Genomic DNA, 57,671 nt, shown 5'->3' on the forward strand with positions numbered 1-57,671 from the left:
CGCGCGCCCCACATGTTGCCCAGCAGGTTGCCGCTGGTATCCAGCTTGTCGCCATCGCCTGCGGCCTTTTCTTCCGTGTCGGCCTGCGCACGTTCTGAATCGCGCACGGTGGCGGGGTCGATCTGCTCGACCAGCGGGGTGGAATTGCCCAGGCGCGCGCGACCTTCCTCGATCTGGGTCTGGACCTGTGCAAAGCCGGTCGCGGGAAGGGCCAGCCCGAAACATACAATCCATGATCCGGTGCGCAGGCGCTGTCGCGTGCTGCCGAAGGGAAGGGCAGGAACGAAAAAGCTCGATCCCTTCAGGATACGTCGTGTCTGTTTCAGGGTCATGCTTTCCACCGCAACTGATAATCACTATCAATAAGAGTGACTCTCAATCACACTTTGACGCAAACCCGTCAACCGCAGACGACATGCAAAAATTGCAATCCAGATGTCAGCGCAAGAAAACTTTAGGTACACCTTCACTATTCAGGCACGACATAATCATTACGCCTGTCCACAGGCATAGTGAAATACTTGCACCCACCCGGCCCCGCAGCGAGACGACCGGATTTCCCCTAAGTACAGATAAATAAACCGAACGGTGGCACCACATGGCATTGAACATGGCCAGCGTGATCAGCAGCAGCTTGGGGGTCAGGTACGCCCGGCTGCCAATATGCACCGGATCATAGAAAAACAGCACGACGCCCGTGACCATGGCGATGGCAAAGGTGATGTGCAGCGGGCGGACCATCAACTGCGCGGTGGGGGCCAGGCGCGGCGCCATGCGGGGGTTGAGGATGCCAAGGTCAAACAGCATGTCCATCCCGAAAAACATGGCCATGCTGACGATATGCGCAATGCGGATCAGATAATGGACCGGCTGCAGCCAGAAGTGTAGCATCCGGCTGTCCATTGCGATCAGGACCTCATAAGGTAATCGCATAAACGCGAGGGGATGGCTGATCATGGCGGGTGGTCTCCGTGTGTATCGGACACGACATACCATCCGTTGACATTGATAACAATTATCATTATCAGATTTGTGTAATCAGCCGAAAGGGAATCTGCGATCTGTCGCGGCTTTACTGGAATTAAAAAAGAAAACATTAATCCGTGACCTGATGATCAGAGAGATGGAAACAGTCATCATGAATAAAAAAATTTCTATACTGGCACTGGCTATTGCGGCACTCCCCGTTGGTGTCACCGCGGCGCAGGCGCGTGAATATCCCATCGGTGGTCCCGTCCATGCGCATGACATGGAAATCGCGTCGAGCTACCTGACCGGGATCATGGTGGACCCCATGCCCGCCGGCATGACCGACAATACCAAGCCCGATACCATCCACCTTGAAACCGATGTCCATGCCACCGCCGATAACGTATGGGGCTACCCCGACGGGGCGTGGGTGCCGTACCTTACGATCGGCTATTCGCTGACCAAGGACGGCACGCCGTGGAAGGCCGAAGGCACGATGCACTTCATGACCGCCAAGGACGGCCCGCATTATGCCGATAACGTGCAGATGGATGGCCCGGGCCGTTATACCGTCGTGCTGACCTATTCTTCGCCCGAGCAGAGCGGCTTCCTGCATCATGTGGACAAGGAAACCGGCACGCCGGGATTCTGGCAGCCGTTTACCGAGAAATTCAATTTCGCCTACCCCCAGAAGTAATCCCCGAACAGGGGACATGACCTCACAGGTCGGAGTAAAGTGATGAGACGGATACTGGATAACTGGCGCGTGCTGGCATGCGGGATGGTGACGGTCATGGGCCTGTCAGCAGCGATCCCCATGGCACGGGCCGAAACCGTGACCGACCTTGCTGGCCGCAAGGTGGATGTCCCGGCCAGTGTCCATCGCATCATCCTGGGGGAAGGGCGGCTGATCTATGCTCTTGCCCCGTTGGAAAAACAGCACCTTTTTGACCGGATCGTAGGGTGGCAGGGGGAGTTCCGCGGCGCGGATACCCAGAGTTATGATCAGTACGTCGCCACCTTCCCGCAGGCGGCGAACGTGGCGCTGATCGGCAAGACCACGGCGGATACGGTCAGTCCGGAACGGGTTCTGGACCTGCACCCCGACCTTGCCATCCTGACGGTGTCCGGCCATGGCCCGGGAGCGGCCAGCGAACTGGTCTCGCAACTGGAAAGCGCCCACGTGCCGGTCATCTTCGTCGATTTCCGCGCCGATCCGCTGCATGACACCGTCACGTCCATGCAGATATTGGGAAAGGTCCTGAATCGTGAGCACGAAGCGGCGGAATACCTGTCCTTCTATCAATCGCATCTTAAACATGTGACCGACCGGGTGGCGTCGCTGCCGCAGGGGCAGCGGCCAAAGGTCTTTATCGAAATGCTGGCGGCCATGCGTGAAAGCTGCTGCCATACGGCGGGCAAGGGCAACATGGGGGCGTTCATTGAGGCCGCCGGTGGCCAGAACATCGCCGCCCCGCTGCTGCCAGGATATATCGGCGATATCGATCTGGAAAAAGTCATCTCCGCTGATCCTGACATTTATATAGCCGACGGCACCAAGGGGCCGAAGGCCGCCGGGCCGGGCCTGCGCATGGGGGCGGAGGTCACGCCGGACGTCGCGCGCGCGTCGCTGCTGCGGGTGACGGAGCGGCCGGGCATTTCCAGCCTGCGCGCGGTCACGACCGGGCAGGACTATGGAATCTGGCATTCCTTCTATGATTCGCCATACAATATCCTCGCGGTTGAGGTCATGGCGAAATGGTTCCACCCTGACCTGTTTGGCGATCTGGACCCGGATGCGACGCAGAAGGAACTGTACGCCCGCTTTCTCCCGGTCAGACAGGAAGGGACCTTCTGGATCAATGCGCGTCCCTGATGATGACACCGTAACCGCGTCCCATGCCATTTCCCCCGATCTGTCGGATTTTGCCCGGCAGGTGCGCGGGTCCTACCGCATGCTGCTGCGGCGGCGTCTGGGAATTCTGGCGGTCATTGCCGGGTGTATCGTCGCATCGGTCGTGCTTGATTTCTGCCTCGGGCCATCGGGCCTGTCGGTGGGGGCGCTGATCCGCACGCTGCTGCACCCGCATGACGTATCGGCAGGGCAGAGTGTCATTGTCTGGCAGATCCGCCTGCCATACGCGCTCATGGCCGTGTGCGTCGGGGCGGCGCTGGGGCTGGCGGGGGCGGAAATGCAGACCGTCCTGGCCAATCCGCTGGCCAGCCCGTTTACGCTGGGGGTTTCGGCCGCGGCGGCGTTTGGCGCGTCCCTGGCCATTATCCTGCAATGGCGACTGCCCGGTGTGCCGGATGCGTGGGTTGTGTCGGCCGATGCCTTTGTGTTCGCCATTGGTTCCGTCCTGCTGCTGGATATGGTGTCGCGCAGGCGCAATGCGGGGACGGGTACCGTTGTACTGTTCGGTATTGCGCTGGTGTTTGCGTTCCACGCGCTGGTGTCCCTGTTACAGTTTGTCGCCAATGAAGACGCGCTGCAGGATCTGGTGTTCTGGACCATGGGCAGCCTGACGCGGGCGACATGGCCCAAGCTGGGGCTGCTGGCGGCGGCCTGCGTGGTGGTGGCGCCGCTGTCCTTTCGCGCTGCATGGAAACTGACCGTGCTGCGCATGGGGGAAGAACGGGCGGCCAGCCTGGGGGTGGATGTGCCGCAGGTTCGGCGGGGCGCGCTGCTGCGGGTCAGCATCCTGTCGGCGCTGGCGGTGTCCTTTGTGGGGACGATCGGGTTTGTCGGCCTGGTGGCCCCTCATATCGCCCGTCGCCTGCTAGGGGAGGATCATCGTTTCTACCTGCCCGGCAGCATGTTTGTCGGTGCGCTGGTCATGTCGCTGTCCTCGGTGGCGGCGCGTAACATCATGCCTGGTGTGGTGATCCCCACGGGCATCGTTACGGCGCTGGTCGGTATTCCGTTCTTCCTTGCCATTGTCCTGCGTCGGCAGGGGCTGTCGTGATGAACGGCCTGTTTGCGGAACATGTGACCGTACGATACGGCCGCCGCACCGTTCTGGATGACCTGACCGTAGGTCCGTTTCCCACGGGCAGGGTATCGGCCCTGCTTGGCCCCAATGGCAGTGGCAAATCTACCCTGTTACGCGCCATGGCGGGATTGGGGGAGGCAACGGGGCGGGTCATGCTGGGCCCGGACGAACTGTCGCGCATGTCGCTGGCGCAGCGCACGCGGCGTTGCCTGTACCTGCCGCAGACCCTGCCGGCCACCGTGCACCTGCAGGTATTGGAATCCCTGCTTGCGGCCCAGAACGCCACGGGCGTGATGCCGGACGTCACGGGCGGCGACGAAATTGACGCGGCCCTGCATATGCTGGACATATTCGGCATAGCGGATCTGGCCATGCGGTATATGGATGAACTGTCGGGCGGCCAGCGTCAGCTTGTGGGTCTGGCACAGGCATTGGGGCGGCATCCGGATGCCCTGTTACTTGACGAGCCCCTCAGCGCGTTGGACCTGCATCATCAATTTGCCGTTATGGATGTACTGCGTCGGGAGACCGAACGGCGTAACATCGTGACGGTCATGGTGTTGCATGACCTGAATATTGCCGTGCGCATGACGGATTACGACGTCATCCTGCGCAATGGTAAAATTATTGCATCCGGCTCCCCGCGCACTGTCATTACGCCTGATACGCTGCGCCAGACCTATGACATTGTCGCCCGTGTCGAAACATGCAGTCGTGGACTGCCGCATATCATGGTGGACGGATTAAGTTAGGGGGTCCGTTATTACGGAAACAGGCAGGGGAAAGGGCAGGATGTGGGCGCATCCTGCCCTTTCGTTTATTTATGCGCAACAATCATATAATTATTACAAATAATGTAATATTCCTGAACACATTCTGTTGTCCGGAAACCGCGGCATGGGTGATGTCACATAAATCTGAATGACGGGTAGGGCGGTTGGATAAGTATACAACTGACGCGTGTATTTCTTGCATATGATTTCTGACCATGATGACCGGTATTAATGCCGGATCTGTCATTAATGTAATAACATGCGTCATGATTGCGCTGTCATGACCGGAATGCGTTATGGATGATGCGGATTGTCCGTAGCAATGTCCATATCCATATATATACGGACATGTCAGTATGGCCCATCCCGGATGTCGTTTTCTTAATATGTAATAACTGAATGTTTTGCGTTTGGCTGTTGTGACAACTTTTGGCATGTCAAATGAAGGAAAAGAAATTTCCATTATCCGCCAATGTGGCTGATGGCGTGATATTAATTTCACATCATATTGAAAACAAAAGAACTTCTATAAAGATAAAGAATTTTTCGTGTTTACCTTGAATCCGGCATTTTGTTTTCATACCAAATCGTTTATTACAGTGATCGTATCGGGAATCCCGGATACATTTTTTATATGATGTATTTATAAAATAATGAAAATTCATTAACAAAAATCAGTAAAATCCGAAGTTTCGATAAATCTGTTCAATGGTTCCAGAGAAAAAATTGCATATCCTGCATGGATGCGATAATGGACGGGGTTATTAGCGTGTAATCAGGCGTGTTGGAACATGTGGACACACTGATATGCAACCTGTGCTGGCGTTGGTCGCGTGTGCGCCTGTAATGGGGGATATATAAAAAATACGCGGCAGAAGGCTTTATTGTGGTTGCATAATAGACACATGATTATTACTGATAGGGGAGAGAGGTCCCCGGACATCAATCGACAGAGGAAAGACCAGACATTGGATAATAAAGATCTTCCGCATACCGAACTGGTATCCATGACGACAGAGATCGTGGCTGCGCATACCAATCATAATACCGTTGGCATTGAGCAGATCCCTACCCTGATCGAAACGGTTTATACTGCGCTGAAGGGGCTGGGCGTGGAAAAGGCGGTTGAACCCGCCCCGCTTCAGCCTGCAGTGCCGATCAAGAAATCAGTATTTCCTGATTACGTGATCTGTCTGGAAGATGGCAAGAAGCTGAAAATGCTCAAGCGCCACCTGCAGACAGCGTATGGCATGACCCCCGAACAGTATCGTGAAAAATGGGGCCTGCCCGCCAATTATCCGATGACCGCGCCCAACTATGCCGCGCATCGTTCGTCCCTGGCCCAGAAGATCGGTCTTGGCCGCAAGGTCGTGGCGGAACCGGAAGCCCCCCCTGTGGAAGCAGCCCCGGCAAAGCCTGCCCGCAAGACCCGCCAGCGCCGCAAGAAGGCCGCTGACGCAGAAGCATAATATCAGACGTTATGACATAATGAATGCCCAGCCTGTTCGCAGGCTGGGCATTTATGTTTGTAGGAAACGGAAAAGAAAATTTCTCACATGTAATGACATGGGAAAGGGCGCGTCCTTCCACTTGCCCATGTTGCATGTGGCCGTTTTTTCGTGGTGTCCGTATCAGCGTTCTGTCGTCATGGCCTGATTTCACGCACGTGGAAGAAACGCCAGTAGACGAAGCAGGCCAGTTGATCTGTTTTGTTGAAATATGGATGTAACGATATGATACGGCATATACGGCTTTTTCATTTCTGTATTGTTTCCATTTCATATGCCGGTCAGGTGGATGGAACCGGGGCCGTTCAGTGGTCGGAAACCATTTAAAAGCCTGTTTATGAAATGACACCCAAGTCGGGCAGACGGTCCCGGTAACGCTTTTTTTAAAGCATTGGACAACAATGTCTGTCGAAAAACGCGGTGTCTGAAATTGCTCCGTCATGAAGTCTGTTCAAATATTGTCCTGGGCCGGGCGCACATAGTCCCGCGTGGAATAACGGCTTTACTTCATGCTGCGTATGTTATTCGTGCGGTCCGGTTCGGGCAGGGTATGGTCCGGGTCCAGGACAGCCCGGGTGACGGGCCGCCCACCGGGAAAGGTTACCGTAACCGTGTCCGTCAGGTGCCAGCTTTCGGTGGGGATGGCCTGATCGGCATGCGTACCATCATCATATTCCAGCCGTAGCGTTACTGGCAGCATGAGCCGACCCTGTGTCCGTACGCTGACCTGCGTTCCCTGACGGGCATCATTATTGATATAGGACAGATCGGACAGGGCATAATCGGGCCAGTCATTTTCAAAATACCAGCCTCGCCAGAACCAGCCCAGATCTTCCCCGCTTTCACTTTCCATTATCCGGAAAAAGTCCGATGGCGTCGGGTGGCGGTACGCCCAGGCCTGAATATATCGCCGGAAGGCAGCATCGAACCGCTCGGGACCAAGTATCAGGTCACGCAGCAGCACAAGCCCATATGCACTTTTGAAATACGAAACCGAATGCCGGTATTTCTCCGGTACCAGTTCTGCTGCTGTCATAAGGGGCGGCGCCAGCGGGTCGGTCAGGACGGGAATGATGTCGTCCGCAGGGCGGCCGGTCTGTGGTGCGAATTCCGGATCATGTTTCGGGGCATATTCCCCATGGTTGAAATGTCGGGATGCATAGACGTCAATGAAAGTATTGAATCCTTCATCCATGAATGCGTAACGTCGTTCGTTGCTGCCCACGATCATGGGAAACCAGCCATGGCCGAGTTCATGCGTGGTAATCCAGAACAGTGTTGCATCGCGGTCTTTCCAGCCGTCAAAGACAATACCCGGATATTCCATGCCTGCCCCATGCCCGCCGACATTGATGGCATTGGGCCAGGGGTAGGAGAACCACTGGCGGGAAAAGTATTCGATGGCATGCTGCGCATATTCGGTGGAACGGTCCCATGCCTGCGGGCCGCGTCCCGCGCGTGGGTAAACCGACATGGCCAGGCGTGGCGCAGACGGCATGCCGGGGGCAGGGCGGACGGGCGGCAGGTCCATTCGCGCCGCGTCCCACATAAAGGCAGGCGACGCGGCAAAGGAAACGTCGCGCGTGTTTTCCATATGGAAATGCCACGTCTTTTCCCCTGCATGGGCCAGATGGCTGCCGGGGTCGGTTACGTCATGCGCCGTGCGGATCATCACGGTTGCGCGGCTGCGGGCGGCCTGCGCCAGTCGCGCACGTTCGGTCCGGGTCAGGACAGCGTCAGGGTTGAGCAGCGCGCCAGAACCCACCACCGTGAAATTCCACGGCACCGTGACCGTATAATCAAAGTCACCGTATTCCAGATAGAACTCCTGCCCCAGATACGGCAGCGTGTCCCAGCCACGATGGCTGTCATAGACGCACATGCGCGGATACCACTGGGCGATTTCATATATGTCGCCATCCTCGGTGGGCGTTACCGCCGTGCGGCCGCCCCATGGGCCGGGAATGGTGTAATGCCAGCGGATGCGCAGGCGCAGCCTGTGTCCATGTGGCAATGGGGCACCGGGCAGGGCAAGCTGCATGCGGGTGTCGGATATATGGGGCTGGAGCGGTATTTCGCGTCCTTCATGAAGGATGGCGACTGAATCGAGTGTAACCCCTTCGGTTGTCCGTGCATGGCGTTCGGGGTTGGCGAAACCCGCGCGGGAACGGGGGCGGTATATGTTCTGGTCCAGTTGCAGCCATAGCGTATCAAGGCTGTCGGGACTGTTGTTGGTATAGGTCAGGGTTTCCTCACCCGACAGGACATGGGTGGGCGTGTCGATCCGCGCATGGATCACGTAATCCGCCCGGTTCTGCCAGTAATCCGGCCCCGGCAGGCCGGAACCCGCGTTATAGCGTGTCGGGGCATCCGGCGGGGTCAGGGTGTCAAAGATCTGTCGCATGTCCATTGTGGAAACGTCGGGCGCCGCCTGCGCCCCCGTCACACAGCAGTAGCCCATGCTGATGAGGATGAGTGCGCGTTTTCCATATGCCATTTCCCGTGCCTCCCGCCTGCCATGGTTGCGGCACGGTAATGGATTGCGTCCCGGGCGCAAGGCTCCGCCTGATAGGCGTGGATAGGGTCAGACGACTTTCAGCCCGACAGTCACAAGGATCGCCGCCAGGATGAATCGCTGCGCCCGGTCAGGAACCAGCCCGATGCACAGGCTGCCCAGTATGATGCCCGGTATGGAACCGCACAGAAGCGAGGTCAGCAACGCGACATCGATATCCCCGATCCACCAGTGTCCCATGCCCGCGATGGCCGTCAGCGGCACGGCGTGGGCAATGTCGGATCCGACCAGCCTGCGGATTTCCAGCGTGGGATACAGGAAGATCAGCGCCGCCATGCCAATGGCCCCGGCCCCCACGGAAGACAGCGTGACCATGACCCCCAGCACCGCGCCCAGCACGGTGGTCAGCCGACCGGTCATGGCGGGGGACACACTGCCTGCCTTCTGTCGCGACAGTGTCTGCAACCGCTGGCGGAACAGGACACTTGGTGCGGTGATCAGCAGGGCGATGCCCAATGCCACGGAAATCACATGCGTCACCTGTGCCGAGGGACTGCCCGCCCAGTGCAGCATGCCGATTGTCAGGATGGTGGCGGGTATGCTGCCCATGGCCAGCCGTCCCACCACGCGCCATTCCACGGACTGGCGGCGGCCATGCGCCAGCGTGCCCACCGTCTTGGTCAGGGCCGCATACAGCAGGTCCGTGCCAACGGCCGATTGCGGATGTACCTTGAACAGCAGGATAAGCAGGGGCGTCATGAGCGACCCGCCCCCCACGCCCGTCATGCCGACAAGGAAACCGACACCTAGGCCGGAAAGCACGTAAAGCAGGTTGATCGATTCAGGCAGATGCATGGCGTGTGGGCTTCATGGCTCGATGGTCATTGATCAGGGGTATCGTCCATCCGGCAGGGAAAGGACCGTCTGCCCTGTCAGTTTCTGATCGCTGCATATGCAAATTACACCAAAAAATAAGTGCTTTTCGGAAATTGTCCACGATTGTTTATGTGCAATTTCGCGCAAGCACAAGACCGAACGGTGATATGGAGGGTCCATATTTTTGCACATAATCCGTGGAAATACGCAAAAACCCACGTTTTGCGCACATACCGGGGAATACCACGCGGGCGGGCAGCAAAAGCCGATGTGGCACGGTCATGGACCGGTGCCGGGCTTTTCCATCCGATGACTGGGGGAAAGAGCCGATGCGTTCGGCTGGACGTATTGTTATCAGGTCAGGCGGGAATACGCTTCCCGTGGCGGCATCAGGTGCACGGCCATGCCTGCCCATATCATATGGTGCAGCATGGCGGAAAAATCTCCGGTAACGCTGTTTCGGAACGCTTCAGGGGGCGCCGTCTTTCTGGCGAAAGGCGACGCCCGGAAACAGTCGGTCCGGACTGGCCGTCAGGGCAGGCGCGCCAGATGACCGGCCAGCAGGGACCACAGGCCATCGCTGTCCACATGCCGCAGGAAACGGGCATTCACGGGCCGGTCGGTCACGTGCCACCAGTCAACGGCCGTGGCGCCCTGCATCAGCGGGCCATCGACCTGCACCGATACATTGACCTCCCGCCCCGAAAACAGGTCTGGCGCCAGCAGCCACCCAATGGTGCAGGGATCGTGCAGGGGCGAGCCATCCCAGCCATATTTTTCCAGGTCAAAGCGTTCGGAAAAGCCCAGCATGCTGGCCGCTGCCTGCGCGCACCGCCCCGGCATGGCGCGCAGCTGTGCCAGACGGGGGGGCGTGACCAGGAACTGATGCGTTACATCCAGCGGCAGCAGCGTAAGCGGGATATGGCTGCGCAATACGATATCGGCGGCGTCGGGATCGGCGAACATGTTGAATTCGGCGTTTGGGGTAATATTGCCGCATTCGGAATAGGCCCCGCCCATGGACACGGCCTGTTCCACCCGCTGCGCGATATCCGGTGCCTTGACCAGCGCCATGGCAAGGTTGGTCATGGGACCCAGCGTGACCACCGTTATGGCGCCCGCAGGATGCGCGCGGATCGTGTCGATCAGGAAATCCACCCCGTGCTGTGCCTGTAGCGCGATGGTGGGGGCGGGCAGGGTGGGGCCATCCATGCCGCTCTGGCCATGCACATGCTCGGCGGTGATAGGGGTGCGGCGCAGCGGGCGCGCGCAGCCCGCATAAACCTTTATGTCCCTGCGCTCCGCCAGTTCCAGGATCTTGCATGCATTGGTTGCCGTCTGCGCGACCGGCACGTTGCCCGCCACGCTGACAATCCCCAGCACCTCAAGGTGGGGAGACGCCAGCGCCAGCATGATGGCAATGGCATCATCCTGACCGGGGTCGGTATCTATGATGATTTTACGCCTGTTTTCGGGCAATGGTCGTCTCTCCTGAAATAAGCTGGTCAATACTATGTCCATCATGGTCCCGTGTCAGCCCGCAGGGCAGGGATCAGCCATCATATCATGGCGGAAGTCCGTTTCCGTGCACTGTTCCGGTCCGCCTGCGCTCAGGCTGTCATGCAGTGACGGCCCGCCATCCCCCCGGGCGGCCATGGGCTGAAAATATCCCCGTTGTGGCGCAACCTGTTTTCATCGTGCCCGTTGCATGCTGACCCATGAATGGAGACATGCCATGTTCATGATTGAGGAAATGGGAACACCCCGGAACATCATTCCCTTCCGGCCTGCTTCGGTCGTGCCACGCCCCCCCATCGGTGATCCGGATCATGATCCCGGGCAGGGTGAACCCGATGAGAAGGAACCGCTGGACCTGCCCGAAGACCCCGGCCCGGATTATGATGAGGAAGAACCCATTGACCCGGACAAGGATGGACTGGTCGAACCGCTGGAACCCGATGAGGAGGACGAAGGCCCCGTGGCGGACTGAACCGGCATGCCGGCGTGACCTGCCCGGTTAAACGGAAAAGGGTTTTGACTCGATGGTTGGCGCATCGTAACATCGTGGCCTGCGTCATCCGGCCCTCCGGCCCCTGACGCCACGGCAACGGAGAGCGGAAACAGGTGCCTTCCCTGACATACCGGGTCATGTCACGCTGTGCCTGCCTGTTGCCCATCCTTCTGTTGCTGTTGTCCATGTTCCTGCCCGATGCCGGTGGGCGGGCTGGCGAGGTCGCAGGCCTGTCGCGCCCGCAGGCTCGCGCACGGGCGCAGGCCATGGCCACGCTGGGCCGGGACATGTTCCATGACCCGCGCCTGTCCGCATCGGGGCGCATGGCCTGTGCGTCCTGTCATGCGGACGCGCACGCCTTTGCGCAGACCAATGACAGGTCCGTGCAGGCTGGCGGCCATCGCGCCGTGCCGTCCCTGAAATACCTGCAGGACGTCCCCCAGTTTACCGGGCATTTTTATGACTCGGAAGATGAAGCCGATGAAAGTATCGATAACGGTCCCACCGGCGGCCTGACATGGGATGGCCGCGCCGACACCGTTCAGGCGCAGGCGGGCATCCCCCTGCTGTCGCCCTATGAAATGGCGAATGCCAGCAGGGCGGACGTGGTCCGCAGGGCCAGTGCCGCAGGCTATGGCGCGCGCCTTGACGCGCTGCTTCCGGCCAATAGCGATACGGATGCCCGCTTCGCCATGGTGGCGGAAGCCCTTGCGACCTACCAGCAGGATGAACGGCTGTTTTATCCCTATACCAGCAAATACGACGCGGTACTGGCAGGCCGGGCGCGACTGTCTGCTCAGGAAGCGCGTGGGTTGCGTCTGTTCGAGCAGGAAGACAAGGGAAACTGCGCATCGTGCCATATCAGCGCGCCGGGGCATGATGGCACGCCCCCGCAGTTTACCGATTACGGTTTCATCGCCCTTGGCGTGCCGCGTAATACGCATATCACGCTGAACCGTGATCCCGGCTATTTCGACCTGGGGCTGTGTGGTCCTGACCGCACGGACCTGCATGACCATCCGGAATATTGTGGCCTGTTCCGCACGCCATCGCTCCGCAACGTGGCGACGCGGCGGGTATTTTTCCACAATGGCGTCATGCATTCCCTGCGGCAGGCCGTGGCGTTTTATGCCCTGCGGGATACGCGGCCCGGGATGTGGTACCCGACCGGCGCGGATGGTCGCGTGCGCATGTATGATGATCTGCCCGTGCAATATCATGACAACATCAACATGGACCCGCCCTTTGGCCCCCGTCCCGGTAACAGGCCGGCGCTGTCGGATGCCGAAATTGATGACATCGTCGCGTTTCTCCGCACCCTGACCGACGGTTACGTCCGGCCCGATGGCAGAACGCCGTGACCGTCTGCCATTCGCCCCGCCCGGCGCGTGGGGACCAGAGGGCATGCGTGTGTGGCTTCCAACCCGCGCGGTCTTGGGGTACAGCAGGCCGGTCGGGGATACCGGCGCACGGGACAGGCGAGGGATCGTATGATGGAACAGAAACTCCGGGAAATTAACGGCGGCCGGACGCTGCTGATGAACGCGGGCGCCTTTTTCTGTGTCGTGGCGATGCTGGGGATCGCAAACCTGATCTGCCGCTTCGTGCTGCATACAGATGTGGTGTTCCTTATGCCGTGGCTGCTGGCGGCCACGGGGCTTTTTTTCTTCCTGCCTGCGCTCATGCTCTGGCTCATGACGGGGAAGCCGTCGGGGTCCTGAATGCGAAAGGAGCATAAAACGCCCGTCAGCCGATGGACATGCGCAGGGCACATGCCTATTGAGGCGTTATGTCTTCCATCGGATCCAATCGGGGCGTCAGGCTCGGCATAGATTTCGGCACGACCAACACTGTCGTGGTCCTGCTTGATGCGCAGGGACGGCCATATCCCGCGCGATTTTCCTTTCCCCATTATCCCCCCGCAGAAACCTGCCGCACCCTTTTGTGCCTGTGGCGGGAGGAGGGGGCGCCGGGACGCTCCGCCCTGCATGAAGCGATCGGGGCAGCGGCGATCGACGCCTATCTGGAAGACCCGGCGGACAGTCGGCTGATCATGTCCATGAAGTCCTACCTGGCGCAGGCATCTTTCCGTCAGACCCGCCTGATGGGACAGGTCATGACGCTGGAAATGCTGATCGCCAGTTTCCTGACATGCCTCATGCGCACGCTTGGCATCGATCCGGCCGATGTTACGGCCACGGTTGGCCGTCCGGTGCATTTCGCGGGTGAACGGCCTGATGATGCACTGGGGGAAGAGCGCCTGCGCGACAGTTTCCGCGCGGCGGGATTCCGCCATGTTGACGTGGCGCTGGAGCCCGAGGCGGCAGGCTGGCATTTCGCACGGCGGCTCGATGCGCCCGCTACCGTGCTGGTTGGTGATTTCGGCGGCGGCACCAGTGACTTTTCCATCCTTCGCTTTGATCCCGCCAATCTGCGCCATGCCACGCCACTGGGCTATGCCGGTGTCGGCATTGCGGGCGATCAGTTCGATTACCGTATCATTGACAATGTCATCGCGCCGGAACTGGGCCGTCATTCCACCTATCGCGTCATGGGGGGGCAGCCGCTGCCGGTTCCGGCCGAATGGTATGCAAGCCTCGGGCGCTGGCACCGTCTGGCGCTGATGCGCACCCCCCAGACATTGCGCGATATCGCGGATGTCGCCTGCACCGCGTCCGAACCCGACAGGCTGCATGCGCTGATGAACATTATTGATGACCAGCAGGGGCAGGCGCTGTATCGCGCGGTGGGGGCCGTAAAACGGGACCTGTCCACCGCTGACCGGGCGGTGCTGCGGTATGACCACCGCGACGTGCACATAAACCGTGAAATCACGCGCGCGGAATTCGAAGGCTGGATTGCCCCTGACCTGAAGCAGTTTGATGATGCGGTGGGGCTGGCGCTGGAACGGGCGCAACTGCCCGCGACCGCGATTGACCGGGTGTTTCTGACAGGTGGCACATCGTTCGTGCCTGCAGTGCGCGACCTGTTCAACCGCCGGTTCGGGGCGGAACGGGTGGATACGGGGAACGAATTCGTATCAGTTGCCGAAGGGCTGGCCCTGATCAACGCCTGAAGGTGAAATGAAAGCATAAAGGTTTCTGGTGAAACTTTTTTCAAAAAGCTTCGGGACATGTCGCCTTGCCAAAAAAACCGTTTCTCTGATTTCTCCTTGAACTTGTAAGCCATTTTCACAGGCTGCGATTGTCTTGGTCATCCATGGACAATCATGATCCGCCACTGTCAGTGGCCGTATGATCCGCGTCTTCATGAAGGGGAGAGAGTATGCCATGATCGGGCTGAAAGGTCGGCGGCATTATCAATCCCATGGCGGCTGCCTGTCATGCAGTCCAGTTGTGTTGCGACGGGCCGGGAATGGAGAGCATGTGCATGTGGGCTGAAGGCGGGGAAACGGGATGAAGAAGATTACATGGGCAATTGGCGTCATGGCAGGGGCGCTGGTCTGTGGCTGTATTGCCCGTGCCGGAAGTTCCCCCGATGTGCTGTGGCATATCGTGCATGAAAAATGCACGGTGCAGGCGAATGCCGGCCCGTGTGAGGAAGCCGATACGCATGCCGGTTACGCCGTGCTGAAGGACCGTGTCGGGGTCGGGCAGTACCTGCTGATCCCGACGGAACGGGTCACAGGTGTGGAAGATCCCCTTGTTACGCGTCCGGACGCGCCGGATTACTTTGCCTACGCATGGCGGCAGACGGCCCGTGTCAATGGCAGGCTGCCCCATCCGCTACCGCCAGAGGATATGTCCCTGGCCATCAATTCGGCCTACGGACGTAGCCAGAACCAGTTGCATATCCATGTCGATTGCATCCGTCCCGATGTCAAGGTGGCGCTGCACTGGGCATCGCCGCGCCTTGGGCGCGACTGGACCGCCCTGCCACTTGCCGGGCATGCCTATCGTGCCCGTCTGGTCAGTGTGGGGGATCTGTCAGGTGCGCGGCCCTTCGGGCTGCTGGCGCACGATCTGGCGGACCCGACACGGGAAATGGGACAGCATACACTGGTTGTCACCGCCATCAGGCAACCCGATGGGCAGACGGCTTTCGTGATGCTGGATGACCGTGTTGACATCGCCCATGGCGATCTTGCGTCAGGCGAAGAACTGCAGGACCACGAGTGCCGGATACAGCATTTCCCCTGATTCCGCAGGGCAGGAATTTCATGTGGATAACCAGATAGGTCCTGTTCACATTTTCCTATAGTCGGGCCGCAGGGAACCCGTTAGGGCAGGAAGCCATTGTACTGTCCGGGCCGGGTAAGGCAGGACAGGCGTGCTGTCGTTTCTTTCTTCAATCCGGACCCGTTGTGACCAAGGAAATACATATGTCTGGTGTTCCCCTTCCATTTTCAGGAAAAGTAGCCGTAGTAACCGGCGCCGCAGGTAATATCGGCCTGGCGGTGGCGACCCGTCTGGCCAGTCAGGGCGCTGATCTGGCGCTGTTGGATGTTGATGCGGCCAAGCTGGAACAGGCGCGTGCGACACTGCTTGAACATGACGTGCGCATTAATATCTATACCTGCGACGTTACGAATGATGAACAGGTCCGTCAGACGGTCGAAACCGTGGTGGCGGAACTGGGACAGATCGACTTTCTGTTCAACAATGCCGGTTATCAGGGGGCTTTCGCCCCGATACAGGATTATCCCGCAGCCGATTTCGCCCGCGTCATGCAGATCAACGTGTGCGGCGCGTTCCATGTGCTCAGGCATGTTGCACGGCATATGGTCGCGCGTAAATCTGGCGGAATCGTCAATACCGCCAGCATGGCGGGCGTGCAGGGACCGCCCAACATGGCGGCGTACGGGGCATCCAAATTCGCCATCATCGGCCTGACCGAAGTGGCGGCAAAGGACCTGGCCCCATACAATATCCGTGTCAACGCCATAAGCCCCGCCTTCATGGGGCCGGGCGTCATGTGGGAGCGGCAGGTGGAGCTTCAGGCGAAGGCCGGAAGCCAGTACTTCTCCACCGATCCCAAGGAAGTGGCGCAGCAGATGATCGGCAGCATCCCCATGCGGCGCTATGGCAACATTAACGAAATTCCCGGCGTGGTGACGTTCCTGTTCAGTGATGATTCCAGTTACATGACCGGCGTCAACCTGCCCATTTCCGGCGGTATCTGACCGGTCAGTCCCGGCAGGCTGTCAGAATGAGCTACAGCCTGCCGTAATGGACAGTCCGACGGACTGCTGCTGGAAACGGGTGCGGTAGTCCTGCCGGATGGCCGCGATGCGGTCGGACAGGTCAGGGATCGGTGGGGTGACAATCCAGATGATATGGCTGGGTTCATGCCCGATCCGTCCTGTTTCACGATCCTGCCACTGTCCGTCTGCCTGGAATACCGACAGCCCGGCGGGAAAGCGCGGCGTTACGGTATCGCGCAGGAAGTCACTCCATTCCTGTTTGGTAATTTTTTTACCGTGCGGACGATACATCCCGAACATAAGCGATACCCGCAGGCCCATCTGACCATGTACCGCAGAACAGGTCGATCCCAGCATGTCGGGTGCGGCGGCTGGCGGGGCGGCTGTCAGCAGGTCACGCGCCATGGCGGCGTGTGCCCATCCCGGTATTGCCAGTGCCGCAAGCACGACCGGCATGAAACGCCGGTTATGCCAGCGTGGTGACGTGATGGGTGGAACGTTCTGGCGCGTCATTGTCTATTCCGATGTTATTCAGGGCCTTGTTACGGAAACAGGATAATATGTCCTGCGCCCCTTGACCAGAGTATCGGGATGACGCCAACCATCCTGATCGCGCATGGTTTTTTTTCCACCAGCGGATGGCCATGTCCCTGGTTTCATGCATGTCAGGGCATGCAGGGCGGATGCGGAAACACGATATGTCTGCTCCGCACCCGTTTCAAAAGACAAATACAGTCTGCACGTCCTGAAGATATGTGTGGTGCAGGTTTTTTCAAAAATCTCCATAAAACGTCGCCTTTAAAAATATAAGGCGACGCCGGGAACTCTTATATTTCAGCATTATGTTATTTTTTAACGCCTCTTTCCACAATGCAGGACCGCATGGCGTTATGCTGGCGGGACACGATACATGGCACACAGCTTGTTGCCGGTCGGGTCGCGCAGGTAGGCAAGGTAGAGGTCGCCTGATTCATGGTGACGAATGCCCGGCGGGTCTTCGCATGTTACGCCGCCATTGGCCACGCCCGCCGCATGCCACGCGCGCACGGCGTCTTCCGAACGGGCATGAAGGCCGATCGTCCCGCCATTGGCGGCGGTGGCAGGCTGGCCATTGACCGGCTTGGTCACGACCAGGCGGCCGGTGCGATCGGCATAGACCAGACGCCCCTTGGCATTGATTTCCGACGGCGGCACATCGAGGGCTTCAAAGGTGCTGTCATAGAATTTCTTCGAGGCTTCAATATCGTTCGAACCGATGACGATATGGGTAAACATGAAAGTTTCCTCTGTTCTGTCCGGATGCGATCATGACATAGGCCACGACAGGGCGGCAACCGCGTCACGGCGGGGAATAAGCGTGGACCGGGGAGCAATTTTTTGTAACAATACCGGATGGGATCAGCGATCAGGCTGATCAGTGACCTGACATGTTTGCGAAAAAAGGAAAACCATGCGTCTTATTGCTTCACTGGCCGTCGTGACCGGACTGGTTGCAGCACCACTTGGCGCGCATGCGGCATCGCTGCATACGGACTGGGAAAAATACAAGGCAACCCGTGCGTTCAATCATCTGTCCGCTGATGGCCAGCGCGCGATGGCTGATATCCTGAATGCAAAGCAGACCCTGGATGCAGGCCAGACCGATGCCGCCATTCCCGCGCTGTATGACGCGACAAAGCGCCTGACCGCCGCAGGCAAGGCGAATGGCAGGTTCATGGCCGCTGAAAACAGCCTGCAGCCAGCCCCCCGGCATCCCGCCCCCAGCGGGCATGTAGCGGGCACGACGCCGGTCGCATGGCTGCCGGTTGGTGGTGAAGTTATTGGCAGCGAAACGCTGGCGCCGGAAAAGAAGGCCGCCATTTCCACCGCCAATGCCCAGCTGAAGGCAGGCAAGACCCAGCAGGCTGCGCAGACGCTGCAGGTCGTGGCGGAAGATGCCGACTTCATCATGGCGATCGCGCCGCTGGACCAGACGCTGGGCGCGGTTAACCGTGCCACCGTCTTTACCGAAGCCCGCCATCCGCAGGAAGCATCAGCGGCGCTGCAGCAGGTTCTCGACAGTCTTGTCTTCGTATCGGAAGACTTTGCTGAAACGGCCATCCCCGATCAGGGGCGCAGGCAGGCCCCGGCCAGTAAATAACCGGCCAGCCAGGCCGGGCGCCCCGCCATGTGCAGGGCGCCCGGAGACGGGCGTCATTCCTCCCCGCCCACTTTTTTCTTCTTGCGCTCGGCGTCCACGCTCAGACGCTGGAACACGCCAAGGGATATGACAATCGCCGTCGCCACCACCAGCAGGCTGGCGGGATACAGGATATCGGATGGCGCGCCGGTATTGGTTTCAAAAACACCAACCAGCCCTTCTATGAATACCGCGATGATGATGGTGGTAATGAATTTGGTGAGGCTGGCGCGTGCTTCGCCCAGACTTTTCTTGCCGCTTGTCTGTATGACCTCCTCTTCCACGAAATATTTCGCCACGTCGAACACCGCGACTGCAATCACGACATAGCTTATGGCCTGCAATATGGCGTTCCGCCCCGCATGCCACGAATGACCCAGCGCGGACAGCAGGTCGATCATGCCGAATGTCAGGAGCAGGAGCGCCAGCAGCATGAGCATGACACTTGCGCAGGCAAAGGCGAAGCGTGACAGATGTTGCATTGAGTGGTTCCGTCATTCCTGTGGGCGGGTTGTGCAGGTGACTTTTCGGGCCGGGGCGTGCCCGGGGTCGCGCTGACAGTCATAGCCTGTCTTTTCACATGCTTTCCGCCTGCAACGGTTTCAAGGGAAGAATGGGGGACGTTCCGGTTTTTATATTATGAACCCGATACCCAATTCATAAACCAGTGATGTAATATTATTTTTTTATTTTGATGGATGGCGCCGGAACCGTCCACGCCCTGTTCCGTTGATCTGTTTACAGCGTGGGTATGCACGATTGCTTCCCCATCATGGCTCCGGTCGGGGCCGGGGAAAAACAAGGATCTTATAAGGCAACCGCGCTGTAAAAAGGTGAACGATCATGGTTTATCGCATCAACCAGCGCGAACGCACCAGTCTGACAGCAATGGCCTTCACCGACCGTCATGGCGGCGCGGCTGCGCACAAGCCGGGCAACTGCGTCGATGCTTCCCGGCATGCGGCGGCAGCCGACTGCCGGGGTGGGCGGTACGATGCGGGCTACGGCTGCGAAAAATCCTGAACGGAACGGGCGGTCCCTTTGCGGGGTCCGCTTTTTTTTGGGGGAAAACCGTCAGCCTGCCCGTATGTTCCGATGCAGCCGACGGTGCCCCTGCTTTCCATATCTGATTGTCCGGCCGGGATATTCATGAACGTGCCGGGCAGCATGGTCCCTGTGCCGACCTACCGCAATGGCGGGGCCGTTGTGCGCGATCATGTCCATTTTCAACCATCTGGAGTAATCCCAATGAAGAAAAGCATGATGGCAATGCTGGGGTTGGCGATATGCATGTCCGCTCCCGCCGTGGCGCAGTCCATACCCGAAAAGACGGGGGTCAATTCCCTTATGGGCATTGCCCCGCGAACGGAGGATTTCATCAAGCTCGCCACAATCAGCGACATGTTTGAAATCCAGTCCAGTGAACTGGCGCTGCAGGGCAACAGCCCGGCCCTGACGTCATTCGCCACGCAAATGGTCGAAGACCATAAAAAGACATCCGCCGCCCTGCAGGACCTTCTGCGCAGCGGTAATGTGCAGGTACAGCCGCCAACCGCGCTTGATGAAAGCCATCAGGATGAACTCGACAAGCTCAAGGGCCTGCATGGCCGTGATTTCGCGCTACAGTACAGAACGGACCAGATTTCAGGGCACGAGGATGCCGTCTCCCTGTTCCGTCGCTATGCTGAACATGGTGAAAACGCATCCCTGAAAACATGGGCGGCCAATACGTTGCCCATGCTTGAAAATCACCTGCGGGCGGCAAGATCCCTTCCGCAATAGATGACGGGATATCGTGTTCGTGTCCATGCTGCTCCGTTGGCTGCAACTTTTCGCAATGCATGATGCTGAACCCGGATATCGGGCAAAGGATGGTTCCAATGAAGTATTCATCCGATGGAAATCCGCGCGACGGGCGTGCTCCTGTCAATCCCACCAACGCCCCGCCATTCACAACGCCTGAACAGAAACGGCATGGTTTTATTGTCGGGTGCATGGTCGTGTTCTTTGTCACGCTGATCGCCATGGTATGCTGGTTCTTTCCACAGATCCCGCTACCCAGATTCTGATACGCTGGCATGAACATGACGACATGCATGACACGAATGCCGGCCCCATACAGGGCTGGCATTTGTCCGGTTCCTGCCACATCCACCTGATCCATCCCGGCATCACCGGTTCGACCGGACGCCCCTGGCCGGATGTCGTGGCCTACGCAATTTTACGCAATGGACCTGTCATGCAGGGTCTGTAAGGTTACGGTAGTCGGATCTGGATGGAAGTGGAGTTTGTGATTACGCCTCTCCAGCGTGCAAGAGGGCAGTTCGGGCTGGACGTCAGGGCCGATGGTTCGCGCACGCGCATGGCCGACCTGGTGCAGGCGGGATGCTGTCGCCTGCTGTTTCCGCGTATCGTGGGGCAGGGGATGGAGGCCGCGACCGTCAACATATCCGGTGGCGTTGCCGCAGGCGACCGTATCGAGGGCCACCTTGCCTGTGGCGAGGGAACGGACCTGCTGGTGACATCGCAGGCGGCGGAGCGGATCTATCGCGCCCGTCCCGATGACGCGCCAGCTGAAATCGCGGTTTCATGCCATGTTGCCGCTAATGCGCGGCTGGAATGGCTTCCGCATGGCACGATCTTCTTTGATGGCAGCCGCCTCCACCGTCACATGACGGTGGACATGGCCGGCTCCGCCTCCTTCCTTTTTCTGGAAAACCGGATATTCGGCCGCAGGGGCTCGGGTGAGCATCTGTCGCGGCTGGGCGTGCGCGACCGGCTGTCCATCCGGCGGGATGGCGAACTGCTGTTGGAAGACATGCTGCGGCTGGACAGCACGGATGTTTCGGCCCTGCTGGCGCAACCCGCCGTCATGGGCGGACAGGGGGCTGTTGCGACCCTGGTGCTGGTCAGCCCGCAGGCCATGGACCTGCTGCCTGCGCTGCGGTCGCGGCTGACTGCCCCCGAATGTGCGGGGTTTGCCGCCTCCGCGTGGAATGGCATGCTGGTGGCAAGGGGGCTGGCCCCCGGCGGGTGGCCGCTGGAGGTCGCGGTGCGGCACATCCTGCCCGTGCTGCGCGACGCACGGCCCATGCCGTCCACGTGGCGGTCATGATGATGGAGGCGCCGGACAGGCGCACAAGGGAACGGATCGATACATGAAGCTGACACCGCGGGAAAAGGACAAGCTGCTGATTTCCATGGCGGCCATGGTGGCCCGGCGCAGGCTGGACCGTGGCGTGCGCCTGAACTACCCCGAGGCCGTGGCCCTGATTACCGACCACGTGGTGGAAGGCGCACGCGATGGGCTGAGCGTGGCCGAACTCATGACCAGTGGTGGCCATGTGCTGACGCGCGCGCAGGTCATGCCCGGCGTGGCCGAAATGATCCATGATGTACAGGTCGAAGCAACCTTTCCCGATGGCACGAAGCTGGTGACAGTCCATGACCCGATACGCTGACCCCCTGCCCGAAGGCGCCGTGCCGGGCGAGATCCTGCCTGCCAATGGTGACATCACCCTGAATGAAGGGCAGCCGCGTCGTGTGCTGCGCGTCATCAATACCGGTGACCGCCCCGTGCAGGTCGGCAGTCACTACCATTTTGCCGAGGTCAATCCCGCCCTGCATCTTGACCGTGCGCAGGCACTGGGCTGGCGGCTGGATGTGCCATCCGGCGGCGCGGTGCGGTTTGAGCCGGGGCAGGAGCGCGATGTGACGCTGGTCCCCCTGCGTGGGCTGCGGCGTGTGATCGGTTTCAGGGGCGATGTGATGGGGAGCGTGGGCGAATGACCCGTCTTGCACGGCATGACTACGCAGGCCAGTTCGGTCCGACCACGGGCGACCGCGTGCGGCTGGCGGATACGAACCTGCTGGTGGAGGTGGAAAAGGACTTCACCACCTATGGCGAGGAAGTGCGCTTTGGCGGGGGCAAGACCATCCGTGATGGCATGGGCCAGTCACAGGCCACCCGCGCGCAGGGAGCGGCGGATACCGTCATCACCAACGCGCTGGTTATAGACCACTGGGGCATCGTCAAGGCCGATGTGGCACTGCGTGACGGACGGATCGCGGCGATCGGCAAGGCGGGCAACCCGGACATCCAGCCCGGGGTGGACATCATCATCGGTCCGGGCACGGAAATCATTGCGGGGGAAGGGAAGATCCTGACCGCCGGTGGCATGGACAGCCACATTCACTTCATCTGCCCACAGCAGATTGAGGAAGCGCTGGCCTCGGGCATCACCACCATGCTGGGTGGTGGTACGGGACCGGCCACGGGCACGGCGGCCACCACCTGCACGCCGGGGCCGTGGCATCTGGCCCGCATGCTGCAGGCGGCCGACGCGTTTCCCGTCAACCTGGCTTTTGCGGGCAAGGGCAATGCCTCCCGCCCCGAAGGGCTGGAGGAAATGGTCCGCGCCGGGGCGAGCTGCCTGAAACTGCATGAGGACTGGGGCTCCACCCCCGCAGCCATCGACTGCTGCCTTGGTGTTGCCGACCGGATGGACGTGCAGGTCATGATCCATACCGACACGCTGAACGAAAGCGGCTTTGTGGAAGATACGATTGCAGCCTTCCAGGGGCGCACGATCCATGCCTTCCATACCGAAGGGGCAGGCGGTGGCCATGCGCCGGACATCATCAGGGTGGCGGGACTGCCCAACGTTCTGCCGTCTTCCACCAATCCCACGCGGCCCTATACGCGCAATACGCTGGATGAGCATCTGGACATGCTCATGGTCTGTCATCATCTTGACCCCAGGGTGCCGGAAGATATTGCGTTTGCCGAAAGCCGCATCCGGCGCGAGACCATCGCGGCGGAGGACATTTTCCACGACATGGGCGTACTGTCGATGATGTCATCCGACAGTCAGGCCATGGGCCGGGTCGGCGAAGTGCCGCTGCGTACGTGGCAGACCGCCCACAAGATGAAAAGCCAGCGTGGTGCGCTGCCGGGCGATGGCGCGGCGGACAACAACCGCGTCAAACGCTATATCGCCAAATACACCATCAACCCCGCCATCGCCCATGGCCTGTCGCATGAAGTCGGGTCCATCGCGGTGGGCAAACTGGCCGACCTGGTATTGTGGGAGCCTGCTTTTTTTGGCGTGAAGCCAGATCTTGTCATCAAGGGTGGGGCCATCGCCTATGCCATGATGGGCGACCCGAACGCCTCCATCCCCACGCCACAGCCGGTTCATGGCCGCATGATGTTTGGCGGCTATGGCGGTGCGCTGACGCATACAAGCCTGACCTTCGTGTCAAACGCGGCCCTTGAAGATGATATCGGCCGGAAACTTGGCCTGCGTAAAAGCCTGTCCGCCGTTTCCAACACGCGCGGCGGGATTGGCAAGCGCAGCATGATCCATAACGATGCCATGCCGCATATCGAGGTTGATCCCGAAACGTATGAAGTGCGTGCCGACGGCGTGCTGCTGACATGCGAACCTGCCGACATCCTGCCCATGGCCCAGAGGTATTTCCTGTTCTGATGACCCGTGTTGCCGAAATCCTGCCAGCAGGTAGCTGGACACCGACTGATGCGACGGATGTGTTCGCAGCTGATTACGAAGGCCGCCATCGTCGGCGCATGATGCTGCCCCTGCGGTCGGGCGGCAGGGTGCTGCTGGAACTGGACCATGCCCGGCTGCTGCATGATGGCGAGGGCCTGCGGCTGGAGGATGGCCGTATCATACGGGTCGAGGCCGTGCCGGAAGACCTGATGGAAGTCACGGCGCACGATGCGCTGCACCTGCTGCGGCTGGCGTGGCATCTGGGCAACCGGCACCTGCCTGCGGCCATTGGGGAACGATGCATTCTGGTGCGTTATGACCATGTCATTGCCGATATGGTCCGTGGCCTTGGCGGTCATGTGCGCAACGTGCAGGCCCCCTTTGATCCCGAAAGCGGGGCCTATGCCGGGCGGACGGGCACGCATGGTCACGACCATGCCCATTCCCATGATCACGCCAGCGGCCATCACCATCATCCACATGACTGAACACGCGCCGGTCGGGCAGGATTTCCTGCGCCTGCTGTCATGGGTGTCACCCGCGTTTCCCACGGGCGGCTACGCCTACAGCCATGGGCTGGAATGGGCGGTCGAACGCGGCGCCGTGCGCGATGTGGAGACGTTGTGCGCATGGATCGGCGCCCTGTTGCGGCACGGCAGTCTGGGCAATGACCTGATCATCATGCATGCGGCATGGACTGCTGGCGCGGATGACGCGCGCCTGCGCGACATTGCCCGGTTCGCCTGCGCCTGCGCGTCATCACGTGAGCGGTATGAGGAAACAGTCTATCAGGGCGAAGCCTTCCTGCGTGCCGCAGGGGTATGGGATGTCGTGCCACCGAAGGCTGCGATGGCGGGCGTGCGCTGGCCCCTGCCGGTGGCGCAGGGACTTGTTTTCCGCCGTGGGGGCGTTGCGTGCGGGCAGGCCATGCTGTCGGGCGGGTATGCGGCGGTGGCTGCCCTTGTCTCCGCCGCTGTAAGGCTGGTGCCGCTGGGGCAGACGGACGGGCTGCGTGCACTGTCCCGGCTGGAATCCGTGCTGGCGGAAACCGCGCGGCGCGCGCAGGACCGGACGCTGGAAGATGTTGGCGGGGCCTGTTTCGGCTCCGACCTTGCGGCCATGCATCATGAAACTCAGGAAACGAGGTTGTTCAGGACATGACAAAGGCAGAACACGGTCCGCTGCGCGTTGGTATCGGTGGCCCGGTCGGCACGGGCAAGACGGCACTGATGGATGCGCTGTGCCGCCGTTTTCGTGATGACTACAATATCGCCGCCATCACGAATGATATCTACACGCGCGAGGATGCGGAGTTCCTGACCCGCGCGGGTTCGCTGCCGCCCGAACGGATCATGGGGATCGAGACCGGCGGCTGCCCGCATACCGCCATCCGGGAAGACGCCAGCATCAACCTTGCAGGCATTGCCGAACTGACGGACCGCTTTGCGGGGCTGGATCTGGTGCTGGTGGAAAGCGGGGGGGATAACCTTGCCGCCACCTTCAGCCCCGAACTGGCGGACCTGACCATTTATGTCATCGATGTCTCGGCAGGTGACAAGATCCCGCGCAAGGGTGGCCCCGGCATTACACGCAGTGATCTGCTGGTCATCAACAAGATCGATCTTGCGCCGCATGTCGGCGCGGACCTCGGCGTCATGGATCGTGACAGCAGGCGCATGCGTGGCGAGCGGCCTTTCGTGTTCGCCAATATCCGCGCAGGTGACGGGGTGGAGGCGATTGCACGTTTCATTATCAGTCACGGTGGCCTTTGACATCGCCGTGACGTGACGATCGCGGCGTTTCCTGTGCCCTGATCCCATCCCCAATCCGGCATGGGGCGGGCAGGGTGCCGGATATATCTGTACTGACTGATTATTTTCATGAATGGCCGGGCACGCGCCCCGTTCCACGCAGCGCCGCGGGACGGGGCGCATGCATGTGGATTATGCCACGCAGGCGCGGAAAAAGGCCAGAAAAGGGTCGTTCTAAGTAATTTCACGCATCCCGCACTTCCGATGCAATTTCGTAATATTTCCCTGTCGCCAGCCAGTGACCGCAGCCACAAGGGGATATTCATGATTGCGCCTGTATCCCGGTTTATGACGGACCGGAAGAAAAGACTGCTTCGTTGCGGCAGTATCCTGTCGGCCTGTGCCGTCATCGGTGTCGCCGCAACGCAGCAGGCCCGCGCGGGGGCAACCGTCAATTTTGGCAAGGACCAGTTCTTTACCCTTGGCCTGGGGGTCAAGGCGCAGTACCTCAGCCACGACACCACCATGCCCAAAAATGGTGACGCCGCCAGTGCGGACGACCTGCGTATCTACATGGGCGCGCAGTTCCACAAATACGTCAAATCCACCCTGAACCTTGAACGCCTGCGCGACGGGAACTGGAACGTGCTGGACGGCATCCTGCAGGTCGAACGGTGGAAGGCGTTCAATATCTGGGGCGGCCGGATGCTGACGCCCAGTGACCGCTCCAACCTTGATGGCCCGTATTTTCTCAGCACTTTCGCCTTTCCGATGGTCGCGCAATATCCCGGCGCGTGGTCGGGACGTGATGATGGCATTGCCGTGTGGGGCAAGCTGCTCAAGGACCATTTCCGTTATGTCGCGGGTGTTTACCGGGGGCATAACTGGGTCAGGGGCGGTTCCAACTATGGCGAACATCCCCTGTTCGCCGCCCGGATGGAATACAACTTCCTCGATCCCGAACCCTCGGCTGCCTATTACACCGCAAGCACCTATTACGGTAAGGCGGACATCCTCGCCATCGGCCTTGCCGGACAGTACGAAACCGATGGCGTGGGCACTGCCGAGCAGAAGGGCGATTACAAGGCGTGGAACATTGATGGCCTGTTTGAAAAACGGATCGGCAAGGAAGCCCGGGGCGGCGTCTATACGCTGGAAGGGGCATATTACCAGTATTATACCGGCGGCGTGAAGGACATCGCCGCAGGCTATGGGCAGAGATCAGCCGATTACGGCAATGTGGGCGGCATAAATGATGGCACGGCGTTCCTTGCCAGCACGGCGTACCTCATTCCCTACAGGCTGGGCTGGGGGCGCATCCAGCCGCTGGTGCGTTATCAGGAATTCCGGTTCCGGAAGGACATGTACGGGCCCGGCCACCCCAAGACCACGCAGTTCGATGCTGGCGCCAATTATGTCATGGACGGGCACAACCTGCGCTTTACCTTTGATTATGCCCGCTACAAGCCCCAGGGGGCGCGTGCCATCGGTGCCTTCCTGCTGGGCATGCAGTTCCAGTACTGACGCCGTCTTGCCAGTCACATTATTGAAAAGGCGGGCAGGCTGCCGCCACCGCCGGGAGATATCCGAATGCTGATCTTCACGCGACAGGTCATGGGTGCCGCTGTCATGCTGGCCTGCGGGTGCGCGCCGGTCATGGTGCATGCGGCGCCGAAGCCCGCGCCCGAAACGCTGGATTGCCGCCACCTGCTGGTGGAAGACGTGCGCCTGTCCGACCGCCTGGATGTATTGCAGCACAGCGAAGCCAGCGCCGTTGCAAAGGATGCGGCACCCGAGGAAAAAGGCTTTTTTGTAAAGTTTGACCCCGTGCCGGGCTTCGGCATCATGAAGGGGGCCACCCTTACCCCTGCAGGTCATCCCATTCAGGAGGATGCGACCGAGCGCAGTCTGGACAGGGTACGGCAGAAACTGGCGGATGTGCGCCGCTACGAACAGCGTAAGCTGTGTCCGGAGGTCAATGCCCCCGACATGCAGCAGGAACGGCTTTCCGATGAAGGCGCGCGCACGGCCCGGTAAGGGGCAGTTGCTATCCCTCCTGCAGCAGGCGCGATGCGGTGGCCGCGGCCGCCGCGCGCGTACTCAGGCCGGTCTTGTTGTAGATCTGCTCGATATGCTTGTCGATCGTGCGCGGGCTGACCTGCAGGATGTCGGCAATGTCGCGGCTGGTCTTGCCGCGCGATATCCATAACAGCACTTCCGCCTCCCGCGCGCTCAGGCCCAGCCGGTCGCGCAGTATCTTTTCGGGAAACAGGGCCTGTCGGGCAATGCGCAGCAGCAGTTCGTCCGGCCCGGTGGCGCCGACCAGCGTCAGGACAAACGCGTTTTCCCCCATGCTCTGGCGCATCAGCACGCCACCGGGCGCGGGCAGCGTGTCGGGCAGGGGAATGGCGGCCCCCGTCATGCCCGCCAGTTCATCCAGGATCAGCCGGGCCTGCGGGGTGGCCCACAGCACGGCGCCGGTGCGGCTGGTGGCGAACAGGAAACGCCCGGCATGGTCGAGCGCGCCATGGGCGGAACGGATGCGCGCCGCCGCTTCCATCCGCACGCCAATGCGGGCCATGACTTCCTCCAGCCGCAACGGTTTTGTCACGTAATCCGCGGCGCCGGCCTCAAAGGCGCGGATGACGTGTTCCGTCTCGGTCAGGCCGGTCATGAAGATGATGGGCACCGCAGTCAGCCGCATGTCATGGCGCAGGGCGGCGCACACATCCCACCCGTTCATGCCGGGCATGAGGGCATCGACCATGACCAGGTCGGGCACGGTGCGCGCGGTCACTTCCAGTGCCGTACTGCCGGACTGCGCCAGCAGGACGGTATAGCCGCCTTCCGCCAGTTTCTCATCCATCAGGCCAAGTACGGCAGGGTCGTCATCAATGACGAGGACGGTCTTGCGCGATGTATCGGGCGTTGTCATGGCGCGGGTGGCTCCAGATGATGGCGCAGGGCTTCCAGTTGATAGGCGGCGGCAAGTTCACACAGCGGCGCGATGGCCTCACGCAGGGCGGGATTTTCGGTCTGGAGCGTAAGGAGACGCTCACGCACGCGCCGCATGTTGCCGCCATTGAGCAGCGCCAGAAGCGCCTCACGCTCCGCCTCCGGCAGTGCTGTCGCGGGGATCGTCGGCCCATCGGCCGTTTCAGCCGTATCGACTGTCGGGAAATTCCATGACAGGTCAAGCATCCGCCCGATTTCGGTCACAAGCACGGACAGATTCACCGGCTTGCCCAGCACGGGACAGTCATCAAGCGAGGGGACATGCCGGTTCGCGCTTTCCACCAGATTGCCGGTCAGGAACATGATCGGCACGGCGGCAAAGGGCGACTGCCGTATGCGCAGCGCAAGGTCGCGTCCGTCCATGCCCGGCATGGACAGGTCCAGCAGCAGCAGGTCCGGCCGCACGAAGGGCAGGCGGTCAAGACATTCCGTGCCACTTTCCGCGCCCTCGAACACGAAGCCGCACCGTTCAAGGATTTCGCGCATGATCAGCCGGTGTTCGGCATTGTCATCCACCACCAGCACGGTGCGCAAGGGCCCGTCATACCCGACCGGGAAGGCCGGTAGCTGCGGGGCAAGTTCCACCTGCCGGTCCGACAGCATCAGGCGCACGCGAAAGCGCGATCCTGCGCCCGGCGTGCTGGTAAATGTCAGTTCACCGCCAAGGATTTCCGTCAGCAGTCTGGTAATGGTCAGCCCCAGCCCGGTGCCCGGCACGCCCGCGCTGCCACTGCCGCGCTCGAAGGGTTCGAATATGCGGCCATAGTCTTCTTCCGCAATGCCGGGGCCGGTGTCGGCTATGATGAATTCCGCGATCTGCCCGTGCCAGCGCGCCGTGAATGTCACGCTGCCACGGCGGGTGAACTTGACCGCGTTGGACAGCAGGTTGAGCAGGATCTGGCGCAGGCGGTGTTCGTCGCACGTCACCACGGCGGGTAGGTAGCCGGGTTGCCAGATCAGATTCAGCCCCCTGGCCATTGCCTGCGGGCGGATCATCTGGGCGACGGATTCAAGGAAGGCGGGCAGGGCGATGGTATCGGCATGGAGTTCGATACGTCCGGCCTCGATGCGCGATATGTCCAGCAGGCCGGACAGGATGCTGGTGATGTGCTCGCCACTTTCACGCATGATGCCCAGCGCCTTGTGACGTTCGGGCGGCAGGCGCGCATCATGCTGCAGAAGCTGGATGTAGCCCATGATGGCGTTCAGTGGCGAGCGGATTTCATGGCTTATGCCACTGATATAACGGGTTTTGGCCAGACTTGCCGCTTCCGCTTTTTCCCGTGCCAGCTTGAGGGCATGGTCGGTACGGCGGCGGGCACGGATTTCGTTCATGAGCAGGCGCGTCTGGTGCAGTGTTTCATGCGTGGCGGTGCGTCGGCCTTCCTGCGCCATGACCAGCAGCCACGCCCCGACGGCGCAGGCCACGAATACAAGCAGCACCGTGCCATTCCATGGCTGCCCCATCCGCCATGCCACCAGCCCGAGGCCAAGCGTGATACCGCCCAGCATGAGCGAAAACCGCCCGCCTGGCGCCATCACCCGGCGGCGCAGCGCGGGCGGCAGGATGCGCAGGGGGGCGGCCATCTGCCGGTTCATGCGGGTGGAGACCGGCTTGCAGCGATCGCGGCAGCGTCCGTCAAGCGAGCAGCACAGCGAACAGATCGTGCCGCCATAAGCAGGGCAGGGCGCCATGTCCTCCGGTTCGAACGTATGTTCGCATATGACGCATGTCATGGCCGGGCGGCTGTTCCAGTCGGCTGGCTGCCGGCGCGCCAGATAGGTGCGGCCATGGGTCAGCCATGCCAGCAGGGGGGCCGTGAGGCAGGCTGCCGCCAGCGTAAGGAACGGGGCATAGGCGCTGGCGTAAATGCCAAAGACCCCCAGGTAGGCGGCCATGCCCAGACCCGCCGCCAGCCCCCATGCACCCAGCCCCACAATATTGAAATCCGGCAGCAGCGCCCGCTTGAACTCCACCAGCGCGGGGCTGAGGCCAAGCGGCTTGCATATGGTCACGTCCCCCAGGATCGCGCCAATCCACGCACATGCCAGCACGCCATACAGCGTGATGCCGGTCTGGATGGTGCTGACCAGCCCCGCTTCCATCAGCACAAGGGCGATGGCGACATTGAATACGACATAGAACACCCGCCCCGGATGGGTATGCGTCAGGCGCGAGAAGAAATTCGACCATGCCAGCGACCCGGCATAGGCATTGGTTATGTTGACCTTGACCTGCGCCAGCGCGACCAGCACGACCGTCAGGAACGTGGCCAGTGGGGCCGGCGTGAACGTGCCCCATGCAAAGCGGTACATAAGGCCGGGCTGCACCGCCTGCGTTGCGGAAAAACCGGCCCGCAGGATGATCCATGCAAGGAATGATCCCGCCAGCAGCTTGAACGCGTCCAGCACCACCCAGCCCGGCCCCCCCAGCACCAGCGCGGTCCACCACTGCCGCCGGTTGGCGGCGGTGGGGGGGGGCAGGAAGCGCAGGAAATCGATCTGCTCGGCGCTCTGGCACACCAGCACGATCATGAGCGAGGCCGCCGTGCCGATGGCAATGGGGTCCAGTATGCCGGGCCGGGTCAGCAGGCCACCTGAATGCGTCCATTCATGCAGCAGGTCGGGATGTGCTGCCGCCAGCACGGCCAGCGGAATGATGTTCAGCGCGAACCATACTGGCTGTGTCGCGATCTGGAAGCGGGCGATGAAGGTGATCCCCCACGTGACCAGTGGAATGACGATGGCCGCGCACAGCAGGTAGGCCAGCCATAGCGGCATGCCCAGCAGCGTGTGCAGCGTGCCCGCCAGGATCGCCGCCTCCAGCCCGAAGAAGATGAAGGTAAAGCTGGCATAAAGCAGGGAGGTGATGGTCGAGCCGATATAGCCGAACCCCGTGCCGCGCGTCAGCAGGTCGATATCCAGCCCCGCCCGCGCCGCCGTCACGCATAACGGCAGGGTGACGGTGAAGATGACGGCGGTGACAAGGGCGATGGCTGCCGCCGTATTGGCAAACCCGAAGGCCAGCGTCAGCGTGCCGCCCATGGCCTCCAGCGCCAGGAACGAAATCGACCCCAGCGCCGTCAGTGCCGCGCGCATGGGCGTTGCCGTGCGGGCGCGGCGTGCGGTGAAGCGCAGGGCGTAGTCCTCGAACGTCTGGTCGGCGGCCCAGCGGCTGTAGGCCCGGCGGGGGCGCACGATACGCAGGCGGCTGGTCGGATGCGGCAAGGTTTACGGCTTCCACGGCTTGGGGTGGTCGTGCCCATCATCGTAACGGAACGGGCGGCGGGACATACGCAGGAATGCGTATGGGAAGCGCTTTTATATCAGCCGACAATATGGGGAGCAGCAAAAGGACCGTTCATCATGCCCGTTAACCTGCCTCCTCTTTCCCGTCGTGCGTTCGGACGTCTTGCCCTTGCCTCCTCGGCGGCTGCTGTGGGCGGGATGTGGCGGGCAGGCCCGGCGCGTGCCGCCGCCCCCACGGGTGAGCCGATCAAGGTCGGCATCCTGCATTCCCTGTCCGGCACGATGGCCATTAGCGAGACCACGCTGAAGGACGTCATGCTGATGCTGATCGCCGAGCAGAACCGCAGGGGCGGCGTGCTGGGACGACCGCTGGAACCCGTGGTGGTGGACCCGGCCTCCAACTGGCCGCTTTTTGCCGAAAAGGCGCGTCAGCTCCTGTCGGTGGACCGGGCCGCGGCCGTATTCGGCTGCTGGACCAGCGTGTCGCGCAAATCGGTGCTGCCGGTGTTCGAGGAACTCAACGGCATCCTGTTCTATCCCGTGCAGTATGAAGGACAGGAATGCAGCCGCAACATCTTCTACACCGGCGCGGCCCCCAACCAGCAGGCCATTCCGGCGGTTGACTACCTGCTGAGCGAGGACGGCGGCGGGGCAAGGCGTTTCGCGCTGATCGGCACGGATTACGTCTATCCGCGCACGACCAACCAGATCCTTGTCAATTACCTCAAGGCCAAGGGGATTGCCGAATCGGACATCATGGTCAACTACACGCCATTCGGTCAGTCCGACTGGCAGACCATCGTCTCGCAGATCAAGGCATTCGGGTCGGCTGGCAGGAAGACCGCCGTCGTCTCGACCATCAATGGCGATGCGAACGTGCCGTTCTACAAGGAACTGGGCAATCAGGGCATTTCGGCAACCGACATCCCGGTCATGGCCTTCAGCGTGGGTGAGGAGGAACTGGCGGGCATGGATACCGCCCCGCTGGTGGGCCAGCTTGCCGCATGGAACTATTTCGAAAGCATCGACACGCCTGCCAATACCGCGTTCATCAGGCAGTGGCACGACTTCACCAGAAACCCGAAGCGTACCACCAACGACCCGATGGAAGCGCATTACATTGGCTTCAACATGTGGGTGCAGGCCGTGACAAAGGCCGGTACGACCGACCATGACAGGGTGATCGACGCCATGATCGGCATCCGCCAGCCCAACCTGACGGGCGGCGTGGCCGAAATGCTGCCCGACCACCACCTGACCAAGCCGGTCTATATCGGTGAGATACAGGAAGATGGCCAGTTCTCGGTCGTATGGAAAACCCCCGGACTTGTCCCCGGTCAGGCATGGTCGCCATGGGTACCGGAAACAAAGGACCTGATCGGGGACTGGAGCAAGCCCATCTCGTGCGGGAATTACAACAAGGCAACCAAAACCTGCCTTGGGCACAAGCATGCTTAAAGCGCGCTCCGCCTGCCTTGTGGCGGCGCTGTGGCTGGGGGGCGCGCTGTTGCCGGGCGTCGCCCATGCTGATGCGTTTTCCGGCCTGTCCAGCGCCCGGCCGGATGAAACGGCGGCCACCGTTTCCGCGCTGGCCGGATCGGGGGCCCCGCAGGCAGGCGCCGTGCTGCAGGCGCTGGGGGAGCGGCATCTTTTCACGACCCCCGATGGCGGCCTGTACATCCGCCATGGTGAGGCCTGCATCGATGCCCGCACCGGCCAGCCTGTCGCGGTCGTGCCGGACGGGCTGAAGCCGATCCGCCTGAACAACCGCATCCGCACGGCGCTGGCGGGCGCGCAGGCCGAAATGGGGCTTATCGCCCCGCAGGCCGACATCCGGCTGAAGGCGGCGGACGCGCTTTATGGCCGGCATGACCCCGCCATGCTGCTCGCCCTTGACCATGCCCTGTCGGTGGAAAAGGACCGGACGGTCCGTACACGGCTCATGCAGGCGCGCGCGGCGACCATCCTGGCCCAGCCGCCCGGACAGGGCGCGCAGGACGCGCGGCTGGAGGCGGTCCGGTCGCTTGCGGCGGCAGGCGGGCTGGAGGCGCGTGGCATTCTGGCCGGCGTCGCCCGGTCGGATGCCGAAGCGCTGCCGGTGCGCCATGCAGCGCAGGCCGCCGTATCCAGCATCGACTGGCACCTGCGGGCATGGGGCGTGCTGCAGAACGCCTTTTATGGCCTGAGCTACGGCTCCGTGCTGCTGCTGGCGGCGACGGGCCTTGCCATTACCTTTGGCGTGATGGGCGTGATCAACATGGCCCATGGCGAGATGATGATGATCGGCGCCTATGTGACGTGGATGGTGCAGCAGGGCATACGCGCCACCATTCCCGCGCTGGAACCGGTGGCGATCCTTGTGGCCATTCCGGTCGCGTTCGCGGTATGTGGAGCGCTGGGCGTGCTGATCGAACGGGGGCTGATCCGCTTTCTGTATGGCCGCCCATTGGAAACGCTGCTGGCCACGTGGGGGCTTTCGCTTATCCTGCAACAGGCCGTGCGGTCCATTTTCGGGCCGACGAACATTGCGGTGCAGACCCCGGCATGGCTGTCGGGTTCGGTTGCGGTGGGGGGCATGGACATCACGCTCAACCGGCTGGCCATTCTTGTGTTTGCCGGGCTTGTGCTGGGTGGGCTGATGCTGGTGCTGCGCCGCACGCCACTGGGCCTGCAGATGCGTGCCGTCACCCAGAACCGGCGCATGGCCGCGCTGATGGGCATCCGCACGCCACGGGTCGATGCGCTGGCGTTCGGGCTGGGGGCGGGACTTGCCGGGCTGGCGGGTGTCGCGGTCAGCCAGATTGACAATGTCAGCCCCAACCTTGGTCAGTCCTATATCATCGACAGTTTCATGGTGGTGGTGTTTGGCGGTGTCGGCAACCTGTGGGGTACGCTGGCGGCCGCCATGGCGCTGGGCATGGGCGGCAAGGTGCTGGAACCGACCATTGGCGCGGTTTCGGCCAAGATCGCCATTCTCGTGCTGGTCATCCTCTATATCCAGCGGCATCCGCGCGGCATGTTTCCCGTGCGCGGACGGGGAGTTGAATCATGAACCCGTTTTCGACCCACGGCACGCGCAGCTTCCGTGGCGTGATCTGGATGGCGGCGGCCGTGGTGGTGGCGGCTGGCGGCCTGGCTATGGCAAGTCTTCTGCCGGAGGGCAATCCCCTCCATGCCTCGGCCTTTGTCGTGTCGCTGGCGGGCAAATACCTGGCCTATGCCATGCTGGCGCTATCGGTTGACCTGGTATGGGGATTTGCCGGGATCCTGACGCTGGGCCATGCGGCGTTCTTCGCGCTGGGGGGATATGCCATGGGCATGTATCTCATGCGCGAGATCGGGGCGCGGGGTGTTTATGGCAATGCCAGCCTGCCCGATTTCATGATTTTCCTCTCATGGAAAAGTCTGCCGTGGTACTGGTGGGGGTCGGACCATTTTGCATGGGCCGCCTTTCTGGTGCTGGCCGTGCCGGGGGTTCTGGCGGGGGTGTTCGGCTGGCTTGCCTTCCGTTCGCGCGTGTCGGGGGTGTACCTGTCCATCATCACGCAGGCGCTGACCTATGCGCTGATGCTGGCGTTTTTCCAGAATGGGCTGGGCTTTGGCGGCAATAATGGCCTGACCGATTTCAAGGATATCCTTGGCGCCGACCTGCACGCGCCCATGACGCGCGCCGTGCTGCTGGTGGTGACGGGCGTGCTGCTGGCCGCCAGCCTGCTGGCTGCGCGTTTCGTGGTGGGCAGCCGGTTCGGCAACCTGCTGGTGGCCGTGCGCGATGCGGAAAACCGCACCCGCTTCCTTGGTTACCGCCCCGATCAGGTCAAGCTGCTGGTGTGGGTGTTTTCCGCCATGATCGCGGGGCTGGGCGGCGCGCTGTATGTCACGCAGGTGGGTATCATCAACCCCGGCGAGTTCGCGCCCGCCAATTCCATTGAATCCGTGATCTGGGTGGCGGTCGGTGGCCGTGGCACGCTGTGCGGGGCGGTGCTGGGGGCGATACTGGTCAATCTGGGCAAGACGCTGTTTACGGCGTGGCTGCCGGAATTCTGGCTGTACGGGCTGGGGCTGCTGTTCATTTGCACCACGCTGTTCCTGCCGCAGGGGATCATGGGGCTGTGGCGACATGTCCGCAAGCCTGCGCCGGAGGAGGTGACGCCGGAAGTGTCGGATACGCAGGGAGACGAGACATGACGGACGATCTTCTGCTGGATGTGCGCGACGTGAGCGTGACGTTTGACGGTTTCCGCGCCATCAACAACCTCAGCCTGTCGCTGCGCCCGGGCGAGATGCGCGCCATCGTGGGGCCGAACGGGGCGGGCAAGACGACCATGATGGACATCATTACCGGCAAGACCCGTCCCGATACCGGCACCGTGCGCTTCAGGGACCGCGACCTGACGCGGCTGGATGAACCGTCCATCGCCCGGCTGGGCATCGGACGCAAATTCCAGAAGCCAACCGTGTTCGAGGCCCTGAGCGTGAGCGAAAACCTGCTGCTTTCGCTCAAGGGCATCCGTTCGCCCTTTGCGGTGCTCATGGCGCGCCGGAGCGAACGCGAGCATGAGCGCATTGCGCACCTGCTGCAACTGACGCGCCTGCAGGCCATGGCCGACCAGCCGGCAGGCGGCATGAGCCATGGCCAGAAGCAGTGGCTGGAGATCGGGATGCTGATGGGACAGGAACCGGATCTGCTGCTGGTGGATGAACCCGTGGCCGGCATGACCGATGCCGAAACCATGGCCACGGCTGACCTGCTGCGTGAAATCAACCGTACGCGCAGCGTGGTGGTGGTGGAACATGACATGGATTTCGTCCGTGCCCTGGGGGTGACCGTGACAGTGCTGCATGAAGGCTCCGTGCTGGCCGAAGGCACGCTGGATGAGGTCAGTGCCGACCCGCGCGTGATCGAGGTCTATCTTGGGCGCTGAATATCGCGCCCGAAGCAGGAAAGGAGGCAATGCGCATGCTCGGTGTTAAGGATGTGCATCTGCATTACGGTGCGGCAATCGCCCTGCGCGGGGTTTCCATCGAAGCGCGCGCGGGCGAAGTGACATGCGTGCTGGGGCGCAATGGCGTGGGCAAGACCAGCCTGATCCGCGCCATAACCGGCATGCACGCCATAAGTTCGGGCCGGATCGAATGGGAAGGCGAGGACATAACGAAACTGGCCGCCTATGACCGCGCCAGCCGTGGCATCGCCACAGTGCCGCAGGGGCGCGACATCTTTCCACTGCTGAGCGTGCGTGAGAACCTGGAAACGGGATTCGGTCTTCTGCCACGCGGGCAGCGCAGGGTCCCTGACGAGATATTCGACCTGTTTCCCGTTCTGGCGCAGATGCTGGACCGCCGGGGCGGCGACCTGTCGGGCGGCCAGCAGCAGCAGCTTGCCATTGCGCGCGCACTGGTGATCCGCCCGCGCCTGCTGGTGCTTGATGAACCGACCGAAGGGATCCAGCCCAGCATCATCAAGGATATTGGCACCATTATCGGCATGCTGCGCGACCGGGGGGACATGGCGATCGTGCTGGTCGAGCAGTATTTTGACTTTGCCTTTGAACTGGCTGACAGCATCGCCGTGCTGGACCGTGGCAAGGTCGTGCTGGCGGGGCAGGCGTGTGATCTCGTGGCGGAGGACGTTCGCTCCCACATCACGATCTGACCCTGCGGGACCGCCAGAAGGGCGCGGATATGACAGGCGCGCCCGTCATCCCCTGCCACCCTGCCGGTGCGCGGTCCGTTTTACAGCGTGCTGACCGCGCGCCACAGGTCGATTTTCCCGTCCCGCGCATACTGGTCGATCAGGGTAAGTTCATCCGTGCTGAAGGACTGGTTCGCCAGCGCATCCAGCGAGTTGTCCAGTTGCGCGACATTGCGCGCGCCGATCAGGGCGGATGTCACGCGCGGGTCGCGCAATACCCACGCAATGGCCATCTGCGCCAGGCTCTGCCCGCGTTTTGCGGCGATATCGTTCAGTGCGCGGACATGGGACAGGTTGTCCTCGCTCAGCATGTCGTGGCTGAAGGAGGAGCCGGCCGTCGCACGTGATCCTTGCGGCACGCCATGAAGGTACTTATTGGTCAGCAGCCCCTGCGCCAGTGGCGAAAACGCAATGCACCCCACCCCCAGTTCCGCCAGCGTATCCAGCAGGGAGACCTCGATCCAGCGGTTCAGCAGGGAATAGGACGGCTGGTGGATCAGCAGCGGCACGCCTTGCGCGCGCAGCAGTCCGGCCGCCTCGCGCGTGCGTTCGGGGCTGTAGGATGAAATGCCCACATACAGCGCCTTGCCCTGACGGACCAGTTGCACAAGCGCGCCGACCGTTTCCTCCAGCGGGACATCGGGGGTGGGGCGGTGTGAATAGAAAATATCCACGTAATCCAGTCCCATCCGCTTCAGGCTCTGCTCGGCGGAGGCAAGGATGTGCTTGCGTGATCCACCTTCCCCATACGGGCCGGGCCACATGTCCCACCCCGCCTTGGATGAAATGATCAGTTCATCGCGATGCGCCGCAAGGTCGTGTTTCAGGATCGCGCCGAAATTTTCTTCGGCCGATCCGTAAGGGGGACCATAATTGTTCGCCAGGTCAAAATGCGTCACCCCCCGGTCAAACGCCCGGCGGATCACCGCGCGTCCGGTTTCGAACACGTCCTCCCCACCAAAATTGTGCCACAGCCCCAGCGATATGGGCGGCAGGCTTATCCCGGAATGGCCGCAGCGGCGGAACCGGGCATGTGCGTATCGCTGTGTATCAGGAACCCATGTCACGGGCGGTCTTCCTTCTGTCAGGTGGGGATATAAGGCGGGAACTGATTGATCCCGCATGACCCTGCCCCTGTCCAGAGGGTAGGGACGGGAATTGATCGCGCGCGACCGCAGCAGCGGACCGCGTGCAACCGCCCCGGACAGTGCGCGTTCGCCCCGTAATGGGCGCGTATCCACCACCGTGACGCCCGCCTCCAGCACGAATGCAGCGCCATGAGCGATATGACGGCACCATGCAACACCAGTAGTGGGGAACAGGCGGTGACCGATCTGGCGCTGGACCTGCACTGGACATGGAATCACGCCACAGACCGGCTGTGGCGGCAGCTTGCGCCTGATATATGGGACCATACGCGCAATGCGTGGGCCGTGCTGCTCAATACGCCGCGCAGCCGCCTGCGCGGCCTGCTGGCCACGCCCGATTTTCGTGACATGCTTGACCAGCTGGTGCGCGCCCATGCCGAAAGTCGGGAAAAACCGGCATGGTTCACGCAGGCCTGCACCATGGCGCCCGCGCCCACCATCGCCTATTTCAGTATGGAATACATGCTGGACGAGGCCCTGCCCATCTATTCCGGTGGGCTGGGAAACGTGGCGGGGGACCAGCTGAAGGCCGCCAGCGACCTTGGCGTGCCGGTCGTGGCGGTGGGGCTGCTGTATGCGCAGGGGTACTTCCGGCAGGGTTTTTCCACGACAGGGCAGCAGGAAGCCCTGTATCCCATCAACGATCCCGCCCAGTTGCCGATTACCCCCGTATGTGATGGCAATGGCGACCGGCTGCGCGTGCCGTTCCGTATTGCTACGGGGCAGATCTGGCTGCGCGCATGGCGTGCGCGGGTGGGCCGGACGGTCCTTTACCTGCTGGACACCAATGACCCCGACAACCCGCCCGCCATCCGCTGCATTACCACCCAGCTTTATGGCGGGGACGACACCCTGCGCCTGCGTCAGGAAATGGTGCTGGGCATAGGGGGATGGCGCCTGCTGCGCGTGCTGGGCCTGCGGCCGGATGTCTGTCACCTTAATGAAGGCCATGCCGCCTTTGCCGCCCTTGAGCGCGCCTGCGGACTGATGGAGGATCTTGGCATCCCCTTTGCCCATGCCCTGACCATCGCCCGTGCGGGCACGGTCTTCACCACCCATACCGCCGTGCCCGCCGGATTTGACCGCTTTGCCCCCGAACTGGTCCGGCGGCATCTGGATTTTTACGCCCGTAATGACCTGCGCACGGACATCGCCGAGATCCTCGTGCTGGGACAGGGGGAGGGGGCCGCCCCGGATGCCCCCTTCAACATGGCCTGGCTGGCGCTGCGCGTCAGTGGTGCGGTCAATGCCGTCAGCCGCCTGCATGAACAGGTCAGCCGTGCCCTGTTCAACCCGCAGTTTCCCCGCTGGCCGCAGGGCGAGGTGCCGGTTTCCCATGTCACCAACGGGGTGCATGTGCCCACGTGGGACAGCGCTGCCGCTGATGCCCTGTGGACGAGCGCCACGGGCAAGGACCGCTGGCTTGGCACGCTGGAAGAAGTGGAGCACGGCATCCGCGCCATCCCCGACCATGATCTGTGGCACAGCCGCATGCAGGCCCGCGCGGCACTGGTCAGGTTCATGGTGGGGCAGCACAGCGCGCGGGCCTGCTTCATGGGCGGGCGGCATGAATGCGGCATGCCGCCGCCAGCGTTCGGCCCGGATGTCCTGACCATCGGGTTTGCGCGGCGTTTCGCCACCTACAAGCGTCCCGACCTGCTGCTGCATGATCCCGACAGGCTGGCCCGTATCCTGACCCGCGCGGACCGGCCCGTGCAACTGGTGATCGCGGGCAAGGCGCATCCGCGCGACATGGCGGGACAGGCGCTGATTACCCGGTGGATGGAGTTTATCCGCCGTCCGGATGTGCAGGGGCATGCGACCTTTCTGGTGGATTATGACATGTCCATTGCGCGACGGCTGGTGGAAGGGGTGGACCTGTGGATCAATACGCCCCTGCGCCCGTGGGAGGCCTGTGGCACCAGCGGCATGAAGGTCCTTGTCAATGGCGGCCTGAACGTGTCCGAACCCGACGGGTGGTGGGCGGAAGCAGGTGCGCCGGACGTGGGATGGGTCATTGGCGGCGGCATGGACCATGGCGAAGGCCCATCGCGCGACGCCCATGATGCGGACAGCCTGTACACCCTGCTGGAACGCGACATCGTCCCCCTGTTCTACCAGCGCGACGGGGATGGGGTGCCACAGGGATGGGTTGCGATCATGCGCGAAAGCATGGCGCGTCTGACCCCGCGTTTTTCAGCCAACAGGGCAGTGCGGGACTATACGCACGGGTTCTATCTGCCTGCCGCCGCCGCCTATCGCGCGCGGCTGGCCGATGGCGGGACGAAAGCAGCCGATATCGGGCGCTGGCGGCGGGCAATGGCGGCAGGATGGGCGGACATACGCTTTGGCGCGTTGCAGGTGACGCGCGTGGCGGATCGCTGGCATATCCATGTTGACCTGCATCTGGGGTCGATTACGCCCGATATGGTGCGGGTCCAGCTTTATGCCGATGTTCCCGCCGCCCCCCCCATCATCGTGCCCATGACACCGGCGGCGGGCGGACGGGACGGGTCAGTGGCCTATGGCGCGGAAGTGGACGCCAGCCGGCCTGCAACGGATTACACGCCACGGGTCACGGGCTTTCACCCCGATATGTCCATTCCACTGGAAGCGGCCTTCATCGCATGGCAGAAATAGACATGATGGCCGCAGGCGGAAAATAATAGTTCCGGTTCTGTATTTGGTAGTGTCGCCACATAATTGCCGTTTTATTATATGCGGACATATTTTTGAATATTGCAAAGTAATGACGCAGCGGCAGTACGATCACATAACCGTGTTGGTGAGACCATGCCGGTAATGACCCGTTAACTGTCACAGAACCAGAAAATATGACCGGTTTTTCCCCCTGCAAGGAAACAGGCCGATGGTCCGTGCGGTTACCCCTTTCTTTTCCCCGATCCGGCTGCTGTCCGTCACGGCAGAGATGTTTCCCTTCGTCAAGACAGGGGGGCTTGGTGACGTAACGGGGTCGCTGCCCGTGGCGCTTGCGCCCTATGGTGTCATGGTCACGACGCTGCTGCCCGGTTATCCCGCCGTCATGGCGGCGGCGCGTGAACGGCGGGTGGTTGCCCATGTGGACAGCCTGCTGGGACATGCCGCCACGCTGTGGTCCGCCACCGTGGACGGGCTGGATCTGCTGATCCTTGACGTGCCCGCCCTGTTTGACCGTCCGGGCAACCCGTATATGTGCCCCGATGGGCAGGACTGGCCCGATAACGGCATCCGTTTCGCGGTCCTGTCGCGCATGGGCGCCGATATCGCGCAGGGCCGGATCGACCAGTACCGACCCGACATCGTGCAGGCGCATGACTGGCAGTCCGGCCTTGTGGCGGCCTACCTGTACCATGACGGCATCGCGCTGGGCACGCCGCGCCCGCCCGTTGTCCAGACCATCCATAACCTTGCCTTCCAGGGGCGTTTCCCCGCGTCCTGCCTGGCGGAATTCGGCCTGCCGCCGGAGGCGTTTTCGGTCGAAGGGTGCGAATGTTATGGCGCGATCAGCTTCCTCAAGGCCGGGCTGTATTATGCCGACCGGATCACCACAGTTTCCCCCAGCTACGCGCAGGAAATCCAGACACCCGAAGGTGGCATGGGGCTGGACGGGCTGCTGCGCCACCGCAGCGACCGGCTGGAGGGCATCCTGAACGGCATCAACACCGATACGTGGAATCCGGCCAGTGATCCCGCAGTCCATTTCCCCTACGTCGTGGGGGATATGATCGGGCGCGCGCCCAACAAGCGCGACCTGCAGGCGGAATTCGGCCTGTGGGCGGACCCGAATGCATTCGTGATCGGCATTGTCAGCCGCCTGACCGCGCAGAAGGGCATAGACCTGCTGGCTGATGTCATGCCACGGCTGCTGGCGGGCAATACCCAGATTATCGTGGTGGGGGAAGGAGACCGGGACATCGAACGCGGCCTTGCCGCCCTGCATCGCCAGTATTCCGGGCGGTTCGCCTGCCATATCGGGTATAGCGAGGTGCTGGGCCACCGTGTGCCGGCTGGCGTGGACGCCCTGCTTATCCCCTCGCGGTTTGAACCCTGCGGGCTGACCCAGCTTGGCGCGCTGCACTACGGGGCCGTGCCGATTGCATCGCGCGTGGGTGGCCTGGCCGATACCATTGTGGACGCCAATCCCGCCGCCCTGGCGCGCGGCGGGGCGACGGGCTTCCTGTTCACGTCGGTGGATGGGGAAACGCTGGTCGCCGGTGTCGCGCGCGCGCGCACGCTGTACCGGCGCAACCGCCCGGCGTGGCGGCAGCTTCAGCTGAATGGCGCGGGATACGATGTGTCGTGGAATGACAAGGCGGCGCATTACGTCATGCTGTTTGCCGAAGTTCTGGGCATGGATATGTCGTCGCCTGCGGCATCCAACGTGATCTGCCTGCCCGGCGGGGCGGATATGGGCATGCGCCTGCGTGAAGGCCGCAGGCGCACGATCGCCCGCAGGCCGCCGCGCCTGTCCCGCCCGCTGGCCGCGCCGTACTGACGGCGCGCGCCACCCCACCGCGTCACGACATGGACATGATGATAAAGGCCCCGGCATGAGGATCAGGCACGATGCAGCCCATTATTCCCTTCCTGAAGGCGTTGATGACCTGGTGCATGGACGCAGTAGTGACCCGTTTTCCATCCTTGGCCGACATAACATGGGCAAGGTCGATGTTGTCCGCGTCCTGTACCATGACGCGGCGCGCGTAAGGCTGGTGGTGGAGCGCCCGCGTTCGGGTGCTACGGAACGGCCCATGCGGCGCATGGGCGATACCGGGCTGCATATCGGCACGATCCCCGCCGGTGCGCGTTACCACCTGAAGATCGTATGGGCCGACGCGGTGGAGGAAACGGCCGACCCCTACGCTTTTGGCCTGCTGGTGGATGAAGTGGACCTGCGCCTGTTTTCCGAAGGGCGGCATCCGCATCTCGACCGCGTGATGGGCGCGCAGCCCATGGTGGTGGACGGGACGCCGGGCGTGCGCTTTGCCGTATGGGCGCCGAATGCGCGGCGGGTGTCGGTCATTGGCGATTTCAATTTCTGGGATGGCAGGCGCCACCTCATGCGCCTGCGCCATGGGGCGGGGGTATGGGAACTGTTCATTCCCGGACTTGGTCCCGGTGAGCGGTACAAATTCGAAATCATGACGCGCGAGGGGCATATCCTGCCGCAGAAGGCCGACCCTTTCGCCCGTTTTGCCGAACGCCCCCCGGCAACAGCGTCCGTCATCGCATCGGCGGCGGCCTTTGCGTGGCAGGACCATGAATGGATGGAACGGCGCGCGGCACGGCAGGGGGAAGATGCGCCGGTGTCCATATATGAACTGCATGTCCCTTCATGGCGCAGGCCGCAGGGCGATCCCGACCGTATCGTGACATGGCGGGAACTGGCGGCGGAACTGATCCCGTACGTGCTGGCGACGGGGTTTACGCATGTGGAACTCATGCCCGTTACGGAATACCCCTTTGGCGGGTCATGGGGGTATCAGCCGCTGGGCCTGTTCGCGCCATCGGCGCGACATGGGACACCAGCGGATTTCGCGGCCTTTGTCGATGAATGCCACCGCGCGGGCATTGGCGTGATACTGGACTGGGTACCAGCCCATTTCCCCAACGATGCCCATGGGCTGGTCAGTTTTGACGGCTGTGCGCTGTATGAACACCAGGACCCGCGTGAGGGCGTGCACAGGGACTGGAACACACATATCTACAACCTTGGCCGGCACGAAGTGCGTGGCTTCCTGATCGCCAGTGCGTTGATGTGGCTGGAACGCTTCCATATCGACGGCCTGCGGGTCGATGCGGTGGCGTCCATGCTGTACCGGGACTACAGCCGCAGGGACGGGGAGTGGATACCCAACGTGCATGGCGGCCGTGAAAACCTGGAGGCCGTGGCCTTCCTGCGGCAGCTGAACCAGACGGTGCGCAACACCATTCCCGACGCCATTACGGTGGCAGAGGAATCAACCGCCTGGCCCGGCGTTACCCGGTCGGTGGAACAGGGGGGGCTTGGTTTTTCCTATAAATGGAACATGGGCTGGATGCATGACAGCCTGCGGTTTTTCGCCCGTGATCCGCTATGGCGGAGCTATCACCTGCCTGAAATCCTGTTCGGGCTGCACTATGCCTTCAGCGAACGGTTCATCCTGTGCCTGTCGCATGACGAGGTTACGCACGGCAAGGGATCACTGCTGTCGCGCATGCCCGGTGACAACTGGCAGCGCCACGCCAGCATGCGGCTGTTCCTTGCCTTCATGTGGGCGCATCCGGGCAAAAAGCTGATTTTCATGGGCATTGAATTCGCGCAGGAAGGCGAGTGGTCGCATGATGGCCAGCCGGAATGGCATATCCTGTCCGACCCGCTCAAATCCGGCATGCGGCAGCTGGTGGCCGACCTCAACCATACATACCGCGTGCTGCCCGCGCTTCATGCGCGCGATTGCGACCCGGCGGGTTTTGCATGGGTCATTGGCGATGACACGGTCAATACGGTCATTGCGTGGCTGCGTTTCGCCCCCGGCCATGTGCCGGTCCTTGTCGTGCTCAACATGACGCCGGTTGTCCGCCACGACTATCGCGTGGGGGTGCCGGTTGGCGGTCAGTGGCGCGAGTGCCTCAATTCCGACGCCACCGAGTACGGCGGCAGCGGGGTGGGGAACGGGGGATACGTCATGGCGACCGATCATGCAGCCCATGGGCACCCGTGTTCGTGCGCGCTGACGCTGCCGCCACTGGCCGCCGTGTACCTGCATCCGGCAGGGGGGATGGCATGATGCGTTTTCCGTCATCGCTCCTGCCTGGAACACCCACGCGGCTTGGAGCCAACTGGGATGGCATGGGTGTCAATTTTGCGGTGTTTTCCGCCAATGCGCAGCAGATTGACCTGTGCCTGTTCGACCCGCGCGACCGGCGCGAGATCGCACGTTTCCACCTGCCTGAATATACGGACGAAGTCTGGCACGGCTACCTGCCGGATGCGGAACCGGGGCTGTTGTACGGCTTTCGCGCCTTTGGGCCGTATGACCCGGTCAATGGCCACCGTTTCAATCCGCACAAGCTGCTGATCGATCCGTATGCCCGCCGCCTGACCGGCCCGATTTCATGGTCGGACATGCAGTTTGGCTACCGCCTGCATTCGCCGCGTGTCGACCTGTCGTTCGACCGGCGCGACAGCGCGCCCTACATGCCGCGCTGCGTGGTGGTGAATGACGCGTATGAATGGGAGGATGACGCCCTGCCGCGCGTGCCGTGGGACCGCACCGTCATCATGGAAGCCCACGTGAAGGGGCTGACCATGCGCCGCGCAATGGAACGCACCCCCCACCCCGGCACGTTCCAGGCGCTGGGGACGCCTGAAATGATCGCCCACCTGCACCGGCTGGGCGTCACCACGCTGGAACTGCTGCCCATCCAGTGCTTTGCCCCCGAACGCTACCTGCTTGAACGCGGGCTGACCAATTACTGGGGATACAACACGCTGGCGTTTTTCGTGCCGCATGCGGGCTATCTGGCCAACGGTTCACCGCATGAACTGCGCGCGGCCATCCGGCGGCTGCACAAGGCCGGGATCGAGGTGGTGATGGACGTGGTCTACAACCATACCTGCGAAGGGAGCGAGCTGGGGCCCACCCTGTGTTACCGGGGGCTGGACAACGCCACCTATTACCGTCTTGTGCCGGGAAACGAACGGCACCTGATCAACGATACCGGGTGTGGCAATACGCTCAACCTGTCGCACCCGCGGGTGCTGCAGATGGTGCTGGATTCCCTGCGGTACTGGGCGAATGAATTCCATGTCGATGGCTTCCGCTTCGACCTGGCCCCCGTTCTGGGGCGCGAGCCATACGGCTTTGACCCGGGGTCCGGGTTTTTCGATGCGATCATACAGGACCCTGTCCTGTCCGAACGCAAGCTGATTGCCGAACCATGGGACCCCGGGCCGGGTGGCTACCAGTTTGGCAATTTCCCGCCCGGCTTTGCCGAATGGAACGACCGTTTCCGCGATACCACGCGCCGGTTCTGGCGTGGGGATGCAATGCAGCAGGGCGAAATGGCGGCCCGCATTGCCGGGTCGGGCGACCTGCTGGACAAGCGCGGGCGCAGGCCGTGGAGTTCAATCAACATCCTGACCACGCATGACGGGTTCACGCTGGAGGATGTGGTCAGCTACGCCGGGCGGCATAATGAGGCCAACAAGGAAAACGGGCAGGACGGCCACGCCGAAAACTACAGCGCCAACTGGGGCGTGGAAGGGCCAAGCGATGACCCCGCCATCGTAAACCTGCGTGGCCGGGTGCAGCGTGCAATGATGGCCACCCTCATGCTGTCGCACGGCACGCCCATGATTCTGGCGGGTGATGAGTTCGGCCAGACCCAGAACGGCAACAACAACGCCTACTGTCAGGATAATCCCATAAGCTGGCTGGACTGGGACCGCGCCGCATCGCCCGGGGGGCAGGCCATGATCGGATTTGTGGCGCGGCTTTCGGCGCTGCGCCGGGCGCATCCTTCGCTGCGGGCGGCGCGTTACATGCATGGACGGCACCACCCGCTGCCCGGGCTGGCTGATATTGGCTGGTTCCGCCGTGATGGCTCGCCCATGGGGCAGGAACAGTGGGGCGAGGAAGCCTTCCACCTGCTGGGCGTGCGGCGCGCCAGCATGGATGCGCATGACGGGGTGGACATAACCTACATGCTGCTCAACCCCGGTGGCGATGACATCAGGGCCATGCTGCCGGGGCCGGAGGGGCGATGGACGATGCTGCTGGACACCACCAGTCCCGAAAAGCCCGAAACGGTGCTGGACGAAAGTGCGAAGGATGTTGTCGTGCCCGCGCATGGCCTGCTGCTGCTGTCGCTTGCCCCCGATGCCGAACCTGATACATCGCCTGCCGGGGACGCGCCATGAACCGGTATTTCCAGCATCCGCGCCATGCCGGGGCGACGATGGTGGACGGTGGCCACACGCGCTTCCGCCTGTGGGCGCCGTCATGCGATACCGTCATGCTGGAGGTGGAAGGCCACGCGCCCGCCCCCATGGCGCGGCGCAAGGGGGGATGGTACGAATGCGTCTTTCCCTGCGGTTCCGGCGCGCGGTACCGCTACCGCGTTGCCCCTGACCTTGCGGTGCCTGACCCTGCGTCATGCTACCAGCCCGAGGACGTGCACGGGCCAAGCATGGTGATCGATTCAGGGGCATATGACTGGCAGTATCCCCGCTGGGCCGGGCGGCCGTGGCATGATGTCGTGATATACGAACTCCATGTCGGACTGATGGGCGGGTACGCAGGGGTTGCGCGCGACCTGCCGCGCATTGCGGCCCTCGGGTTCACCGCCATTGAACTCATGCCCCTGTCGGAGATACCGGGCGGACGCAACTGGGGATATGACGGCGTGCTGCCGTATGCCCCGGAATCCTCTTATGGCCATCCTGATGATCTCAAGGCGCTGGTCGATGCGGCGCACGGGCTTGGGCTCATGGTGTTCCTGGATGTGGTGTACAACCATTTCGGGCCGGACGGGAATTACCTGGCCGCCTATGCCGCCCCGTTCTTTCGTGCCGACCAGCCCACGCCATGGGGGGCGGCCATTGATTTCCGGCAGGCGGCAGTGCGGACGTTTTTTGAAGATAATGCGCTGTACTGGTTGATGGAATTCCGTTTTGACGGGCTGCGGCTTGATGCGGTGCAGGCCATTACTGAACGTGACTGGCTGCGTGAACTGCCCGCGCGCGTCCGGGCGCGGACCGAACCGGGACGGCACATACACCTGATCGTGGAAAACGAGAACAATGACGCGGGCCTGCTGCGCGCGGGGTATCGCGCCCAGTGGAATGATGACGCCCATAACGCCCTGCACGTCCTGCTGACGGGGGAGGATGAAGGATATTACGGCAATTTCTCCCCCGCGCCCGCGACGGCCCTTGCACGCGTGCTGGCGGAAGGGTTTGCCTTTCAGGGCGAAACATCGCCCGTCACGCACCTGCCGCGTGGCAGCCCCAGCGCGGACCTGCCGCCGGACCGGTTCATCATCTTCCTGCAGAACCATGACCAGATCGGCAACCGGGCGATGGGCGAACGGCTGGGTGTGCTGGCCGCCCGGCAGGCGTTACGCGCGGCCTACGGGCTTGTGCTGCTGTGCCCGCAGATCCCCCTGCTGTTCATGGGGGAGGAATGGGGATCACGTCGTCCCTTCCTGTTTTTCACCAGTCATACGCCTGAACTGGGCCGGATCGTACGGGACGGGCGGCGGCGGGAATTTGCCGGGTTTTCGCATTTTGCCTCCCCCGAAACGCGCGACACCATCCCCGATCCCAATGCGCCGGAAACCTTCACGGCGTCCCGTCCGTGCGAGGCGGAACGCACCGCGTCCGGTCATGTGGCGTGGACCGCCTTCATCCATGACCTTCTGGTCCTGCGCCATCGCTGGATCATGCCCCGCCTGTCCGGCGCGCACGCCATGGGCGCGCAGGTGATCGGGCCAAAGGCGGTGGTGGCGCGCTGGCGCATGGGTGACGGGGCGGTTCTGGGCATTGCGCTCAACCTGGACGCGGCCCCCGTGCCCATGGCCGATGCGCTGGAGGGACGGTGCCTGTATGCGCTGCCGCAGGCTGCCGACATGACTGCGGACAGCCTGCCACCCCATTGCGTCATGGTCCGCCTGACCGAGGTGCATGATGAATAACCGCGACCTTGTCGATCGTGCCCGCCATGCCGGGCTGAGCATGCGCTGGCGCGACGCGGCGGGGCAGATCCACCGTGTTTCCAACGAAAGCGTGCGCCGCCTGCTGGCCGTGCTGGAGGGACATGACGCCCCCGTTGCCGCCGGACTGCCGCCCATGATCGTGACGGTAATGGGACAGCTGACCCCGCTGACCCTGCCGGATGGCATGCAGGCAGGCGATTTCCGGCTGGAGACGGAAACGGGGGAGGTGGTGGAAGGCCCGTTGCGCCGCATACGCGGCCGGCCGGCCCTGCCGCCGTTCCGGTCGTGCGGGTATCACCACCTGTCGATCGGGCCGCATGCCACCACCCTTGCGGTGGCGCCGCCCGGCTGTCCCACCATTGACGCACGGATGGACGGGGTGGGGGGCATGCGGCCATGGGGCGTGGGTGCGCAGGTTTATGGCCTGCGTACGCCCGGTGACGGGGGGATTGGCCATCTGGGGGCCGTGGCGACCCTGTCGCGCCTTGCCGCGGCGCGGGGGGCGGACGCGCTGGCCATAAGTCCGGTCCATGCCATGTTTGCCGCGCGGCGGGATCAGTACAGCCCGTATTCACCGTCCTCGCGGCTGTTCCTCAATGTCCTGCTGGCCGATCCGCTGGCGGTGTTCGATACGGCAACGGTGCAGGCGGCGGCCCTGCGTAATGGCCGGACCTATATCGATACGGTCAGGATGCTGGAAGATGCGCCCCTGATCGACTGGCCGCAGGCGGCGGCCCGGCGTTATGAACTGCTGCGGCGGCTGTATGAGGAACGGATCGTGCCGCACCCTCCGGCCGAACTGGCCGAATTCCGCAAGGTACGTGGCGTGGCGCTGGAACAGCACGCGGTGTTCGAAACCCTGCATGCCTATTTTTCCACCCGTGGCGGGCGCGGTGGGGACTGGCGGCAGTGGCCGGTTGCGATGCGCCGCCCCGACAGCCCGGAAGTCGCGCGGTTTGCCTATGAATTCGCCAGTGACGTGAACTTTCATGTGTTCGTGCAGTGGCTGGCCGCCAGAAGCATGGAACAGGCATGTGGCGCGGCGCGTGCCGTGGGCATGCGGATCGGGCTGGTGGCCGACATGGCGGTGGGCGTTGACCCGACGGGCAGCGAATGCTGGTCACGGCAGCAGGAATTCCTTGTCGGTGCGTCCATCGGCGCGCCGCCAGATGCCCTCAGCCCCGTGGGTCAGGACTGGGGGCTGACCACCTTTTCCCCCGCGGGCCTGCGGGCGGGCGGCTACCGTGCCTTTATCGAAACGGTGCGCGCGGGGCTGGCGCATGCCGGGGGAATACGCATCGACCATGTCATGGCGCTGGAGCGGTTATGGGTCATACCGCAGGGCGGAACATCGGCGGAGGGGGCGTACCTGTCCTTTCCCGTGCGTGACCTCATGCGGCTTGTGGCGCTGGAAGCCACGCGCGCCAACGCCATCGTGATTGGCGAGGATCTGGGCACGGTCACGTCCGCCTTCCGGACAATGGCGCAGAAACACGGGATCATGGGCATGAACGTGATGTTTTTCGAACGTACGCCACAGGGCGCGTTCAGGCCGCCGGCAACATGGTCGGCTAACGCCACCGCCATGACCACGACGCATGACCTGCCCACCGTGGCGGGATGGTGGCAGGGAACCGATATCGACTGGCGCGTGAAGCTGGGGCAGATGGCGCCGGGCGTGGATGGCGTCACCCTGAAGGATGAACGTGAAAACGACCGCACCGCGCTGTGGGCGGCCATGACGACCCCATTGGCCAGCCCTACCGCCCGCAGGAAGCCGGGTGCTGAAAAACCGCCCGCCACCGCCGCGGGGGCGGCGCGGGTGGTGGATGAAGCCATAGGTTTCGTCGCCCGCGCGGTATGTCCGCTGGCGGTCATTCCGCTGGAGGACCTGCTGGGCCTGGATGAACAGCCCAACCTGCCTGGTACCACCAGTGGCCATCCCAACTGGTGCAGGCGGTATCCGGGCATGACCGCCACCGTGCTGTCTGGTGTGGATGCGCGCCGGCGTTTCGGGCGCCTGCGGGCGGGCAGGTCGTCATGAACAGTTGCCATGGCGCGCCATCGGTGCGGGCGACGTATCGCCTGCAGTTCCGTGGCGGGATGACGCTGGACGGCGCGACGGCGCTTGTGCCGCAGCTTGCGCGACTGGGGGTAAGCCATCTCTATGCCTCGCCGCTGCTGGCCGCGTGTCCCGGTTCCACGCATGGTTATGACACGATCCGCCATGACCGGATTGATCCCGTGCTGGGGGATGAAGCGGCGCTGGCGCGTCTGGCCGCGCGGCTGCATGCCCATGGCATGGGGCTGATCATGGACATCGTGCCCAACCACATGGCGGCGGACGGGCATAATCCGTGGTGGAGGGATGTGCTGACATGGGGCCGGGCGTCGGTTCACGCCAACTGGTTCGACATTGACTGGGACGTGCCGGACCCCGACCTGCATGGGCGTGTCATGCTGCCCGTCCTTGACCGCCCGTCTGATGACGCGCTGGCGGCGGGGCTGCTGGTGCTGCGCCATGATGGGGAAAGCGGGCTGTTTTTCATCCATCACCATGACCAGCGCTTTCCGCTGTGTCCCACGGGGTATGCTGGCCTGCTGGCTGCGGTGGATGCGCCGGGACACCTGCTGGCGGCCTTTACCACCGTGGCCATGCGCGCAGGTCCAGGGCGGGAGGTGGATGCGGCGGTGGACATGCTGCGGCAATGGGCGGCGACCGGCGCGGGCCGGGTGGCCATGGCCCGTATCGCGATGATCCATGACGGTACCAACCTGTCGGGTCGGGCGCGGCTGACGGGTGTGCTGGCGGGGCAGGCATGGCATCTGGCGTGGTGGCGGGACGGGGTGTTGCGCCTGAACTGGCGGCGGTTTTTTGATATTACCGGCCTTGTCAGCCTGCGTGTCGAACGTGAGGACGTGTTCGAGGCGGTGCATGGCTATGTCCTGTCCCTGTACCGTCGCGGGCTGGTTGACGGGTTGCGTGTGGACCATATCGATGGATTGAGTGCGCCCGCGGTCTATTGCCAGCGCCTGCGCGCCCGGCTGGACGCCCTGACGCCCGACCGCCCGGAGGACGCATTGCCGGGCGGGGCGGTATATGTCGAAAAGATCCTGGCCGAAGGGGAAGCGCTTCCCGCCGCATGGCCGGTTGACGGCACCACGGGCTATGACTTCATGGATCAGGTATCGGCCGTGCTGCACGATCCTGCCGGGGCTGGTGTGCTGGACCGGCTATGGGCCGGGTGCGGGCCGGACGCCAGCATGCCCGCCCCGATTGCCCGGGCGGCGCGCGCCTATCTGCTGGATCAGGTCTTTTGCGCGGAATTCGGCCATCTGGCAGCCCTGCTGCGTCAGTGCCTGCCTGATGAAGGCGGATCATGGGCGGCGCAGGACATACGGCCCGCGCTGGAAAGCCTGCTGCTGTGGTTTGGCCCGTACCGCACCTATTTCGGGGATGAGGCGGTACAGGACCATGGGGGGGACGCCATGGCGCTGGACAGGGCGAAAATGGCGGCACGCCGGATTGCCACGGGCGAACAGGCCATGGTGGTGGAGGACATTGCGCGCCTGCTGTCCGCCTGTCCCGAATGGGCACCGCCCCCTGTGGTGCGCCGGGCGCAGCAGGCGTTTGAACACCTGACCGCGCCACTGGCCGCCAAATCGCTGGAGGATACGACCTTCTACCGTTATGGCCGCCTGCTGTCGCGTAACGAGGTGGGGTCGGACCCGGCCGTACTGGGGCTGCCGGTCGCGACCTTCCATGCCAGTTGCCTGTTGCGGCAGGCGCATTTTCCCCATGCGCTGCTGGCGACCGCAACCCATGACCACAAGCGCGGGGAGGATGCCCGCGCCCGCCTTGCGGTCCTGAGCACGATGGCCGCCGAATGGGAACGGCAGGTGCATGACTGGTTTGCCCATAATCACGCGACAGGTCGCGGCGGGCCGGACCGTATTGACGAAGTGATGCTGTACCAGACGATGGTGGGGGCATGGCCGCTGGAGCCGTTTGCAAATGATGCGGAACGGCTGCATTTCCGCAGGCGCATCCAGCAATGGCAGACCAAGGCCCTGCGTGAGGCCAAGCGCCATACCGGGTGGATCAGCCCCGATACGGCATATGAGGACGCCTGCGCCGGGTTTGTGGACCGCCTGCTTGATCCCGTTGTCTCCGCCGCCTTCCTGCGGCAGATGGCCGGATTTGTGGACCGTATCGCCCCGGCGGGCGCGGTGAACGGCCTTGCGCAGACCCTGCTGCGGCTGACCACGCCGGGGGTGCCGGACCTGTATCAGGGGTGTGAGTTATGGGATTTCAGCCTTGTCGATCCCGATAACCGGGCACCGGTCAATTTCGATTACCGCGCGATGCTGCTTGAACAGTCCACCAGTTTTGCCGCTGCCGCCGCGACATGGCGCACGGGGCGGGTCAAGCAGGACATGATCCGGCGCATCCTTGCATTCCGCCAGAATTATCCGGACCTGTTTACGGATGGAACCTATGAACCCGTGGACATCGGGGGGGATGACCGGTCCCACGGCATTGCCTTCATGCGGCGGCATGGGGGGATCAGCCTGCTGGTCGTAGCCCCGCGTCTGCCAGCGGGGCTGGCGATCCATGCCGGGACGCTGGCCGTGGGGCGGGATATGGATCTTTCCCTTGTGCTGCCCGATATGGGGGGGCAATGGCACAGCCTGCTGGGTGATGTGCCCCGGCAGGTAACGCATCCCTTCACACGCGGACAGGTGCCCCTGACCTGCCTTGTCCACCATGAAGGGGCATAGTGACCGGAAAACTGCCCGGGCCGGTTTTCGTCCCGGCCGGTCCGTTCATTCCGGATCACATCGTGCGGAGAAAAACACCATCGGCCCGAACTTATGTTAACATCTCGCGTTGGGTGCATGTGGCGGGCTGCCATCGCACCCTTCACAAACCTCGTGACAGTTCCAGTACCCACCATGCAGATGCAGGGAGATGGACATGACGACGTCAGATCACACCGTGAACAATCAGGAACTTGAACTGCGGGCCATAAACCTGTGGAACAAACAGCATCCCGACCGGCCATGGCGGCGGTTAAGCAACCTTCATCGTTATCGCAGGACAACGCATGCGTTGCAGGGGATTCCGGCTTTTCCTGAAGAACAGGCGCAGTTCCGGTTTCTTGCTTCGCATGGCATGGGCCTTTCGCAGGGTGAAAGCCGCGGGTGATACGGGGGCGGCGGGTGTCCTGTCGCCCCGGCTGTACATGTGAATGAATGGGGTGGGGCAGGTACGGTCACGTGCCTGCCCCATCGTGTATGTTCAGTGCAGGGCGGAAGGGCTGCGCAGGGTCTGGTGACTGGAAGACATGCCCGGACTGTCGGGCGTGTTCCCGGCTGGCTGCCGTGTCAGCGGATGGTCCGGCTGCTGCGGCGCAGGCGCGGCCTGTTCCGGCAGGGGTTCCGTCTTGCGTGAATAGGGCTGGGTGCGTTCGATGGTGGACGGCGAATTGGACCCCGGCTGGCTTACGCTTTCATCACGTGGATGATGCTGCGCCATGGCGGCGGGGGATACGGCCAGCAGCATGCACAGCACGACAGGCGCAGGAAGGTATCGCATCACGTCGTCTCCTCTGAAGATGGCTGGATGGGACGCAGGGGCAACGGCTGGCCTGTCCGGCGGTCCGGTTGCGGCGTTTCATGCATCCCCTGTCCATATCGCGCGGGGATATGAACAGTTTCGGCCTGATGAATGTCTTTATTGTAATATGGGAGGGATTACTTTTGCGCGCGAAGTGGGTGGCGTGACATTCCATTTTGAATTTATAATTATTTTATAAATTACAATTTGAAACTTTTGTTAAAATCGACACGTTCATGCCCGGCGTCGTTATGGTAAATTCCGGATACGCAACAGTTCAGGTAAAGCCGAAATGATGCATCAGATCTGGGGGTAAAACGCTTTCATCACATTGGTGCGGTTACGACGCATGTAATGATGGGAGGACGAACATGCCGAACAGACTATCCCAAAAAAAGGACTTCTTTGATTCGGAGTTCTGTCAGCATAAGAATTTCTGGCAGAAACGGAAGGTTTCTGTACTGTCTGACATGATGTTTGATCTTCACAACAGGAAATTCGCCAGACAGGTCAGTCACGTCGCAACACGGCACCCGATCCGGAAAATACTTGTCACCTCGGTTCAGGTTCCCAAACGGGACAGGAAGCTGCGCACGGTATTCAACCGGTTTCAGAAAACACGGCACAGTGTTGATTTCGCCCCCGCCCGCATGATGCAGGGAAAAGGAAAGTTCAGCAATATCAATAAAGCCCTGTCACAGGTCAACCTGTCGGATTATGACTGGGTTATCGTAACGGATGATGATGTGGATCTGCCACCGCGGTTTCTGGACATGTTCATTCCGTTATGTGAAATCATGAAGCTGAAAATATCGCAGCCTGCGCACCGCTATCATTCCTATACATCCTTTACGTTCAACTACAGGAAATGGAACAGTATCGCGCGTGTGACGCGATATGTGGAGGACGGCCCGGTCACGGCGTTCCATCGTGATGCCATGTCCTACCTGTTTCCGTTCCCGGAACTGCGCTGGGCATGGGCGACCGACATCCTGTTCTGTCATGAAGCGCACAGGCACAACCATAACGTCGGTATTGTCGATTATACGGCCATCGAACACCTCAAGCCCGCCGGCAATGATTATTCCGTGCAGGAGGCCATGACCGAAGCCCGCGCGTTCCTGGCACGCAGATCATTGCAGCCGGACCGGCAGGAACTGTTCCGCAGTACGGAAATACTGCGCCGGATTGATCATAACTTCCTGAATTGCGATATCATGGTATAAAATGGTTGCATGTACTTCGCGCAACAGGAAATGGTCGGCTGTGCATCAATACTGGCCGTTTTCCTGATTTCCCTTTATGGCGGTCCGCATAAGGGCACCCATGCAACGACGGTGCCCGCCATGTTACGGAGGACCGACCATGCCCCCATCGCACGATGATAGCCTGTCCCCCGCGGAACGGGCGCAGCTGGACGTGCAGATCTGGCAGAATGCCTTCTGTGCCGCACTGCTTGATCTGGATGACGCGCAGCGCCGGAGGCTGCTGGCCCGGCTGGACCGCCTGCGCCAGACGATAGCCCACGGCAAGGATACACCCAGCCGCGTCAATACCCGTGCGGCGCAGGACCATGCCCTGCATGTGGTGGGGCAGGCAATGGATCAGTCAGCGGACCGTACGCCACCCTTGCGCGTGCCGCTGTGGTGCCGGGACATACCCGATTGTGACTGATCGTGCATAAGCATCTTTTCCATGTCACTGATTGTCTATTGGGGATGGGGACCCCATTTAGCATTGTAATCATGATGGAAATGAGGATTGGATGTGATTGATCGTGATCTGCAGGGGATGATGCTCCATCACATGGCGGCCAATGGCGGTTCGGCCGATCTGGCGCCGGAAGACGATGCGGATGCAGAGCGGTACGCCAGAAACCTGCTTGATCTGGAACTGCAGGGGCTGACCAGGGGCGGTGTCACCATTACCGACAGGGGATTGCGCATTACCGGCGACAGCACCCTGACCAATGCGGGCCTGGCCTATCTGGA

At 62.1% G+C, this 57,671-nt stretch carries 52 protein-coding genes and 1 pseudogene (1 of these 53 running past the window's edge); 40 read left to right on the forward strand and 13 right to left on the reverse strand.

What is annotated here, in order from left to right:
- Both B7449_RS05320 and B7449_RS05325 read right to left on the reverse strand, forming a co-directional pair.
- A pseudogene (locus tag B7449_RS05320) lies at positions 1–332 on the reverse strand (carbohydrate porin); the annotation flags it as partial.
- Between the two features lie 106 nt (positions 333–438).
- On the reverse strand, positions 439–957 hold the full coding sequence (locus B7449_RS05325) for a hypothetical protein (RefSeq protein WP_039736063.1): 519 nt from the start codon (positions 955–957) through the stop codon (positions 439–441).
- 166 nt (positions 958–1,123) lie between these two features.
- Between B7449_RS05325 and B7449_RS05330 the strand changes: the two genes are divergently transcribed.
- The 5 genes from B7449_RS05330 to B7449_RS05350 all read left to right on the forward strand — a co-directional run bounded on the left by B7449_RS05330 (position 1,124) and on the right by B7449_RS05350 (position 6,204).
- Complete coding sequence (locus tag B7449_RS05330; protein WP_039736064.1) at positions 1,124–1,666, forward strand: iron transporter; 543 nt, start codon at positions 1,124–1,126, stop codon at positions 1,664–1,666.
- Between the two features lie 42 nt (positions 1,667–1,708).
- Positions 1,709–2,845, forward strand: a complete 1,137-nt coding sequence (locus tag B7449_RS05335) for an ABC transporter substrate-binding protein (RefSeq protein ID WP_039736065.1) — start codon at positions 1,709–1,711, stop codon at positions 2,843–2,845.
- Entirely contained in the window at positions 2,832–3,935 is a 1,104-nt protein-coding gene (locus B7449_RS05340) for a FecCD family ABC transporter permease (protein WP_039736066.1), read from the forward strand. Before B7449_RS05335 ends, B7449_RS05340 begins: the two co-directional genes overlap by 14 nt.
- Complete coding sequence (locus tag B7449_RS05345) at positions 3,935–4,714, forward strand: ABC transporter ATP-binding protein (RefSeq protein WP_039736067.1); 780 nt, start codon at positions 3,935–3,937, stop codon at positions 4,712–4,714. The genes B7449_RS05340 and B7449_RS05345 overlap by 1 nt, the downstream gene beginning before the upstream one ends.
- Before the next feature lie 989 nt (positions 4,715–5,703).
- Complete coding sequence (locus tag B7449_RS05350) at positions 5,704–6,204, forward strand: MucR family transcriptional regulator (RefSeq protein ID WP_010516243.1); 501 nt, start codon at positions 5,704–5,706, stop codon at positions 6,202–6,204.
- 541 nt (positions 6,205–6,745) lie between these two features.
- Here the strand turns inward: B7449_RS05350 and B7449_RS05355 are convergent.
- The 3 genes from B7449_RS05355 to B7449_RS05365 all read right to left on the reverse strand — a co-directional run bounded on the left by B7449_RS05355 (position 6,746) and on the right by B7449_RS05365 (position 11,113).
- Positions 6,746–8,740, reverse strand: a complete 1,995-nt coding sequence (locus B7449_RS05355) for a M1 family metallopeptidase (protein WP_039736068.1) — start codon at positions 8,738–8,740, stop codon at positions 6,746–6,748.
- Positions 8,741–8,827: 87 nt separating this feature from the next.
- The gene (locus B7449_RS05360; RefSeq protein ID WP_039736069.1) at positions 8,828–9,613 is read right to left on the reverse strand and encodes a sulfite exporter TauE/SafE family protein; all 786 of its coding nucleotides are present in this window, start codon (positions 9,611–9,613) and stop codon (positions 8,828–8,830) included.
- A gap of 552 nt (positions 9,614–10,165) precedes the next feature.
- Complete coding sequence (locus B7449_RS05365; protein WP_039736070.1) at positions 10,166–11,113, reverse strand: nucleoside hydrolase; 948 nt, start codon at positions 11,111–11,113, stop codon at positions 10,166–10,168.
- Between the two features lie 256 nt (positions 11,114–11,369).
- Between B7449_RS05365 and B7449_RS05370 the strand changes: the two genes are divergently transcribed.
- The 4 genes from B7449_RS05370 to B7449_RS05385 all read left to right on the forward strand — a co-directional run bounded on the left by B7449_RS05370 (position 11,370) and on the right by B7449_RS05385 (position 14,721).
- Positions 11,370–11,624, forward strand: coding sequence for a hypothetical protein (locus B7449_RS05370; RefSeq protein WP_235721160.1), 255 nt, complete (start codon positions 11,370–11,372; stop codon positions 11,622–11,624).
- Between the two features lie 206 nt (positions 11,625–11,830).
- Complete coding sequence (locus B7449_RS05375) at positions 11,831–13,006, forward strand: cytochrome-c peroxidase (protein WP_373321547.1); 1,176 nt, start codon at positions 11,831–11,833, stop codon at positions 13,004–13,006.
- A 51-nt stretch (positions 13,007–13,057) separates the two neighbouring features.
- Positions 13,058–13,366 carry a hypothetical protein gene (locus tag B7449_RS05380; RefSeq protein ID WP_232275950.1) on the forward strand — a complete coding sequence of 103 codons (309 nt, stop codon included), beginning with the start codon at positions 13,058–13,060 and terminating at the stop codon, positions 13,364–13,366.
- Between the two features lie 68 nt (positions 13,367–13,434).
- On the forward strand, positions 13,435–14,721 hold the full coding sequence (locus tag B7449_RS05385) for an Hsp70 family protein (protein ID WP_039736073.1): 1,287 nt from the start codon (positions 13,435–13,437) through the stop codon (positions 14,719–14,721).
- On the opposite strand, the gene B7449_RS21005 is transcribed toward B7449_RS05385, so the two are convergent.
- On the reverse strand, positions 14,686–14,862 hold the full coding sequence (locus B7449_RS21005; protein WP_159108151.1) for a hypothetical protein: 177 nt from the start codon (positions 14,860–14,862) through the stop codon (positions 14,686–14,688). The genes B7449_RS05385 and B7449_RS21005 overlap by 36 nt on opposite strands.
- Before the next feature lie 199 nt (positions 14,863–15,061).
- Between B7449_RS21005 and B7449_RS05390 the strand changes: the two genes are divergently transcribed.
- Together B7449_RS05390 and B7449_RS05395 are read left to right on the forward strand one after the other, a co-directional pair.
- Positions 15,062–15,805, forward strand: coding sequence for a CDP-diacylglycerol diphosphatase (locus B7449_RS05390; RefSeq protein WP_039736074.1), 744 nt, complete (start codon positions 15,062–15,064; stop codon positions 15,803–15,805).
- Between the two features lie 182 nt (positions 15,806–15,987).
- Complete coding sequence (locus B7449_RS05395) at positions 15,988–16,788, forward strand: SDR family NAD(P)-dependent oxidoreductase (RefSeq protein ID WP_039736110.1); 801 nt, start codon at positions 15,988–15,990, stop codon at positions 16,786–16,788.
- Between the two features lie 21 nt (positions 16,789–16,809).
- Here B7449_RS05395 and B7449_RS05400 read toward each other — a convergent pair whose 3' ends face one another.
- Positions 16,810–17,322 carry a DUF3574 domain-containing protein gene (locus B7449_RS05400; protein WP_039736075.1) on the reverse strand — a complete coding sequence of 171 codons (513 nt, stop codon included), beginning with the start codon at positions 17,320–17,322 and terminating at the stop codon, positions 16,810–16,812.
- Positions 17,323–17,697: 375 nt separating this feature from the next.
- The gene (locus B7449_RS05410; RefSeq protein ID WP_039736078.1) at positions 17,698–18,084 is read right to left on the reverse strand and encodes a VOC family protein; all 387 of its coding nucleotides are present in this window, start codon (positions 18,082–18,084) and stop codon (positions 17,698–17,700) included.
- A 175-nt stretch (positions 18,085–18,259) separates the two neighbouring features.
- On the opposite strand from B7449_RS05410, the gene B7449_RS05415 reads away from it, so the two are divergent.
- Positions 18,260–18,949, forward strand: a complete 690-nt coding sequence (locus B7449_RS05415; protein WP_039736079.1) for a YfdX family protein — start codon at positions 18,260–18,262, stop codon at positions 18,947–18,949.
- Positions 18,950–19,002: 53 nt separating this feature from the next.
- On the opposite strand, the gene B7449_RS05420 is transcribed toward B7449_RS05415, so the two are convergent.
- Positions 19,003–19,470 (reverse strand): hypothetical protein, encoded by a 468-nt coding sequence (locus B7449_RS05420; RefSeq protein WP_039736080.1) that lies wholly within the window; start codon positions 19,468–19,470, stop codon positions 19,003–19,005.
- A 361-nt stretch (positions 19,471–19,831) separates the two neighbouring features.
- Here B7449_RS05420 and B7449_RS21010 point away from each other — a divergent pair, with 361 nt between their 5' ends.
- The 12 genes from B7449_RS21010 to B7449_RS05480 all read left to right on the forward strand — a co-directional run bounded on the left by B7449_RS21010 (position 19,832) and on the right by B7449_RS05480 (position 28,289).
- Positions 19,832–20,011, forward strand: a complete 180-nt coding sequence (locus B7449_RS21010; protein ID WP_039736081.1) for a hypothetical protein — start codon at positions 19,832–19,834, stop codon at positions 20,009–20,011.
- 225 nt (positions 20,012–20,236) lie between these two features.
- Positions 20,237–20,770, forward strand: a complete 534-nt coding sequence (locus B7449_RS05430) for a DUF4142 domain-containing protein (protein WP_039736111.1) — start codon at positions 20,237–20,239, stop codon at positions 20,768–20,770.
- A 98-nt stretch (positions 20,771–20,868) separates the two neighbouring features.
- Positions 20,869–21,057, forward strand: a complete 189-nt coding sequence (locus B7449_RS21015; protein ID WP_039736082.1) for a hypothetical protein — start codon at positions 20,869–20,871, stop codon at positions 21,055–21,057.
- A 221-nt stretch (positions 21,058–21,278) separates the two neighbouring features.
- Positions 21,279–22,103 carry an urease accessory protein UreD gene (locus B7449_RS05440; protein ID WP_235721161.1) on the forward strand — a complete coding sequence of 275 codons (825 nt, stop codon included), beginning with the start codon at positions 21,279–21,281 and terminating at the stop codon, positions 22,101–22,103.
- Positions 22,104–22,146: 43 nt separating this feature from the next.
- Entirely contained in the window at positions 22,147–22,449 is a 303-nt protein-coding gene (locus B7449_RS05445; RefSeq protein WP_039736084.1) for an urease subunit gamma, read from the forward strand.
- A complete protein-coding gene (locus tag B7449_RS05450) occupies positions 22,433–22,777 on the forward strand; it encodes an urease subunit beta (RefSeq protein ID WP_039736085.1) in 345 nt (114 codons plus the stop codon). Before B7449_RS05445 ends, B7449_RS05450 begins: the two co-directional genes overlap by 17 nt.
- A complete protein-coding gene (gene ureC, locus B7449_RS05455; protein ID WP_039736086.1) occupies positions 22,774–24,480 on the forward strand; it encodes an urease subunit alpha in 1,707 nt (568 codons plus the stop codon). Before B7449_RS05450 ends, ureC begins: the two co-directional genes overlap by 4 nt.
- On the forward strand, positions 24,480–24,989 hold the full coding sequence (locus B7449_RS05460) for an urease accessory protein UreE (RefSeq protein WP_039736087.1): 510 nt from the start codon (positions 24,480–24,482) through the stop codon (positions 24,987–24,989). The genes ureC and B7449_RS05460 overlap by 1 nt, the downstream gene beginning before the upstream one ends.
- Positions 24,949–25,662 carry an urease accessory protein UreF gene (locus B7449_RS05465; protein WP_082084776.1) on the forward strand — a complete coding sequence of 238 codons (714 nt, stop codon included), beginning with the start codon at positions 24,949–24,951 and terminating at the stop codon, positions 25,660–25,662. The genes B7449_RS05460 and B7449_RS05465 overlap by 41 nt, the downstream gene beginning before the upstream one ends.
- Entirely contained in the window at positions 25,659–26,273 is a 615-nt protein-coding gene (ureG, locus tag B7449_RS05470) for an urease accessory protein UreG (RefSeq protein WP_039736088.1), read from the forward strand. Before B7449_RS05465 ends, ureG begins: the two co-directional genes overlap by 4 nt.
- A gap of 303 nt (positions 26,274–26,576) precedes the next feature.
- On the forward strand, positions 26,577–27,776 hold the full coding sequence (locus B7449_RS05475) for a porin (protein WP_235721162.1): 1,200 nt from the start codon (positions 26,577–26,579) through the stop codon (positions 27,774–27,776).
- Positions 27,777–27,842: 66 nt separating this feature from the next.
- Positions 27,843–28,289, forward strand: coding sequence for a hypothetical protein (locus tag B7449_RS05480; protein WP_039736089.1), 447 nt, complete (start codon positions 27,843–27,845; stop codon positions 28,287–28,289).
- Between the two features lie 10 nt (positions 28,290–28,299).
- Here the strand turns inward: B7449_RS05480 and B7449_RS05485 are convergent, their stop codons facing one another.
- Both B7449_RS05485 and B7449_RS05490 read right to left on the reverse strand, forming a co-directional pair.
- Positions 28,300–29,187, reverse strand: a complete 888-nt coding sequence (locus B7449_RS05485; protein WP_039736090.1) for a response regulator transcription factor — start codon at positions 29,185–29,187, stop codon at positions 28,300–28,302.
- Positions 29,184–32,495, reverse strand: a complete 3,312-nt coding sequence (locus tag B7449_RS05490) for a hybrid sensor histidine kinase/response regulator (RefSeq protein WP_039736091.1) — start codon at positions 32,493–32,495, stop codon at positions 29,184–29,186. The genes B7449_RS05485 and B7449_RS05490 overlap by 4 nt, the downstream gene beginning before the upstream one ends.
- A gap of 138 nt (positions 32,496–32,633) precedes the next feature.
- Here B7449_RS05490 and urtA point away from each other — a divergent pair, with 138 nt between their 5' ends.
- From urtA to urtE, 5 genes are read left to right on the forward strand one after another with little or no spacing between them, the layout of a single operon-like run.
- On the forward strand, positions 32,634–33,974 hold the full coding sequence (urtA, locus tag B7449_RS05495) for an urea ABC transporter substrate-binding protein (protein ID WP_039736114.1): 1,341 nt from the start codon (positions 32,634–32,636) through the stop codon (positions 33,972–33,974).
- A complete protein-coding gene (gene urtB / locus B7449_RS05500) occupies positions 33,967–35,568 on the forward strand; it encodes an urea ABC transporter permease subunit UrtB (protein ID WP_039736092.1) in 1,602 nt (533 codons plus the stop codon). Before urtA ends, urtB begins: the two co-directional genes overlap by 8 nt.
- Complete coding sequence (gene urtC, locus B7449_RS05505; protein ID WP_039736093.1) at positions 35,565–36,704, forward strand: urea ABC transporter permease subunit UrtC; 1,140 nt, start codon at positions 35,565–35,567, stop codon at positions 36,702–36,704. The genes urtB and urtC overlap by 4 nt, the downstream gene beginning before the upstream one ends.
- A complete protein-coding gene (urtD, locus tag B7449_RS05510) occupies positions 36,701–37,441 on the forward strand; it encodes an urea ABC transporter ATP-binding protein UrtD (RefSeq protein WP_039736094.1) in 741 nt (246 codons plus the stop codon). The genes urtC and urtD overlap by 4 nt, the downstream gene beginning before the upstream one ends.
- Positions 37,442–37,476: 35 nt before the next feature.
- Entirely contained in the window at positions 37,477–38,172 is a 696-nt protein-coding gene (gene urtE / locus B7449_RS05515) for an urea ABC transporter ATP-binding subunit UrtE (RefSeq protein WP_039736115.1), read from the forward strand.
- Between the two features lie 80 nt (positions 38,173–38,252).
- On the opposite strand, the gene mgrA is transcribed toward urtE, so the two are convergent.
- Complete coding sequence (gene mgrA, locus B7449_RS05520) at positions 38,253–39,278, reverse strand: L-glyceraldehyde 3-phosphate reductase (RefSeq protein ID WP_039736116.1); 1,026 nt, start codon at positions 39,276–39,278, stop codon at positions 38,253–38,255.
- A gap of 210 nt (positions 39,279–39,488) precedes the next feature.
- On the opposite strand from mgrA, the gene glgP reads away from it, so the two are divergent.
- From glgP to B7449_RS05560, 8 genes are all read left to right on the forward strand, one after another.
- A complete protein-coding gene (gene glgP, locus B7449_RS05525) occupies positions 39,489–41,999 on the forward strand; it encodes an alpha-glucan family phosphorylase (protein WP_039736095.1) in 2,511 nt (836 codons plus the stop codon).
- Between the two features lie 229 nt (positions 42,000–42,228).
- Positions 42,229–43,854: a glycogen synthase GlgA gene (gene glgA, locus B7449_RS05530; protein ID WP_039736096.1), complete on the forward strand. Its 1,626-nt coding sequence runs from the start codon at positions 42,229–42,231 to the stop codon at positions 43,852–43,854.
- Between the two features lie 55 nt (positions 43,855–43,909).
- Positions 43,910–46,129 carry a 1,4-alpha-glucan branching protein GlgB gene (gene glgB / locus B7449_RS05535; protein WP_039736097.1) on the forward strand — a complete coding sequence of 740 codons (2,220 nt, stop codon included), beginning with the start codon at positions 43,910–43,912 and terminating at the stop codon, positions 46,127–46,129.
- Positions 46,126–48,264: a glycogen debranching protein GlgX gene (glgX, locus tag B7449_RS05540; protein ID WP_039736098.1), complete on the forward strand. Its 2,139-nt coding sequence runs from the start codon at positions 46,126–46,128 to the stop codon at positions 48,262–48,264. The genes glgB and glgX overlap by 4 nt, the downstream gene beginning before the upstream one ends.
- Entirely contained in the window at positions 48,261–50,039 is a 1,779-nt protein-coding gene (gene treZ / locus B7449_RS05545) for a malto-oligosyltrehalose trehalohydrolase (RefSeq protein WP_039736099.1), read from the forward strand. Before glgX ends, treZ begins: the two co-directional genes overlap by 4 nt.
- Positions 50,032–52,104 carry a 4-alpha-glucanotransferase gene (gene malQ / locus B7449_RS05550; protein WP_039736118.1) on the forward strand — a complete coding sequence of 691 codons (2,073 nt, stop codon included), beginning with the start codon at positions 50,032–50,034 and terminating at the stop codon, positions 52,102–52,104. The genes treZ and malQ overlap by 8 nt, the downstream gene beginning before the upstream one ends.
- Positions 52,101–54,842 carry a malto-oligosyltrehalose synthase gene (gene treY, locus B7449_RS05555; RefSeq protein WP_039736119.1) on the forward strand — a complete coding sequence of 914 codons (2,742 nt, stop codon included), beginning with the start codon at positions 52,101–52,103 and terminating at the stop codon, positions 54,840–54,842. The genes malQ and treY overlap by 4 nt, the downstream gene beginning before the upstream one ends.
- A 196-nt stretch (positions 54,843–55,038) precedes the next feature.
- Positions 55,039–55,269 (forward strand): hypothetical protein, encoded by a 231-nt coding sequence (locus B7449_RS05560; protein WP_232275569.1) that lies wholly within the window; start codon positions 55,039–55,041, stop codon positions 55,267–55,269.
- A gap of 93 nt (positions 55,270–55,362) precedes the next feature.
- Here the strand turns inward: B7449_RS05560 and B7449_RS05565 are convergent, their stop codons facing one another.
- A complete protein-coding gene (locus tag B7449_RS05565; RefSeq protein WP_199858392.1) occupies positions 55,363–55,659 on the reverse strand; it encodes a hypothetical protein in 297 nt (98 codons plus the stop codon).
- Positions 55,660–56,150: 491 nt separating this feature from the next.
- Here B7449_RS05565 and B7449_RS05570 point away from each other — a divergent pair, with 491 nt between their 5' ends.
- From B7449_RS05570 to B7449_RS05580, 3 genes are all read left to right on the forward strand, one after another.
- Positions 56,151–56,906 (forward strand): hypothetical protein, encoded by a 756-nt coding sequence (locus B7449_RS05570; protein ID WP_235721164.1) that lies wholly within the window; start codon positions 56,151–56,153, stop codon positions 56,904–56,906.
- A 139-nt stretch (positions 56,907–57,045) separates the two neighbouring features.
- Positions 57,046–57,354 carry a hypothetical protein gene (locus B7449_RS05575; RefSeq protein ID WP_039736101.1) on the forward strand — a complete coding sequence of 103 codons (309 nt, stop codon included), beginning with the start codon at positions 57,046–57,048 and terminating at the stop codon, positions 57,352–57,354.
- Positions 57,355–57,447: 93 nt separating this feature from the next.
- On the forward strand, positions 57,448–57,671 hold the start of the coding sequence (locus B7449_RS05580; RefSeq protein WP_039736121.1) for a hypothetical protein. The gene runs 244 nt beyond the window's last position; only the first 224 of its 468 coding nucleotides appear in the window; it begins with the start codon at positions 57,448–57,450; its stop codon lies off the right edge, out of view.

It is taken from the genome of Komagataeibacter intermedius TF2 (assembly GCF_000964425.1).
In the GTDB taxonomy this organism is placed as follows: Bacteria; Pseudomonadota; Alphaproteobacteria; order Acetobacterales; family Acetobacteraceae; genus Komagataeibacter; species Komagataeibacter intermedius.

Coding starts and splice junctions, on each gene's coding strand:
- ureC (WP_039736086.1), top strand. CDS start 22,774: ATGACCCGTCTTGCACGGCATGACTACGCAGGCCAGTTCGGTCCGACC.
- B7449_RS05420 (WP_039736080.1), bottom strand. CDS start 19,470: ATGCAACATCTGTCACGCTTCGCCTTTGCCTGCGCAAGTGTCATGCTC.
- B7449_RS05330 (WP_039736064.1), top strand. CDS start 1,124: ATGGAAACAGTCATCATGAATAAAAAAATTTCTATACTGGCACTGGCT.
- treZ (WP_039736099.1), top strand. CDS start 48,261: ATGAACCGGTATTTCCAGCATCCGCGCCATGCCGGGGCGACGATGGTG.
- B7449_RS05475 (WP_235721162.1), top strand. CDS start 26,577: ATGATTGCGCCTGTATCCCGGTTTATGACGGACCGGAAGAAAAGACTG.
- urtA (WP_039736114.1), top strand. CDS start 32,634: ATGCCCGTTAACCTGCCTCCTCTTTCCCGTCGTGCGTTCGGACGTCTT.
- B7449_RS05400 (WP_039736075.1), bottom strand. CDS start 17,322: ATGACGCGCCAGAACGTTCCACCCATCACGTCACCACGCTGGCATAAC.
- B7449_RS05360 (WP_039736069.1), bottom strand. CDS start 9,613: ATGCATCTGCCTGAATCGATCAACCTGCTTTACGTGCTTTCCGGCCTA.
- B7449_RS21015 (WP_039736082.1), top strand. CDS start 20,869: ATGAAGTATTCATCCGATGGAAATCCGCGCGACGGGCGTGCTCCTGTC.
- urtD (WP_039736094.1), top strand. CDS start 36,701: ATGACGGACGATCTTCTGCTGGATGTGCGCGACGTGAGCGTGACGTTT.
- B7449_RS05325 (WP_039736063.1), bottom strand. CDS start 957: ATGATCAGCCATCCCCTCGCGTTTATGCGATTACCTTATGAGGTCCTG.
- B7449_RS05340 (WP_039736066.1), top strand. CDS start 2,832: ATGCGCGTCCCTGATGATGACACCGTAACCGCGTCCCATGCCATTTCC.
- B7449_RS21005 (WP_159108151.1), bottom strand. CDS start 14,862: ATGACCAAGACAATCGCAGCCTGTGAAAATGGCTTACAAGTTCAAGGA.
- B7449_RS05370 (WP_235721160.1), top strand. CDS start 11,370: ATGTTCATGATTGAGGAAATGGGAACACCCCGGAACATCATTCCCTTC.
- B7449_RS05575 (WP_039736101.1), top strand. CDS start 57,046: ATGCCCCCATCGCACGATGATAGCCTGTCCCCCGCGGAACGGGCGCAG.
- urtB (WP_039736092.1), top strand. CDS start 33,967: ATGCTTAAAGCGCGCTCCGCCTGCCTTGTGGCGGCGCTGTGGCTGGGG.
- B7449_RS05395 (WP_039736110.1), top strand. CDS start 15,988: ATGTCTGGTGTTCCCCTTCCATTTTCAGGAAAAGTAGCCGTAGTAACC.
- B7449_RS05450 (WP_039736085.1), top strand. CDS start 22,433: ATGACCCGATACGCTGACCCCCTGCCCGAAGGCGCCGTGCCGGGCGAG.
- B7449_RS21010 (WP_039736081.1), top strand. CDS start 19,832: ATGGTTTATCGCATCAACCAGCGCGAACGCACCAGTCTGACAGCAATG.
- B7449_RS05385 (WP_039736073.1), top strand. CDS start 13,435: ATGTCTTCCATCGGATCCAATCGGGGCGTCAGGCTCGGCATAGATTTC.
- B7449_RS05485 (WP_039736090.1), bottom strand. CDS start 29,187: ATGACAACGCCCGATACATCGCGCAAGACCGTCCTCGTCATTGATGAC.
- B7449_RS05355 (WP_039736068.1), bottom strand. CDS start 8,740: ATGGCATATGGAAAACGCGCACTCATCCTCATCAGCATGGGCTACTGC.
- B7449_RS05415 (WP_039736079.1), top strand. CDS start 18,260: ATGCGTCTTATTGCTTCACTGGCCGTCGTGACCGGACTGGTTGCAGCA.
- B7449_RS05445 (WP_039736084.1), top strand. CDS start 22,147: ATGAAGCTGACACCGCGGGAAAAGGACAAGCTGCTGATTTCCATGGCG.
- urtC (WP_039736093.1), top strand. CDS start 35,565: ATGAACCCGTTTTCGACCCACGGCACGCGCAGCTTCCGTGGCGTGATC.
- B7449_RS05565 (WP_199858392.1), bottom strand. CDS start 55,659: ATGCGATACCTTCCTGCGCCTGTCGTGCTGTGCATGCTGCTGGCCGTA.
- glgP (WP_039736095.1), top strand. CDS start 39,489: ATGAGCGATATGACGGCACCATGCAACACCAGTAGTGGGGAACAGGCG.
- treY (WP_039736119.1), top strand. CDS start 52,101: ATGAACAGTTGCCATGGCGCGCCATCGGTGCGGGCGACGTATCGCCTG.
- B7449_RS05335 (WP_039736065.1), top strand. CDS start 1,709: ATGAGACGGATACTGGATAACTGGCGCGTGCTGGCATGCGGGATGGTG.
- ureG (WP_039736088.1), top strand. CDS start 25,659: ATGACAAAGGCAGAACACGGTCCGCTGCGCGTTGGTATCGGTGGCCCG.
- malQ (WP_039736118.1), top strand. CDS start 50,032: ATGAATAACCGCGACCTTGTCGATCGTGCCCGCCATGCCGGGCTGAGC.
- glgA (WP_039736096.1), top strand. CDS start 42,229: ATGGTCCGTGCGGTTACCCCTTTCTTTTCCCCGATCCGGCTGCTGTCC.
- B7449_RS05410 (WP_039736078.1), bottom strand. CDS start 18,084: ATGTTTACCCATATCGTCATCGGTTCGAACGATATTGAAGCCTCGAAG.
- B7449_RS05345 (WP_039736067.1), top strand. CDS start 3,935: ATGAACGGCCTGTTTGCGGAACATGTGACCGTACGATACGGCCGCCGC.
- glgB (WP_039736097.1), top strand. CDS start 43,910: ATGAGGATCAGGCACGATGCAGCCCATTATTCCCTTCCTGAAGGCGTT.
- B7449_RS05480 (WP_039736089.1), top strand. CDS start 27,843: ATGCTGATCTTCACGCGACAGGTCATGGGTGCCGCTGTCATGCTGGCC.
- glgX (WP_039736098.1), top strand. CDS start 46,126: ATGATGCGTTTTCCGTCATCGCTCCTGCCTGGAACACCCACGCGGCTT.
- B7449_RS05570 (WP_235721164.1), top strand. CDS start 56,151: ATGATGTTTGATCTTCACAACAGGAAATTCGCCAGACAGGTCAGTCAC.
- B7449_RS05430 (WP_039736111.1), top strand. CDS start 20,237: ATGAAGAAAAGCATGATGGCAATGCTGGGGTTGGCGATATGCATGTCC.
- B7449_RS05375 (WP_373321547.1), top strand. CDS start 11,831: ATGTTCCTGCCCGATGCCGGTGGGCGGGCTGGCGAGGTCGCAGGCCTG.
- B7449_RS05460 (WP_039736087.1), top strand. CDS start 24,480: ATGACCCGTGTTGCCGAAATCCTGCCAGCAGGTAGCTGGACACCGACT.
- urtE (WP_039736115.1), top strand. CDS start 37,477: ATGCTCGGTGTTAAGGATGTGCATCTGCATTACGGTGCGGCAATCGCC.
- B7449_RS05560 (WP_232275569.1), top strand. CDS start 55,039: ATGACGACGTCAGATCACACCGTGAACAATCAGGAACTTGAACTGCGG.
- B7449_RS05465 (WP_082084776.1), top strand. CDS start 24,949: ATGATCACGCCAGCGGCCATCACCATCATCCACATGACTGAACACGCG.
- B7449_RS05390 (WP_039736074.1), top strand. CDS start 15,062: ATGAAGAAGATTACATGGGCAATTGGCGTCATGGCAGGGGCGCTGGTC.